The following is a 57,671-nucleotide window of genomic DNA, read 5'->3' as shown; positions in this document are numbered from 1 at the left end:
GGGTCCGTAAGACTTCCAGTAAGGACCTTTGGCCAAAAGGGAAAATTTCTGTTTGATAATGCAATCGCCCTCGTAAATCCTCATGGATGAGGTATTGCAGACGTAGCTCTTTCTTTGTCAGATCCAATTCCCAAAGATGGAACCCTCGATTCTGACTAAAATAAAGAAAGCCAGCCTGTAGCTTTGTTAGTCTTTCCTTGAGCCACAACTTTTTACCAAGTAACCAATAGACATGGTAACCGTGGGATCGATAAGCATCGCTCCTCTCCTTCAAGCGTTCTAAAGATAAGGAGCTGCACTGCACTTCCAAAGCTAAGTTCTTGTCTACTACCAAAAGATCGGCAATTTGTTGAAAGTCTGCTAAATAGCTTTCTACTTCTGTATGAGATTCCTTAGAGGCCCAATCATAAAGACAAGCTTTTAATTCCAGATGTTCAAAACTCTCAGCTTCGTGATGATAGGGACAATGCTGTAATTTTATATGAGCAAAATGAGCCCGTAGAACCGAGCCATTTTTTAGACGCACTGGACTATGACAAGCCAAGCAATAGAAGGGACCTTCTGTCACAGCTGGGATCTCTTCCATACAGTTCCACCGCTTTTGATTGTTATCCATGGCAATAAACATAGGCCCACCTCCTCATCTATATCATTCGAAAAAAAAATAGGAAAAAGGCTGGAAATTCCAACCTTTCTTCTTTTTATTCTTCAGAATCTGAAGCTGAATCATCACTGTCGTCATCTGCAACAGGAGATTTACTCAATTCTTTCTGCATATCTTTCATTTCTTTACGAGTACTTTCCAACTCTTCACGAGCATCTTTCAAGATTTCTATCAAAGCTTCACGGTCTTCTTTAGGAACGACTGTGCTATCTGAACCGATGCTTTCCAAGCCTTCATTAAAGATATCTTTTTGGTTTTCTAATCCTTGCTTTAAGGTACTAATCATTGCATCGTATTGTTCTTTTGCAGAACCTGTCACAGAAGTACCTGCTTCTTCAGTAATAGAAACAGATTGATCCATTAATTTTGCAAACAACTTTTTAAAGTCTCCAACTGTTTTAGCCTTGCTGATTTCAGCGTCTGTTAAGAGGCTAGAAGATGAAGTCTCTTCTGAATCTGTTGAAGTATCCTTGCTTTTTGAAGTGTTGGCAGATTTGCTCGTCACTTTAGTCGTTGATTGACTATTTGAAGTTTCCTTCTTTGTGTCTTGTTTGTTTGAACAAGCAGCTAGGGAAACAATCGTCAAAAGAGCAGCTGTCGATAAGATCATTTTTTTCATAAAATGGTCTCCTTTATATTTATTTTACCTCATTCTACCATCGAATACTTTGACTGTCAAATTAATCACTAGTTCTTAATAATAGCAAAAAAGTTGGACAAAACACTGTGAAATCAGTGTTTTGTCCAACTCCTCGATGATTAGTCATACAATTGTAACAATTTCATTAGTCTACTTTGCCACCAAAAAGGCCGTGAGCCTTCCCTTGGGGCATTTTTAAGGCAAAGCTCAGCAAAAAGACGATCCCTACTACCCCTGCTAAAAAGAAACTCATGACTTGGTAACCACCTCTTTCAATACAGAGGGCTGCGAAGGGTTGTAAGAGAATGGTTCCTAAATAACGAGCTCCTTGGACAATGGCCATGGCAAGAACCAAGTCTTTGCCATTCACCTGTTGGGCAATAAACCGTAAGGAGACCATAATCAAAACCATCCCTGTTGTATGCTTGGCTAAGAGAGTCATTATCACTTTTAAGAAGACAGGACTTGGAAGAGCATAGACAGCATATTGAGCGAAAATAATCCCAATTGGAAGAGCGATCAAAACCCGTAAAGGCCAGTGGTCCATGAATCGATCAGAGAAAAAGATCAAGGGGGCTTCCACTACGACTGAGACAGCCACAACTGTTGAGGCAATATGCACTGGTAGACCACTATCCATGAGTAGCTCAGGAATATAGGTATGACCAATATTTCCAACCCCTGAAGCCAACCCAATCAACACAATAAAGAAGAGATAAGGTCCATTGTGAAGAAGAGGACGAATAGAGACAGGGTGTTTTTCCTTTTCTACGACTGTCTCTTTTTTCTTCATTCGAACCGCACTTAGGCAGAAGAGACTCAATACAATAGTGATCAAAACCGTATAATAGACAGCTTGGGGGCTAAACTGATGATAGACCCAGCCGGCTATTTGGACACCGACCGAGTAGCCAATGGTTCCCCAGACGCGAATCTTCCCAAAAGCGTATGGACTTTGCGTTGCAAAAACTTCCATCATGGGAGCTGTCCCATTCAAACAGACTAGAACAATCCCATAAAAAACGGTCAGCCAAAAGAGATTGGGGGCCCAAAGAAAACCGAAGACACCACCAATGATCACACTCAGACTGAGGGTCGTCATTTTTACGATTCCAAATCGCTCATTGATATACCCAAAAAAAGGTTGGGCTACCATGGATAAGAAAAAGGCAACCGATACCAAGGTCGACACTTGAGTTGCACTATAGTGCTTTCCCATCAAATAAACGGAAATAAGGGTCGTAAAGAGAGATGTGGACATAAAATAAAAACTATAGAGCAGCATATAAGCCGCATAAGAATTTCGGAATTTTTTCATTTAAATCCTTTCTAAAAATATCGGAATGGGACAATGACAAAACCCAACTGACAATCAGTTAGGTTTTATTTTATTCTTTATTATAGCGCTTTTGAGCCTCTTTTTTGCGTCTCTCACGACTTTGTTTTTCAATCGAAAGAATGATGATAAGAATAAGAATCGGAATCAAGATCAGGAAGTGATCCAGCGAAAGCCATTTACTGTGCTTAGCCGTTGTCTTTTTCCCACTTACTGTTTCTTTGACAAGCTCTGGCTTGGATCCTTCTTCCACCTTCATATCATCTCGGATACCCTCAGACAAGGTGTAGAGATCATTATCTACTGTCAAATAGCCATCTTTTACCGCAAGGGTCGGTTCTTTAGCACCTTTTTTGACCGTTGCATAGAAGGGTTTTTCGAGTGTATAGGTCTTGCCGTCAATCTTCTGGACACCTGCATCTAACAATTTTTTATAGCCAAAATCTTTATAGGCTTTTTCGATCAAGGCATTGCCAAACGGGTGACGGTAATATTCCCCATCTTGGTCTGCCCAATCTCCTACGCCCATAATGACAGCAATTAAGCGCTGATTGCCCCGTTTGATGGTCGCGATATAGTTGAAAGCTCCACGAGGACTTGATCCAGTTTTTAAACCATCCACACCTTTCAAAGCATACTTGGCTCCTGGCAATGAATAATTGTAGGTATCAAAGGTTTCCTCATACGGAGTCCCTTTTTTGACCGTGACTTGTGCTTGATTGGTATAGTTTAAAATATCTGGGTATTGATTGATGAAATGGTAAACCAGAATCCCTAAATCACGCGCTGTTGTCTGGTTGGCTGCATCATTTGGATAATTGTTGACCTGATAATAGCCCTGCAAGGTGGAGATGGCCGCCCCACTCGGGTTATTCCAGACTGTATTGGTCATCCCTAATTCCTTAGCCTTGGCATTCATGCGCTCGATAAAGGCGTCTGGATCATTGTTGGACATGAGATTGGCTAACATGAGGGTCGATACATTTGAAGATGGAACCACTGTCATGGTAATCAACTCAGGAATGGTGTAGTCTACTCCAGCAACAATATTATTGTTGGAGATCTCATAGATCTTTCCGATCGCTTGGTCTGAAGCGGTCGCCTTGATCACTGTATCCTTACTGATCTTGCCATTTGCCATATCTTCAAACAAGAGATAGAGCGTCATGAGCTTACTCATGCTGGCCGGATCTCTGGCTTCATCGATATTGTCTTTCCAAAGAACATTTCCCGTATTGCCGTCAATGATGAGCGAAGAATGTGGACGGTTTATAGCTTGGACATTGTCATTTGGATACATCTTTTGCGCCATATCTACCAATTCATCCGCACTCGCTAGAACTGGCTGGCATAAGAGACTCAGAAGGAGGCAAATATGGATCAAATATTTTTTTATCATAAACTTTTCCTTTATAACAGACTAATCAGCTGGAGGCTAAAATAAGCTTCTAGCCCTCATGCCCTTTCCTCTTGTCTCCCAGTAGATGAAAAGAGCTAATCCCAGCAGATAATTACTTGTATTGTACCATATTTTGAAGCAGAAAAAAACCTATCTGGCCCGAATAAATCGGCGATAGGTCCTGTTTTTTATCGACTTAACAAGCTCAAGGCTTCCTTATCCGCAATAATGGTCACATTTGGATGTCCTTGAAGGGCACTAGCTGGCACTTTTTCTGTCCTTTCACCCTCTACTGTACCTTTGATTGCTTGGGCTTTTGATTCCCCATAAGCAAACAAGACAATTGATTTCGCAGCTAAGATATTGGCAATCCCCATCGAAATGGCTTGGGTTGGTACATCTTCGATCTTATCAAAGAAACGAGAATTGGCCTCAATGGTAGAGGCATCCAACTGAACTAAGTGGGTCTGACTATCAAAGGATGTCCCTGGCTCATTAAAACCGATATGCCCATTGCGTCCGATTCCCAAGATTTGAAGATCCACTGGATGGTCTTCGAGTATTTTGTTATAACGGATCACTTCTTGATCGGCAGATTCTTCTACACCTGATGGGAGATAACTTTCTTTGAATGGTTTGGCATCAAAGAGGTTTTTCTCCATGAAATACCGATAAGATTGAGGATCATCTCCCGTCAACCCTACGTATTCATCTAAGTTCACACTGATTAGATTAGACAGATCCAAATCACTTTCACGAATTTGTTTATAAAACTCAAGGGGACTGCTTCCAGTCGCAAGACCTAAGGTTTGAGCACCTTCCTTTAAAGTTTCTTTCAATATATCAAAGGCAACTTTTCCACCCTCAATTTGGTCCTTTACTTCAATAATTTTCATTGGATAGACCTCCTATTTCTCTATGCTTTTATTATATGGTATAGACCAATTTTTGTCAAGTGAAACCGCTATCTTTTTCTGGCATTTTTTTCATTTTCAAGTCGATTCGTGATATAATGAAAGGTATGATTGTATCACTATTATTCATCATTTTTTTGATCGGACTCCTTGTCTTTCTCTTATCTTTCTTGATTCATCAAAAAAAGATTCTCAAGGTCCTGATCTTTTTGATGGGAATCAGCCTGATGCTCTTAGCTGTCGGGACTACCATCTATCTACTCACAAATTTATTATAAAAGGAGCGCAAATGAATACTAACGACTTTGACTTTGATTTGCCTGAAGAACTGATTGCTCAAACCCCTCTTGAAAAACGAGATGCCTCTAAACTCTTGATCCTCGATCGAAAAACAGGGCAATTCCAAGACCGTCATTTTGATGCAATTTTGGATGAATTGGAGCCAGGAGATGCTCTTGTCATGAACAATACGCGCGTTCTACCAGCCCGCCTTCATGGAGTCAAACCAGAAACAGGTGGTCACGTCGAATTCCTTCTCCTTAAAAATACGCAAGATGACTGTTGGGAAGTCTTGGCAAAACCTGCAAAACGCTTAAAGGTAGGGGCCACAGTCAGCTTCGGAGATGATCGGTTGACCGCAACCGTTGAGGAAGAATTAGAGCACGGAGGCCGTATCGTTCGCTTCCACTACCAAGGGATCTTTTTAGAAGTTCTAGAAAGCCTTGGTGAAATGCCACTTCCTCCCTATATTCACGAAAAACTTGCTGACCGCGAGCGCTACCAAACCGTTTACGCCAAAGAAAATGGTTCTGCAGCAGCTCCAACGGCAGGTCTTCATTTCACCAAAGAATTGCTCCAAAAGATTGAAGCAAAAGGGGTTCACCTGGTCTATTTGACCCTTCATGTGGGCCTGGGAACCTTCCGTCCAGTATCCGTGGACAATCTTGAAGACCATGAGATGCACTCTGAATTTTACCAACTTTCTGAAGAGGCTGCTGCTACCCTTCGTCAGGTAAAAGCTGCAGGAAAACGCATCGTAGCTGTTGGAACGACTTCTATTCGAACCCTTGAAACAATTGGCAATAAATTTGATGGAGACATCCAAGCCGATTCAGGTTGGACCAATATCTTTATCAAACCAGGTTATGAATGGAAAGTCGTCGACGCCTTTTCAACCAACTTCCACCTTCCAAAATCAACTCTGGTCATGTTGGTTTCTGCCTTTGCTGGCCGCGAATTAACCCTCGAAGCCTACCACCATGCTATTCAGGAACGGTACCGCTTCTTCAGCTTTGGGGATGCTATGTTCATCAAGTAAAGGAGTCTCTCATGAATAAAATTGAAAGCCGCCATCGCTTGATCCGCTCGATCATTTCTGAGCGTAGGATTCATACCCAACAAGAACTCCAGGAAGCCTTAGAAGCCAATGGTGTTCTCGTTACCCAGTCCACGCTTTCACGGGATGTCAAATCCTTGAATCTAGTAAAAATTAACGAGGGGGATAGTTCCTACTATGCCATGAACACCATCGCTCCTTCCCGTTGGGAAAAGCGACTGCGGATGTATATGGAAGATGCCTTAGTCATGTTGCGGCCCGTTCAAAACCAGGTCGTTGTAAAAACTCTTCCAGGTCTGGCCCAATCCTTTGGAGCAATCTTAGATGCACTGGAACTCCAAGAAATTGTAGCCACCATCTGTGGAGACGATGTCTGTTTGGTTATCTGCGAAGACAACCAAGGAGCTTTGGATTGCTTTGAAAAATTAAAAGAATTCACCCCACCCTTCTTCTTTAGTAAATAAAAAGTTTGGAAACCAAGTTTCCAAACTTTTTATGTTGTGGCTAAGCGTTGAATGGCTTCTCGATAGATTTCCATCGCTGCGTAGAGATCTTCAATTTTTGCACGTTCATTGGCTTGGTGCTCGGTCTGTTCTGCACCTGGGAAAAGAGCCCCAAAAGCGACACAATTTTCCATGGTCCGCGCAAATGTCGCACCACCAGAAGACATAGCTGGCGTCTTATCACCAGTTTCTTCCTGGTAGACGGCCATCAAAGAGCTGACTAAAGGACTATCCAAAGGAACATATAAAGGAGCCAGATAATCAAACTCTTCATATTCCAACTGATAACTAGCTGCAATTTCTCGCAAACGAGCTACTAAGGCCTCCTTATCTGCTAAGACGGGGATCCGGATATCAATCCCGATTTCCGATTGTTCTTGATCGATCACAAGGGTCGCAAGATTGAAGGAAAGATCGCCACTTGGTTCATCTGAAATAGGGCCAAATAGCGCTTCTCCCGTTGCATCCTCACCAACAGCATCTGCAATAAAGAGAAAGGCTGGATGGGGTTGGATGAGGGATAAACTTTCCGCTAAACCGACAATAGCATTCACTCCTTCAGCTGCATCTTTAGAATGCTTGGAAACACCCAAGACCGTTACAGAATCTTCTGTTTGGCTATACTGAACCCCACTTTGATCCAAAACAGGAAGCAACTCTTCCAAACGATGACCCGCATAGGTCGCCTTGTCTGGAACAACATTGAGGGCCTGACCAGCCTGTAAGGGAAGATCATCCCAACCTGGACCATGCAATTTCACTTGTAATAAGCCTTTTTCAGCATAGGTTAATGGGAAAGAAGAATCCGGTGCAAATCCAAGATCTGCTTGCTCTTCGATTTGGTTGTAGCGGTTCATACAGCGCCACAAGGTTTCTTCATCCGTCCCAAAAATAAAGCGGATTCGTTTGGTAAACTGGATGCCATCATCCAGTAAACTCTTAACTGCATAGAGGGCAGCGAGTGACGGCCCCTTATCATCCTGCACACCACGACCTACTAGATAGTCACCGACAATGGTCGCTTCAAAAGGTGGCGTTTGCCAATCTTTTAGATCACCGGCTGGAACAACATCCAAGTGACAAAGAACGGCCAGGAGTTCTTCCCCCTGACCGATCTCTGCATATCCATAGTATCCTTCAGGATCTATATATGTTTGAAAACCTAATTCTCGAGCAAGCTCTAAGGTTTTTTCTAGGACATCTTGGATAGCTTGTCCAAACGGTGTTCCATTTTCCCCTTCGTTTAATACTGAGGGGTAAGAAATGATGGTTTGAAGCGAGTTTAAAAACTGCTCTTTTACATCGTTCTTTATTCTATTTTTCATGAAACACCTACTTTATTCTATTGCAAGAATGGAACCACAGTTCCTAGTAGAAGAAGGGCAATGGTGATCACAACAATCGCTACGACCAATTTACCCATGAATTTCCACCATGCACTCAAGTCAACACGTCCAAGAGCAAGAGCTCCCATTACGATACCTGAAGTTGGTGCGATCAAGTTCAAGACACCAGATGCAGATTGGTAAGCTGTGACAATCAAGCTACCTGGTACATTGACGAATTTACCAAGAGGTGCCATGATACCCATTGTTGCGCTGGCAAGACCAGATGATGATGGGATCAAGAATGACATTGGCAAGTAGAAAATGTAAGTCAAGACAATGAACAATTGAGATGAAAGACCTTTAAGTCCTTCTTCACCCCAGTGAAGAATTGTCGCAGTGATCATACCGTCGTTCATGATGACTTGGATACCACGTGCTACCGCTACGATAAGAGCAACACTCAAGAGGTCAGCTGCACCATTCATGAAAGATGAAATAATTTTATCTTCTTTCAAGCCATAAATGATACCAACGAGGATTCCCATGAAGGCAAAGAGCATAGCTGTTTGAGGGAAGTACCATGTACCAAGAGCATCTGTGTTACCGATCAATTGACCAAGTACTGGAATTTTATGGAGAGATTCGTTGAAGGTTTCAAAGAATTTAATACCCAAATCTTTGAATGGGATAAATCCAGCAACCATGATAACGAATGTTGAGATGAAGACGACCAAGACACGTTTTTGTTTCTTGTTCATTTGTGAAGGAATTTCTTCGCCACTTTCAACATTGAAGTGTTTCAAATCTTCTTCACGAGTTGCATAGGTGAGAGATTTGGTTGGGTCTTTTTGAACCTTATCTGCATAACGGTATACATAGTATGTGCTAAGTCCTGTCAATACGATCCAGAAGATCACACGAAGTAAGAGACCTGAAGCACTTGAGATACCTGCAGTATCAGATGCGATAACTGTCGCAAATGGGTTCAATGTTGACGCCAAACATCCGATTTGGGATCCTAAGAGGATAATGGCTACCCCTGTCAAACTGTCAAAACCAACGGACATCATAACAGGTACAAGAAGTGGATAGAAGGCCATGGTTTCTTCACCCATACCATAAGTTGTACCACCAAGGGCAAACAATGGCATCAAGATCAAAATCAACATTTTTTCGCGGCCTTTGTATTTACGAACGATAGAAGCAATCCCTACATCAAGGGTACCTGTTTCGTTCACAACTCCAAGGAAACCACCGACCATCAAGATGAAGAAGGCTACATCAATCGCTGCACTGGTTGGTGCTTTACCAAGCATGGCATTGATTGGGGCCATCAAGACATCCCAAATCCCTTGAGGATGTGCTTTTACAGATTCATAACTACCTGCAATGATAGCACCTGCATCGTCAACTTTGTATTGACCAGCTGGAATGATCCAAGTTAACACTGCCATAATGGCAATGATGATCAACAATACGGAAAAAGATGAAGGCATCTTAAATCCTTTTTTCGTTTTTTCACTCATTTGTCTTCCTCCTAACGCAACAAAGTGTGAGTGATGTTTTACAAGAGTCTCTTGTAAAACGCTTACCTATAGACTTATTCTATCACAATAAGCTTTAAAATACTAGTTTTTTCCTAATTTTTCATTAGTCTTTTTGGATGATTGTTCCACTTTCAGACTCAATCAAAGCTCCAAGGTTTTCAAGTGATGTAATAACTGCTTTTCCTTCTGGGCGACCATTTACAAAGGCAATGGCAGCTTCCACCTTAGGAAGCATGCTTCCTGGTGCAAATTGGTCTTGTTTGATATATTCTTCCAATTGAGCCACATTCACATGTTCCAATTTCGCTTGGTCTGGTTTGTTGTAGTTCACAAAGACATAATCGACACCAGTCAAGACGATGAAGAGGTCTGCTTCTACCAATTCAGCCAAACGTTGAGATGCAAAGTCTTTATCGATAACCGCTTCAACACCAGTCAAGCTACCATCTGCTTCTTTCACAACCGGGATACCGCCACCACCAGCAGCTACCACGACTTGACCGTCGTTCAACAAAGTACGAATGGTATTGATTTCTTTGATATCCACTGGTTTTGGTGAAGCCACAACTTTACGCCAGCCACGACCAGCATCTTCTTTGAAAGTTGCACCTGATTTTTCAGCTTCTGCTTTTGCTTCTTCTTCTGAGTAGAATGGGCCAATTGGTTTGCTGAGGTTAACGAAAGCTGGGTCGTTCTTATCAACAACGACTTGTGTCACAACAGAAGCCACATCTTTTTCAATTCCTTCTTCAAGAAGAGCATTTTGAAGAGCGTTTTGAAGCCAGTAGCCAATGCTTCCTTCGGTCATAGCAACTAATGAATCCAATGGGAAAGCTGGGTTCTTTTCAGAATTTGCAGCCAAGTGTTGGAGTAAGAGGTTTCCTACTTGAGGACCATTTCCGTGAGTGATGATCAAGTCATCCCCATTTTTGATTAATTTAACTAAGTGTTTAGCTGTTTCTACAAGTGCTTCTTGTTGAGCTTGCGCAGAAGGATCAGATGAGAGAATAGCATTTCCTCCCAAAGCAACGACGATTTTTCTTGACATAGGTTTTCCCTTTCTATAAAAAATAGGGGCAGGACTAAAGCTAGCAGTCCAGCCCCTATAGCTGTTGGTATACGGTTATAAAGTCTTAAACTTTTGGAATGTACAAGTTACCAAGAGTAGCTGCCATAACCGCTTTGATTGTGTGCATACGGTTTTCAGCTTGGTCAAAGTGGCGAGCATATTTGCTACGGAACACTTCGTCAGTAACTTCCATTTCTTCTACGCCGAATTTTTCAGCAACATCTTTACCATAAACAGTGTTTGTGTCGTGGAAAGCTGGTAAGCAGTGCAAGAAGATCAAGTCTTCGTTATCAGCTTTCTTAACCAATTCCATGTTTACTTGGTAAGGTTTCAAAAGGGCAACGCGTTCTGCAAATTTGTCTTCTTCACCCATAGATACCCAAACGTCAGTGTAAAGTACATCTGCACCTTTTACAGCTTCGTCAGCATCTTCAGTGATCAAGATATGAGCACCACTTTCTTTTGCGAATCCTTCTGCCAATTCAACAATTTCTTGTTCTGGGAAGAGTTCTTTTGGTGAGAAGATGTGTACGTTCACACCAAGGATTGCACCTGTTACCAGAAGGCTGTTTGCAACGTTGTTACGTCCGTCACCACAGTATACAAGTGTCAAACCTTCCAAACGTCCAAAGTTTTCTTGAACAGTCAAGTAGTCAGCAAGCATTTGAGTTGGGTGCCATTCGTCAGTCAAACCATTCCATACTGGAACACCTGAGAATTCAGCCAATTCTTCAACCATGCGTTGGCTGAAACCACGGAATTCAATACCGTCAAACATACGTCCAAGAACTTTAGCAGTATCTTCTGTAGATTCTTTTTTACCAAGTTGGATGTCGTTTGCACCAAGGTATTCTGGGTGAGCACCAAGGTCGATAGCTGCAGTAGTGAAGGCTGCACGAGTACGAGTTGAAGTTTTTTCAAACAAAAGCGCAATGTTTTTACCAGCTAGGTAGTGGTGTTGGATGTTGCGTTTTTTAAGGTCTTTCAAGTGAGCTGAAAGTCCGATAAGGTATTCTAACTCTGCACGTGTAAAGTCTTTTTCTGCCAAGAAGCTACGTCCTTGGAACACTGAATTTGTCATTCTAATTGTCTCCTATTTTCTTTCTAGTATTGATCAGTAAGAAGGAAGAGCTGATCCCTCAAGACCAGCTCTCGGTCTTCTACATTAGATTTCTTCACGTTCAAATGGCATTGACATACAACGAGGTCCACCACGACCGCGAACCAATTCACTTCCGCGGATCTTGATCAAACGAAGTCCGTATTCTTCTAATTTCTTGTTTGTGACTGTGTTACGGTCGTATACGACTACCACACCAGGTGCGATTGTAAGAGTATTTGAACCGTCGTTCCATTGTTCACGAGCAGCAGCAACCACATTGCCATCACCACAAGGGATCAATGTAACTTTTTCAACACCAAGGTTTTCAGCAAGCAATTCAGCCAAATCACCTTTTTCTTCAACGATCTTCAATTGTTCGTTTTCATAAGTTACAGAGAAGACGCGAAGGTTACCTTGGATTTCTGGGTGGATTGTGAATTTATCGTAGTCCACCATTGTGAATACTGTATCCAAGTGCATGAATTTACGGTTGTTAGCAAATTCAAAGGCCAATACTTTCTTGAAGCCAACGTTCTTCTTGAAGATGTTTACCAACAATTTTTCGATTGATGCAGCATCAGTACGTTGTGAGATACCAACTGCCAATACATCTTTAGAAAGTACCAACTCATCTCCACCTTCGATACGAGTATCTTCTTCACGGTTGTAGACAAGTTCAACTTTTCCACCGTAAACTGGGTGGTATTTGAAGATGTATTTACCATACAAAGTTTCACGGTTACGTGTATCTGCGTACATGTGGTTCAATGATACTGCATTACCAATTGTCGCAAATGGGTCACGTGTGAAGTACAAGTTTGGCATTGGGTCGATAGCAAATGGATAGTCAGATTCAACAAGGTCTGTCAATCCTTTTGCTTCTTCAGGAATTTCTGGAAGTTCAGCTTTTTGAACCCCTGCCATTGTTTTTTCAACCAATTCTTGGTTGTCTTCAATGCTGTGAAGCAATTCACGGATCGCAATTTTTGTTTGGCGTCCACGAATGTTCGCTTCTTCAAGGTATTCTTCGATGAACTGATCGCGAATTTCTGGAGAAGTCAATGACTCAGCAGCTAACTGTTCAAGATAAAGTACTTCGATACCTTCGTTACGAAGTGCTTCAGCAAATGCGTCGTGTTCTTTTTGAGCATCTTCCAAGAAAGGAATATCATCAAAAAGAAGACGTTCAAGATAGTCAGGCATCAAGTTTTCCAACTCTTTACCTGGACGGTGCAAACAAACTTTTTTCAGTTTTCCAATTTCTGAGAAAACATGAATTGGGTGTGTAGACATCTATAGTCCTCCTTTTTCTTGCGGTTTAGCTTACCTAATCCTGTTTACAGGTTTTATTTTATCACCAATTGGTACCGCTTTCATGAAGGATTCTACTTTTTTAATGCAAAGAATTTGGCATTATTTTGAATTATTCCTATTTTTTAGTTAATATGAAGCGTTTTCTTTGCATATTTTGTCTTTTATATTATTTTTATGAATATATATTTTTTTACAAAAATAAAAAAGATCAACAAATTAATTGATCTCTTTAAAACTATTTAAAAAGTAGGCTGTATCTAGAAAGGTTAATTGTTTTCTTTCATATTGTATCTTATGAGAATCGATGAGTTTCTTTAAAACTTGATTGACGGTTTCTCGGGTTGTGGCCGCTAATTTGGCCAATTCCTTCATACTGATTGGAAATGGAAGTTGATTTCCTAAACTTTCATAGTCCTTACACAAGATAGCTAAAGATTGAACCACACGCTCACTGGCACTAGCTGTCACGACATTACGTAGACGCAACTCTTGAAATTCTAAAATTGACGAGAGCTTTCTCGTAATGAAGAGCAACTGCTCCTTGCTCTCTTGGGCAGATGATTCATAGAGGTTGACGGGGATAACGAAACAACGCAAATCTGTCACCGCACTAGCTGTATAGTGGTAACGCTCATCCTGAAACATCCCTCCATAAGGGAACAGGGCCCCTTTTTTGATATAATCCATATAGGAAAATTGATCAGACGAATCGAATTGCTCAATGCGAGCAAAGCCTTTTGAAAGAAGAAAAATGCGATCCCGCTTATCTCCTGCATAAAATAAAATTTGTCCTTTTTGTATATCCCTAGCATGAATTTCAACAGCTAATTTATCAAATAGCTCCACTGGCAACGCAGAGAAGGCTGGATGCGAGCGGACCAACTGGTAATCTTCCTTTGTAATCATGTTTATACTTCCTCTTATTACTATTAATTAGTATAACATATTTTTTGATAGAAGAGGGAAAGAAGCCTCTTTAAAACAGAAAAGTATTTCGAAACACCAAGTGAATTTTATGCTACTGTGATAGAAGAAAAGGTCTGAGCAACCCTCAGACCTTCCGTCAATTATTCATTCATATTCACACGATGCCATTCATTAATAACATAAGCCAATTGACCCAATTGATAAAGACCAACACCACTGATTTCAGAACTTTCTGGGGTCGTTCCACCCAGTCCTGCAGTATAGATGGCAACCAAATAAGGGGTCGATTCATGGACAATGGCATCCACATTGAGCGCTTCCGCAACATATCCCGGTTTTTGTTGAATGACCAAATCTGGCAAGAATTTCTTATAGTACTCACCTGGGAAAGATTCCCCAATCAATTCCAACAAATCTGCATATTTTTCTTGATGATTCCAAAGATATTCCAAGACATGGATATAATAATCCGTTGTCGTTTTATTATCTTCGCTAAAGGTTTTGACTTCTGGTGAGCGAGATTGACCATAGCGACTGAATAACTTGCGCGCTTGCTCCATTCCCCCTAAACGATCTGCCAAGGCATAGGCTGGGGTATTTTCAGAGTAAACTAATGAATAGCGTTGCATATCAGGGATAGACATGGCTCCATCAAAGGCAGCAACGTAATTGTCATGTTCCCCTACATATTCATAGTAGGTATTGGTAATGTCAAACCGATCTGTTAAATTGAGTTTCCCCTTTGTGACCTCATCCACCACCAACATGTTCAACGGTAGCTTATAGGTACTTCCTGCCGTCATTGGTTGAAGATCATTCATGGCAAATTGCTCTCCTGTAATGGCATTGCGATACGTGAAGGCAACTTGTGACGGATCAATTCCACTTTCCGCTAGGAAATCCTGGACAACCTCTACCAACCCCTTATTAGCATAATCATAGACAAGGCCATAAGCACTCATCGTTTCCATGTCTGCGTCTACTACTGCTTGCTTAGCTTCAGGAGATTTGACACGTGGTTTTTTCGTCTCAGGCGTAGACTGTTCTATATCTTTTTCTTTTGCTTCTTTTGTTTTCTTTGCTTTTTTTTCAATTGCTGATGCTGTTGGTTGCGTAATATGCAAGTAGCCCAGTGCGCTTGTTCCCACTAAGCACAATAGAATACTGATCGCAATCATGATCGAGCGTAGATTAAAATATTTTTTCATACGAGATTAATTATAAAAGATTCTACTGAAAATAACAAGAATTATCAGAAATAGAAAACGATTTCTTTTTAAAAAGTTTATTTCTTTTCATCAAAGGCTTATTTTCGTTTAAAGGAGCCCATAATTAGCTTAGCGATCTCACGCGCAATCGTCCGGAATAAGGAACTTAAGAAGGAATTTTTCGCCTTTTCAAGACTGGATTTTCTTGGGCGACCTGGACTGCGCTTTTGCTCTGCTTTTTCCGCCGTAGCTCGTTCTTTTTCTGCTTCTTTTTTCTCCTCTTCTTGTGCTTCCTTGCTTGCTTTAGCTGCTAATTTTTCATAGGCAGATTCCCGATCAATCGTCGTCGCATACTTTTGATGGAAAGGCGATGTCGTGATTAAGGCCAATTGTTCACTTTCATTTAAGAGGTCAAAACTCGATTGAGGAGAGAGAATATAAGCACGCTCAACAACACTAGGTTGCCCCTTCTCATTCAGGAAAGAAACCAAGGCTTCCCCTGTCCCTAATTCTGTGATCACTGTTTCTGTATCAAAGTCTGGATTCGGACGAAAACTTTGGGCAGCTACCTTGATGGCCTTCATTTCTTTTGGTGTATAAGCTCGAAGAGCATGTTGTACACGATTTCCAAGCTGTGCCAAAACAGATTCTGGTAGATCTTGAGGATTTTGGGTAATAAAGTAAATCCCTACACCCTTAGAACGAATCAGGCGCACGACTTGCTCGACCTTCTCAAGAAAGAGCTTGCTTGCATCCTTAAAGAGGAGATGGGCTTCATCAAAGAAGAAAACCAGTTTTGGCTTTTCGGGATCCCCAACCTCGGGAAGTGTTTCAAAGAGACGAGACAACATCCAAATTAAAAAGGTTGAATACAATTTTGGTGAATGAAAGAGCTTTGTAGCCGAAAGAATATTGATATACCCACGCCCTGATGCATCGAGTTGCATAAAGTCATTTAAATCAAGTGCAGGCTCTCCGAAAAACTGATCCGCTCCTTCTTCTTCAAGAACCAAGAGGCTTCTTTGGATCGCACCGACAGATTGTTTGGTGATATTACCATATTGGGCAGAATAGTCTGAGCTGTGTTCATAGACTTCCTTTAACAGGCTTTGCAGGTCCTTCAAATCAATCAAGGGCCAATCTTTCTCTTGAGCCACTTTAAAGACAATTGCAAGAATTCCTGATTGAGTTTCATTCAAATCAAGTAGACGAGAAAGAAGCAATGACCCCATTCCTTCGACAGTCGCACGAACAGGATGACCAGCTTGGCCAAAGACATCCCACAATCGAACAGGGAAGGCTTGCGGCTCAAACGGATCTGTGAGACCAAGCAGTTTGTAGCGTTCTTCCAGTTTTGGAGTCCATTGCCCCGCTTTGGCTAAACCAGATAAATCTCCCTTGATATCAGCTAGAAAGACCGGAATGCCCTCTTTGCTTAATTTTTCTGTGAGGACCTTGAGGGTAACTGTTTTCCCTGTCCCTGTTGCTCCTGCAATCAAGCCATGACGATTCAACATCCGTAAATAGATAGGCGTCTCAACTGCTCCTTTGGTAATGGTAATACTAGTCATTTCATTTCTCCCTGAATGTTTCAGTTTTCATTTTAACGGTCATCTTTTCCTTGCCTAGGCCCTTCAAACTGGGCTTCTGATAAGTAAGACACACTCCTACTAGTGTATCATTTTCCTGTCCAAACGCAAGAAATTATACTCCGATTTTCCGGATACAAACAAAAAAATCTATAAGAGCCAATACTTGCTCTTATAGATTCCTTCATTTTATTATTTTGCTGCTGCAAACAATTCATTAACTTTATTCCAGTTGATCACTGAGAAGAAAGCTTTGATGTAGTCAGGACGTACGTTACGGTATTTTACATAGTAGGCATGTTCCCAAACATCCAAACCAAGGATTGGTGTTTTACCTTCAGAGATTGGTGTATCTTGGTTTGCTGTTGAAGTTACTTCGAGTTTGCCTTCTTTGTTAACAACCAACCATGCCCAGCCAGAACCAAAACGTGTCGTTGCTGCTGCTGTGAAGGCTGCTTTGAAGTCTTCAAATGAACCAAATGTAGCATCAATCGCTGCAGCAAGTTCTGCTGAAGGAGCTGTTTGTTCTGGAGTCATCAATTCCCAGAAAAGAGCGTGGTTCAAATGACCACCACCATTGTTGATCACAGCTTGGCGAATATCAGCTGGAATGGATTCAACATCAGCTAACAAGCTTTCAAGGTCTTCTCCAATTTCAGGATGTTTTTCAAGAGCTGCATTCACATTGTTTACATATGTTTGATGGTGTTTATCATGGTGCAAATGCATGGTTTCTTCATCGATATAAGGTTCCAATGCATCATAAGCATATGGTAATTCTGGTAAAATGATAGCCATTTTATGGTCCTCTTTTCTTTATTACTGACTTGATGATAACGTAAACAGCTAAATTATTCAACTAATCTGCTTGCGATTTCATTCATCGTTAGACGCTATTAGCTACTTTCAACAGGGCCAAATCAAATAAGTAGTCTTTTTCATATGTTCCACTTTTAATCGCATAATCCGTCTCGATGAAAGTCATCATAGCCTGCTTCAAAAAGGACAGGGTAAGTCTGCGGCTATCCCGTAAGGCAAACTTCACCTGGTAAGGATTGACCTTGCGTCCTGACAACTCCGACAAGCTCGCTACAATTTGGCTTTCGGATTGGCCTTCTTCTGAGAAAATTTTAACTTGAGAAAACATTCGGAATTGCCCCAATAAAATAGCGATTAATTTTATTTCATCTTCTCCTTGTAAGCGGAGATCCTTAACCAAATTCCGGGCTTGATCGATTTGGCGTTTGAGAATCATCTGTGTCAGATCAAAAATATTATCTTGCAAGGACTTTGGAACAACCTCCTCGATATCTTGGAGGGTAATCTGACCATCTTCTTTGTAAGCCTGCAATAGAGCGAGATTCTTCTGTAACTCTCCAAAATCATAGCCAGATTTTAAGAGCAGCTGGTCCAAGGAATCGCCCACAAACTGTAAGCTCAATTCTTGCGCCTGACCAGAAAAATAACGCTTTAAATCTTGCTCTTTAGGAGTGGTCGCTTCAATGATTTGGGCATCCCGTTTTAGGAGTTTGACCAAGCGGCGCTTACTATCTAATTTTCCTTCTGCAAATATCACCAAACGGGTCGATTCAGAAGGATTTCCCAGATAGTTTTCAAATTGTTTCAGATCTTCATCGGTTAAATTGCGTTTCTTGGCAGTGGTCAGATCCAATAAGTGATCTAAAATCACGATTTTTTCATCTGCAAAAAAGGGAAGACTGACCAAATCCAGCTCGACCTCAGCATAGGAGGCTTCCTTCATATCAAAATAAGAATAATTCAAATCTGAAGGATCATAGCCTATTTTTTTTAAAATGTCTTTTTTTAACCATTCAAATTGACCTACATCCTCCCCTGTCAAGACAAGAATAGGAGGCAGAGTTTGAACCGTCAGATGTTTAGTGTCGGTAATTGCTTGCATGAAACTCTCTTATCTCTATCAGTCTAGTGGATTTCGTGTTCAGCAGCCATTCTTTGTTCCAATGGTGGTTTTTCATCAGACAAATCAGGTGCTGCTACAAAATTAGGGATTTGCTCAAACGAGTTGCCTCCAAAGCTCCCCCCTGTCGCTGTGACCTGTGGTTCAGAAGCCACTCCCATAGGAGTTTCTACTGGTTGTGGGAAGGTGTTTTTCCCTGGAAGCATCATGAGAATCAAGAGAGAAATAACTGTAATCCCCCAAAGAAATAGGAAAATATCTAGCCCCGTCAACAAATAGAGCAGAGCCGGACCAAGGTTCAAAAAGATCCAAGACCAATGGATTCCCGCATCCCGCAAGCGACGTACACAAATGGCTTGACTGGGTACCAAAATGAGGAAGTAAAAGAATGCTAAGAAAGCGAGCGCCCATAAACCTGTCTTAGAATGAACAGTTGAAAAATTGAGCGTTTCTTGAGCATTTTGATGGGATAAAGAGGTCACGATGTAAAAAACCCAAAGAGGCAAAGAAATCAGGGAATTCCAGAAAAAAGCTAGCCAAAAATGGGCCCGACTGGTCTTACTTGAAAAATCTGCATACTGTATCCAAAATTGCTTAAATGCGTTCATACGATTCTACCTTTACATTGATTTCACTTTCTATAATAGCAATTTTCAGCATAGAAAGCAAACCTCTCCTCGTCTCTAGCGGACCGTTTCTACCCTCCAATGGTCCCACCCAATCAAGCGAATTGCTCCCCTTTCATCGGTACGAAGATAAGAAATAGAGCGTTCCTCTAGACGATCGAGCAATTCTTTATGGGGATGTTGGTAGCGATTTTTCTTTCCAACAGAGATTAAGGCCAACTGAGGATGTAACTGGTCTAAAAACACATCACTAGAGGAACCTTTTGATCCGTGGTGGCCTACTTTCAAGACATCCACTTGTAATTGGGGATCGTTTTTCAATAGTTTCTTCTCTCCAGCTTCTTCCAAATCCCCTGTGAACAAAAATCGTTTCTGATAGAACTGTCCATAGAGGACAATCGAATCATCATTTTTACCATCCCCCACTTCATCAGGGGATAAGACTTCTAGATAATCATCAAAAATAGGAAGTTGATCCCCTCTCTGGACTACTTTAATCGGACTATGAAGCTGTTTCAATTTCTCTCGAAATTGAGAATTAGTTAGACTACCTGAACTGACATACACTTTTTTAACTGGGATTTGTTTGGCAACCTCCACCATATCGCCCATATGGTCCTGGTCTGTATGAGTCAAGACCAAAGCATCGAGTTTTCCAACACCACGACTCTTGAGATAGGGAATCAAGGTTTGATCCGCATTGGCAGATTGACTGCGCTCTTGCCACTTTTCTCCACTTTTAAAAGTGACACGTCCTCCGACATCAATCAATATGGTTCTTCCTTTCCAATCGCGTAAAAAGATACTATCTCCTTGACCGATATCCACCATGGTAATCTCATTTTCTAAAGGGTGCTTGGTCCAACAAAAGATGATTAGAATCATACCTATTAACAGAAAACGACGTTTCTTTTGCTTTCGAAGATCATACAAGATCCCTAAAAGAAGGAAGAGAGCGATCAGAGCTGGTCCCGTCGGCTGACCAAATACCAAAGGTAGCGACGTGAGCTTTGAAATCCAACGAATACACTCCTCTATGAGAAGAAAGAAACTGTTAAAAATTGTAAGGGGCTTTAGAATCGATAAGATAAATAGCACCGTTAAACCTGGAAGAAGGACAAGGTCAAATAAGAAAGAAAAGAGGAAGGTTAAAGGGAGTGACCAGGGTTGAAAGACGCTAAAGTAATAGGTCAAAAGGGGCAAAATCCCCAAGCTAATCCAGAAACTTTCCACTAGTAGCTTTTTAAGTCCTGAATAAGAACTGGTATCTACCAAGGTCAAAATAAAGGCATAGGCACAACTCAAGACCCCTCCAGCTGTCAGAAGAAACTTGGGCATGAGCAACATTAAGAGCATCAGGGTCATCGCCATATTCTCCATCCCTCGGATCCCCTTTTGAGAGAGGTTCTTTTGCAAGAGACTGCGAACCACTGAAACTGAAAAACCTGTCAAGCCAGCATAGACCAAAGAAATTGGAACCATCCAGATATCGACTGTCTCTTGCAAGATTCCTAGACGTAAGAGACCTTTTCGGATCCCATTGATAAAAAAGCCAACCTGCATCCCAGATAAGGCGAATAAATGGATGATTCCCAAACTCGTGTAAAGCTGGTCCATCTCTTCAAAATCCTTATCTAAATAGCCAAAAAGAAGGCCGGTCATATACTGGTTCATCGGTTGCGGAAAGTGCTCCTTGCTCCAAACAATAGCTTTGCGCCTCCATTGAGATAGCCAGTCAAAAACATTCCAAGTTTGGATGGGAAGCGCGGATTGGATCGCCTCAATTTTTATTTGATAGTGAATCCCCTGTGTTTGCAAATAAGACCGGTAGTCAAATCCTCTAAAATTTCGCTGCCCTTCTGGCTCTTCTATAACACCTTTATATGTCAACTCCAGCAAGTGGGTTTGACTTTGCCACTGCTGTTTTTCTTTTTCTGATTTTAAAGTATAGAAGACTTGGTAGGTCCTTCCCTGATTTTTAGCACGAAAAGACAGGGCATCCCCATTGATCTTGATAGTATCTGGAATCAGGCGTAAGTGGGATGGGGGCTGACTTTCCACTAGTACTGGATGATCCTGTAGTCGCTGAAAAACAAAGAAGGCCACAAAACAAAGGGTTGCTAAAACAAGCCCTAGCAAACTTGAGCGCTCCCCTTTATAGTGATGAACCGCTAAAACTCCCACTACTACTAGACCGCTGATCGAAAGCCAAGATGGTTGATAGATACTAAAATACAGCCATAGAAGTACAAAGGTGAGATGGACAAGAGAAAAAGGAAGGTCTTTAATCCACCGTGAAAGCATCTCTTAGTTTCTCCAGTGTTTTCTCTCCGATTCCTGAAACATTCTTCAGATCATCCACTGATCGAAAAGGACCATTTGCTTCGCGATAGGCGATAATGTCCTGGGCACGTTTCTGTCCAATGCCTGATACGGTTTGGAGCTCTGATTCGGTCGCTCGATTTAAACGGACCTTGCCTGTTTTTTCTGCTGGCGCTGACGAAGTTACAGGACTTTCTGAACTTCCAAGTGCCGGAACATCCTCCCCTTCTTTAGCAACATAGATCACTGCTTCATCGGTGAGTTTTTGCGCCAAGTTGACCGATTGGCTATTGGCATCTGCTGTCATCCCGCCTGCCTTATAAATAGCATCGTGGACTCTGCTATTGGAGCGCAACTCATAGACACCTGGTTGTTTGACGGCTCCTTTGACATCGACCGTAATGATCTCGGGTGCATCAGACACAGAAGTAACCGTCTTTTCTTCTTTGGAACTAGTAGTCTGCACCTTTTCTTTGCTCGAAGTTGAACTAGAAGACTGATAAAGATCCGGTATGGTGGATGCACTTGACTGAGGTCGATGAAAAAGAAAATACCCTCCAAGTAAGAGTCCGATAGCAGTAAGAGCTAAAAAGAGCTTATATTCTTTGATTTTTTCGATGATATCCTCCATAAGAAACCTCCTCTCACTTTTATTATTCGTAAAAATAAAAAAAACTGAGAAAAACTCTCAGTTTTTTTACTTGTTTTTCCGATGTTTGTCTGGATCCCATACAAAGCTTGCCAGGTAACTAAAGAGCAAGGTCAAGATGCCCACGACTAAGACAAGGGGAATCAAAAGGATTTTTAACAAACGAATCAAGATAAACGGTTTTGTTGGGGTGTTGATTGCTTGTGCTTCCGCATCCAAGCGATCAAACTCCTCTTGGATACGGCGGGCAACTTCTGCCACTCCTTCGTCATTCATCTTTTTAATATCCGAAATATCAATGGGATGTCCAAAGTTCATATCAATACGTTCACCCGTTGCCAATCCTTTCAAGTCTCTTGGACCAGTATAAGTCACTGGCATGATACGGACCTTCGCCATTTTGGCAATGATGGCAACACCACCTTTGACGTCTTGAGAATGACGACTTCCACTTGGGAACATAATCAAGGAACGGTTGCTCTTTTTCAGCATATTGACAGGATACTTAATGGCTTCTGCTCCCGGATTTTCACGGTCGATCGGAAAAGCCCCACACATGCGAATCCACCAGCCAAAAATACGATTGGTAAAGAGCTCTTTTTTTGCCATAAAGATAAATTGCTTTGGCTTGGTCGCAAAGGCCATATAGACCGGATCCCACCAAGTCCGGTGAGGCGATACCAAGATGTAGTTCTCTTTTCGATCTGGAATATTGTCCTTATGATGGTAATGGGCATTCCCATTTAAAACCCACAGAATAAAGGCAACAAGGCCACGTAAATAGGTATAAAACATAGTTGTTCCTCAAATCCATTTCATTCGTCTCTCTACAAGATATTCCATCCTGTAAAAGGTTCTTTCTTATTATACCGTATCCTGATTTTGACCGCAAACCTTTTTTAGATAAAAATTGTCTCAGCGGACCGATTCTAGATAGTCTTTTTCTCAAAAAAATGATATCATATTGTCTATGGAAACTATTGATTTAAAGGGCTTGTCCCTCAGTGAAGTCCGTAAGAAAATGGATCGCGGACAAACCAATGATTTTACAACGAATACAAGTACCAGTACCTGGCAAATTATCAAGCGCAACGTCTTCACCTTGTTTAATACCTTAAACTTTGTGATTGCCGTGGCCTTGGCTGCTGTACAGGCCTGGAGCAATATGATCTTTTTCGCAGTCATCTGCTTCAATGCCATTACAGGGATCATGACCGAGATGCGCGCCAAGCGGATGATTGATAAGCTCAACCTCATGAGTCGTGAGCTAGTGACTGTCATTCGAGACGGGGAAAAAGATGCGATTCCACCAGAAAAGCTTGTTCTGGGTGATTTAATGCTCTTATCTTCGGGCGAGCAGATCCCTAGTGATGCTGAAGTCATGTCCGGTATTGCAGAAGCTAATGAGGCTATGCTGACTGGTGAGAGTGACCTGGTTTTAAAAGAAGTTGGTGATGAACTGCTTTCTGGTAGTTATATTGCCAGTGGTCAAGTCTATGCCCGTGTCAAGCGAGTTGGGGCAAACAACTATGCCAACAAACTGATGATGGAAGCCAAAACCTTGAAGCCTATCAATTCGCGTATTCTCTATAATTTAGCGAAAATCTCTAGCTTCACTGGTAAAATTATCATCCCATTTGGCCTTGCCCTCTTCTTTGAAGCATTGTTGATCAAGATGCTACCGATCAAGGATTCTGTCGTGAATTCTTCCACAGCTCTCTTGGGAATGTTGCCAAAAGGAATTGCGCTACTGACAGTTACTTCTCTCTTGACAGCTGTCATTAAGCTCGGCATGCGCAAGGTTCTTGTTCAAGAAATGTACTCAGTGGAAACCCTGGCGCGTGTGGATACCTTGTGTCTAGATAAGACCGGGACCATCACTCAAGGAAAGATGACAGTCGAAGCTCTCCATAGCTTATCCGAGCATTTTTCTGAGGAAACGATCCAGGTCATCCTCTCTGCTTACATGCAAAATAGTGAGGACACCAATCCTACTGCTCAAGCTATTCGCAAGGCTTATGGGGAGTTGGAGCATGCTTATACTGCAGAAAACATTATTCCTTTCTCAAGCGATCGGAAATGGGGAGCCATGCACCTCTCCAATCTTGGCACTGTCTTTCTCGGTGCTCCTGAAATGCTCCTGCAAGAAAATCCAACTGCTGTCGTCGAAGCACAAGGCCGTGGATCGCGCGTTCTGGTCTTAGCCCACAGTTCAGAACGGATCAGCATGCAGGAATTGAAACTGCCTGAAAATCTTGAAGGGATTGCCGTTATTGAGATTACGGACCCCATTCGTGAAGGGGCTTCTGATACCCTTGAGTATTTGCGCTCTCAAGGAGTGGATCTTAAAATCATATCCGGTGACAACCCTGTAACAGTCTCTTATATCGCTCAACAAGCTGGCTTCAAAAATTATGAGAACTACGTCGATTGTTCCAAAATTTCTGATGATCAATTAGTGGATCAAGCAGAAGAAACAGCTATCTTTGGGCGCGTGTCTCCTCACCAGAAAAAACTGCTCATCCAAACCTTGAAAGCAGCTGGTCGGACGACTGCTATGACAGGAGATGGAGTCAATGATATCCTTGCTCTTCGTGAAGCAGACTGCTCCATCGTAATGGCTGAAGGAGATCCTGCAACCCGTCAAATTGCAAATATTGTTCTTTTGAACTCTGACTTTAATGATGTTCCAGAAATTCTATTCGAAGGTCGTCGTGTGGTCAATAACATTGGGCGAATCGCTCCGATTTTCTTCATCAAAACGATCTATTCCTTCCTCTTGGCTATTATCTGTATCGCCAGTGCCCTTTTCTTCAACGTCAATTATTTGCTGATTTTTCCATTCATCCCTATTCAAATCACCTTAATTGACCAATTCGTCGAAGGATTCCCACCATTTGTGTTGACCTTTGAACGCAATATCAAACCGGTTGAAAAACACTTCTTAAGACGTTCCCTTCTGTTAGCCTTACCAAGCGCCTTGATGGTCGTCTTTAGCGTCTTGTTCATTCGCCTTTGGGGAGCAAGCCATGGTTGGTCTGCAGCCGATATGTCTACTGTATCCTATTACTTACTTGGATCCATCGGTTTCCTATCTGTCATCCGTGCTTGCCTTCCACTAAATATCTGGCGAGCCCTCCTCATCCTCTTCTCTGTTGTAGGATTCTACGCATCTGCGGTCGTATTGAAAAACTTGATCGAGATTTCCCTCCTTACAGCCACTACTTTCCCAGTTTATCTGGCGTTGATGGCCATCTTTACAGGAGTCTTTATCCTCACAACGATTCTACAAAAATATGAATTTGATTAAAAAAGAGAGTGGGACAGAAATCGGTAATTCGTTAGAATTCGATTTCGTCGCCCCACCTCCGCACAGTTGAGTAGGGCTGTAAAAGCTGATGAAATCAGCGTAGTAGAGCCCACTCAACCACTGCGTCTTGATCGACAATCCAAAAATAATTGAGAGGCTAGGACTTTTGTTCCAGCCTCTTTTTATGTTCTATCGATCTTTCCCCAAGCCTCTTTTCATGCTATAATAGAGCCATGACAGATATCGAATTAAAAGACGGCGAGCGCGTCAATCAACTCTTTTCAAGTGATGTGAAAATTATACAAAATCGGGAAGTCTTTAGTTACTCCGTGGATAGCGTCCTGCTCTCGCGCTTTCCAAAATTGCCCAAGCGAGGCTTGATCGTAGATCTCTGCGCTGGAAATGGGGCTGTGGGACTCTTTGCAAGCACTCGGACAGAGGCTCAGATCATTGGTGTCGAAATTCAGGAACGTCTAGCGGATATGGCTACCCGCTCCATTGCCCTCAATGACTTGAACCAGCAAATGTCCATGATCACCGATGACCTCAAGCATTTGCCTCAACATATTAAGGGCAGTAAGGTGGATATTATCCTCTGCAATCCTCCTTATTTCAAGGTGGATGAGCATTCCAATCTCAATGAGAGTGAACACTACCTCTTAGCTCGGCATGAAATTACGACCAATTTAGATGAGATTTGCCATGTGGCCCAGCGGGTTCTCAAATCAAATGGTCGACTAGCGATGGTCCATCGTCCAGATCGCTTCTTGGATATCATCGAAACCATGAAGCGTTACAATCTTGCACCTAAGCGGATCCAGTTTGTCTATCCCAAAGTGACCAAAGAGGCGAATATGTTGTTGATTGAGGCGATCAAGGATGGCTCACTGGACGGTTTAAAAATTCTGCCGCCCCTCTTTATTCACAATGAAGACGGCAGCTATACAGACGAGATTCATGAGATTTACTATGGAAACTAAGGCTTACATGTATGTCCTAGAGTGTGCGGATGGCTCCCTCTACACTGGCTACACCACAGATGTCGAAAAACGCCTAAAGACGCACAATGCTGGAAAAGGTGCCAAATACACACGGGCTCGCCTCCCCGTTAAACTTCTCTACCAAGAATCCTATCCAGATAAACCCTCTGCTATGTCTGCCGAGGCTCTCTTTAAAAAGAAATCACGCCAAGCTAAGCTAAACTATATCAAAAAGAACCGTCGGACTCCATAGTCCAACGGTTTTTCATTTACAAAATGGTGATACGGTACTGGTGACTCCGTGTTTCTTGAGGAGCCAACTGGATCACACCTTTTTTATCTTCGAAGAAATCGCCCTCTTCTGCAGATGTGGAAATACCCGTCCAAGGCTCTAAGGCAATGAAAGGCCCCTTGTTATTGGTAGACCAAAGGACGAGATTCTCAAAATCTGCAAAGGCAAATTCCAAACCTTTACCAGATTTTTTCGAGAGGAGCTGCACAGATTTAGAGGCTAATTGATCTAAAATAATGGCGTCTTTTTCAAACAGTTCATGGCGCAAAGGTAGCCTACGACTATGGTCTAAAAATGGCGTCCGCTGCAGGCGATCAATCAAACCGGTTTCTGTGAACAAGAGAGGAACGCTACAACTTTCTTCTTTTTCAAAAATCAACTCGTAGTCTTCATAGTCTTCATCTGTTAAAAGGGGACAACGAAAGGCTGGATGCCCTCCAATGAAATAAGGCATGACTTGATCTGACTCTAAATTTTGCACGCGATAGGTGATGGTGATCTCTTTCCCTTTCAATTCATAATCGATTTCCACTCGAAAATGGTAGGGATAATTTTGTAAGCTCTCGTCGTTAGAGGTGATTTCAAAGACAAGACGATGGTCTGTTTGTTCTTTGAGTTCAAACTCTCTCTTGCGAATGAGGCCGTGTCTTGGAAGCTGGCCTGTCTTCACTCCATCTTTTAGATGATACTGCACTTGGCCATTACGAACACTCCCGCAAATCGGAAACAGAACCGGCGCTTGTCCTGACCAATACTCTGGATCTCCCTGCCAGAGATATTCTATGCCTTCCTTACTTCGAATGGAGCTCAATTCCCCACCAAATGTCTTAAATTGTACTTCTAGATCATCATTTTTTAATGCAATCACCATGGGCGACACCTCTTTTTAATTAGTATAGTTATTATATTCATTATAACCTTTTAGAAGAGATTGTCAATTTTTATCTTTTTAGTTAAAAATTTTTAAAAATATAAGAAAAAAACCTTGACAAAGCTCAGAAATAATTGTAAACTTAATATGTTAACAGAAACATTCCGTTTTAGGAATCCGTTCTTTCTGTTTTCTGACTTTTTTAGGATGCTCCTTATCATGATACATTTTTTCTAAAAGAGTCAGTTATCATTTAGGTCTCCTTATAAATATACAAGGGTTAACAGCTAGTTAACCCTTGTATTTTTGATTTTCATTAAAAAGACGGCCTATTGCTAGACCGTCTTTAGGACTTATTTATCCCCTTTGTTGCGGATGACAAAGCCATTTTTCTTTTCATTGGAAGTGCGATGAGGACGTTTATTACCTTTGCCCTCAAAGTCTCGACTATTTTTATTGGACTTGCGTTTGAAATCACGGCGTCCACCTTCACGGTCATCTCTGCGATTTCGATCACGGCGTTGGTCTCCACGATGGCCATTTCCACGGCCCCCTTTGCCTTTCCCACCAAAGCCACCACCGGATGGTTTAAATGGCAATGGTTTTTCACGCGCAATTTCAACTTCTGGAAGACTATCTGGATCTTGAACGGTCAAGCTTAAGATATACATAGCCAATTCTTCAGGAGTGAATTCTGCAGCCAATTTGCGAGCATCCTTACCAAACTTCTCGAAGTTAGTTCGGATTTTTTCATCCTCAAAGTCTCGCTCAATTTTCTTCAGCGCTACTTGTTTTTTCGCTTGGAAGGCTTCTGCTGCTGTTGCAGGTTTCATTCCCTTCATCCGCTTTTTAGTCAAGTTCTCAATGATTTGCAAATAGCCCATTTCATTTGGCGAAACAAAGGTAATGGATTGCCCTGTTTTCCCAGCACGACCTGTCCGTCCGATCCGGTGAACATAGCTTTCTGGATCTTGTGGAATATCGTAGTTGTAGACATGGGTCACACCTGAAATGTCCAAACCACGCGCCGCAACGTCCGTTGCCACCAAGACGTCCAAGTTCCCATTTTTAAAGTCACGAAGTACACGAAGACGTTTGTTTTGATCCAAATCTCCGTGAATCCCTTCTGCTCGGAAACCACGGATCTTCAAGCCACGCGTCAATTCATCGACCCGGCGTTTAGTCCGACCAAAGACAATGGCAAGCTCCGGTTGCTCGACATCCATCAATCGAGTCATGGTATCAAACTTTTCGCCTTCTTTGACACGAATATAGTATTGATCGACCAAGTCGGTAGTCAATTCTTTGGCTGCGATCTTAACGTGTTCGGGCTCTTGCATAAACTGAACACCAATGCGTTTGATGGCTTCTGGCATCGTTGCTGAAAAGAGCAAGGTTTGACGTGTTTCTGGAACACGGCTAATGATAGCTTCGATATCTTCCAAAAAGCCCATGTTGAGCATTTCATCTGCTTCATCCAAGATCAAGGTTTCAATATGATCGAGTTTCAAGGCCTTGCGCTTGATCAAATCAAGCAAACGGCCAGGTGTTCCCACAACGATGTGAGCGCCTGACTTCAAGGCTTTGATTTGCTTTTCAATGCTCGATCCACCATAGACAGAGCGAACTTTGACACCCTTACTACGTCCAAAGCGGAAGAGTTCTTCCTGACTTTGAACCGCCAATTCACGCGTTGGGGCAATAACAAGGGCTTGAATTACTGTGTTATCGACATCAATCTTCTCCAAAGTTGGAAGACCGAAAGCAGCCGTTTTACCGGTCCCTGTTTGCGCTTGACCTATAACATCTTTGCCTTCAAGGGCTAAAGGAATGGTTTGTTCCTGGATCGGGCTCGCTTCTACAAAGCCAGCTTTTTCAATTTCTGCTAATAATTCAGCAGATAAGTTAAATTCATTGAATTTCAATTCTTTCTTCTTTCTAAAAAGTGGTGCGAAGCCACTTTATCACACTTCTTTTCAATGCGAAAACGCACTGATTGCATAGGAAGTCTCCTTCCCGGTTACCTGTCGCAAGACTCATCTAAAGGAAAACCCAATCGTTTTTTTATGGAATTCCCTTCTGCGAAAAATGTTTTCGCACTAGCGGATTTGGTTGATTAAAGTCGTTTTCCAAACGAAAAGACACCAAGATCCTCCTTGTGGGAGATTGACCAACATTCCTTTTCTAATTGTTCCATCTCACCAGCATTTCTCTCATACAAGTTTGCAACTTATCTAGTATAACACAATGGACGACCAAATGATAGTCAAAGGAGAATAATTTTATTTTTTAGGAAAAATTTTTAAAAACTTGAAAATAGTCAAGAGGGCAGTTTCCCCTAGATTTAGCTGACTTTCTTCTGACACCGTTCAAGAATCCCTTTAAATAGGAGTATAAAAACTTCGGAAAAACTTTTTTTGGTAGTTCTTGCGTTTTTACAAATAAATATGTATAATACAGTTAGTATCTAAAATATTTCTGTATAAAGAAATAGGATCATTTTATCTGATTCAACGATTTATTCTAAGTTCTGATTTATTTAGAACCACTCAGTACTATTAAATCTACTCCTACTATTTCCAAGAAGATTTTGTACAGTCAATGAACTATTCACACTGCCCCTTCTTTGGAGAGGAGGGCAGGTGTCTAGATGGTTCCTATTTCTCAGATTATTCTAGATACGAAGAGGCTCGGATTTCTCCAAGCCTCTTTTTTATCTTTGTTTCACAATCCACCGCATAACCTTTCCCAAAATGAGCCATAATATAAAGCTACATACGGATACATAAATCCAAGCATTGGGATCCTTTGTCATCGGAAGAGGGATATTCATTCCAAAGAAACCGGTGATAACGGCTAAAACCGCCAACAAGGCTTCAAAGATGGTTAGGGTTGTCAAGTTGTCATTCAAGTTGTTGTTTAGGATATTGTTGTAAGATCCTGACAACTGTTGCAAGACATTGGAAATCAACTCAGTCATCGAAGCCAACTGACGCGCTTCGATCATGGCATCATCAAACTGCTCTTTTTCAACATCATTCATCCTGCGATAAATGGCATGCGCTTTAATATGTTCTAGCAACATCCGATTCTGCTTGGCTGCTGCGACCAGATACACCATACCGGTCTCAAGGTCAGACAGGGCATAAAGATTCTTGGTCGTCGTTGTCTTTCGAAGCAAACGATTGAGTTCATCCTTGTGCTTATCTAAGCGATCAATAATCGGATAATAAGCATTACTGATCATTTCAAGACCTGCAAAAAGCAACTTATAGATCGACAACTCCCCATGGCTTTCCAAATAGCGAACCATTTGTTCAATGATATAGGCATTGTCCTGGTTACTGATGGTCACGAGTCGCGTATCTTGAACGATAAAGGTCATAGGGATGGTTTCGTAGTATTCCTTGTCCTTTTCTAAATCCAATACATTGTAGATAAATGTGATCGTACCGTTTTCTCGATTATAATCCATATGGGCACGTTCGTTCTTATCCATCGCGTACTCAATGGTTTCTTTGTCAATCTCGTATTTTTTATAAAGATATGAGTTTTCAGCAATCATATCCGAGTCGATATTGATCCATTTCCGATCTTGACCCAATTGTTTTTCGATAAACATTCCGTCTCCTTTCTCAACTGTTCTCTATCAAAATGATATTTTTATTTAAAAACTGCACTGGCTAATGCTTGCTGGATTTCAATGACGCTGCTGTCACTCTTGAATTGTAAAACTTCTGAAGGCTCGACTGCAGAAGAGACCCAGATTTTTAATTCGGCATCCAAATCAAAATGACCGGAAGTTTCGACTGAAAATCGAGAGATCGAGCGATAAGGAAGGGATTTGTAGGACGTTTTCTTTCCTGTTACTCCTTGCTTATCCACCAAGATCAAACGAAACTCTGTAAAGACGATTAAATCACGAATCAAGCTAAAAGCAAGTGTGACTTGCTCTCCCGGCACCAAGATATCTTCCAGATCTCTTTCTACTTTATCAACATTTTTTTGAGAGGCATTGCCCATCAAACCACTTAATAATCCCATCATTTCTCCTTTATAAGCGAAAACGGATAGATTTTCGTTTTCTTATTTTTTTGTTATGGATCAGTTTTGAAAAATTCCTTACCCCATCTTTTCTTCCAGCTCAACGTCTGGATACTTATCCGCAAACCAGCGGAGGGCAAAGTCGTTTTCAAAGAGGAAGACAGGTTGGTCAAAGCGGTCCTTGGCCAAGATATTTCGGCTTGAAGACATGCGCTCATCTAAGTCTTCTGGTTTGATCCAGCGAACTGTCTTTTTACCCATTGGGCTCATGACCACTTCGGCATTGTATTCATTTTCCATCCGGTGCTTAAAGACTTCAAACTGCAATTGACCAACGGCACCAAGCATGTATTCACCTGTTTGGTAGTTGGTATAGAGCTGAATAGCTCCTTCTTGCACCAATTGCTCAATCCCTTTGTGGAAGGATTTTTGCTTCATGACGTTCTTGGCTGACACTTTCATGAAGATTTCAGGCGTAAAGGTTGGCAGTGGTTCAAATTCGAACTTGTTTTTACCAACTGTCAGCGTATCTCCAACCTGATAAGTACCAGTATCATAGACCCCGATGATGTCTCCTGCTACAGCATTGCTGACATTTTCACGGCTTTCGGCCATAAATTGAGTCACGTTAGATAACTTAGCACCCTTACCAGTACGAGGCAGGTTGACGCTCATCCCACGCTCAAATTCACCCGATACGATCCGCACAAAGGCGATCCGGTCGCGGTGACGAGGGTCCATATTGGCTTGGATTTTAAAGACAAAGCCTGAGAAATCCTTATCGTAAGGATCGACCATTTCTCCATCGGTCTTCTTGTGGCCATGTGGTTCTGGAGCAAACTTGAGGAAGGTTTCCAAGAAAGTCTGTACACCAAAGTTCGTCAAAGCGGATCCAAAGAAGACTGGTGTTAATTCACCCGCAAGGATAGCTTCTTCTGAAAATTCATTTCCGGCTTCTTGCAAGAGTTCGATATCGTCTTTCACCTGCTCGTAGAATGGATTGTTGGCAAAGAGCTTGTCTCCATCTTCTAGACTGGCAAAACGTTCATCCCCTTTGTAGAGTTCCAAGCGTTGATTATAGAGGTCGTAAAGCCCTTCAAAGGCTTTCCCCATCCCGATCGGCCAGTTCATTGGGTAACTTGCGATGCCCAAGACTTCTTCCAATTCTTGCAAGAGGTCCAGTGGCTCACGTCCATCACGGTCCAGCTTGTTCATAAAGGTAAAGACTGGAATGCCACGGTGTTTGACAACCTCAAACAGTTTCTTGGTTTGAGCCTCGATCCCTTTAGCAGAGTCTACCACCATAACCGCCGCATCCACCGCCATCAAGGTCCGGTAAGTATCTTCAGAGAAGTCCTCGTGCCCTGGGGTATCTAGGATATTTACGCGCTTGCCATCGTAGTCAAACTGCATGACAGATGAGGTTACCGAAATCCCACGTTGTTTCTCGATGTCCATCCAGTCGGATTTGGCAAAGTTTCCTGTTTTCTTCCCTTTGACAGTACCGGCTTCCCGAATCTCTCCCCCAAAGTAGAGCAACTGCTCAGTAATCGTCGTTTTACCAGCATCCGGGTGGGAGATGATGGCAAAAGTACGGCGTTTTTTAATTTCTTCTTGTACGTTCATGTTCCTAATTCTTTCTCTTCTTATTTTTTGATAAATTTACAAATTCATCTCTACATCGGATTTCTCCTCAATTTCTCTATCTGTCCTATTATAGCGAAAATAGGCACTTTTTTCAACGATGATTCTTCTTTGAGAGCAAAAAGAAAAACTAAAATCCGTAGATTCTAGTCTAATTCAATCATATTTATTTTCTCACTTTCACCCGCTCACTTCTGCGACTGAAGAACTGATTAAAGAGTAATAAAGCAAGGGCTAAAATACTGGATACAACCAGATAGTTGAGCCACACCTTATCCCCTCTCATAATCGGAGGTCGGGCCATCAAGCCGTAATTTCCTCCCGTCAATTGGTTGACTCCAACCATGAATAAATCTAAGGCAAAGGTATAGAGAACAATCTGACTATTTTTTAAGAGGTTTCGATCATACCATCTCAAAAGATAAATCAAGGAATTGATGAGGAGACAGTAATGTCCGAGGAGGAAAGAAAAACTTGTAATATGAGGGAAAGTATAGGGATCAAAGACTGGATAGCCCAAGGCAAAGATGGCTCCACTAACTCCCATCAAGGCAAAGAACTGTTTGCTTTTCCATCGGTCTGGTAAAAACAAGACTGCAAACATGGCCAAGCGGCAATGATAAAATGGTAAGCTATTGGACCAAGGAATGTGGTAGGCAAAATACCAAAGATACAAGCAAATTAACTGGAAGCCTTGTAAGTATTGAAAGCATTTGCGAAATTGCTCATTCTGATAATAGCGAAGTGACATCATAATCGCTGTCACAACGAACAAGACCATCACACTATACCAAAGTGCTGAGATTGCTGGTGGTGCTGTTGATTCTGTAGTGAAAAAATGATGCATAAAATCTCCTTATTTAAACAGATTTAGGTATTCTTCTTTTCTTACTGTACTGAACAATCGTATTGATAAAAATCAGTGTCCCCGTCATGAGAACTGTCACGATCAAATAGTTGAGCACAAGGCCATGGTCACCGATCACAGGTGGGCAACGCATAAAGCCGTAGTTTCCACCTGTTGCGAGATTAGCAAGCTGAATAATAGCATTGACCCCAACAGTCATCTGACAGATTTTCCAAACAGCCCCCTCTTCCACCTGGTAGGATTGAACCAGATAGATCAAACAGTTGGCCAAGAGAGCCCAGTGACCAAAGACATTGTTGATCGAGGATACGTGAGGAAAAGGGTAGGGATAAAAGACGGGATGAAGCAAGGCCATAATGGAGCCAAAGACTCCCACGAGGGCAAAATATTGCTTGAAGCTTCCCTTGGGGGCCAAAAGGATAATCCACATGGCCATCCGGCTATGATAGAAAGGAAGACTCTCTGAAAAAGGCAAGCGAGCTGCTAGATACCAAGCATTGATAATGAGCAACTGGATCAACTGCCCCCAATACCAAAAGTTTTGGTAGGCTTTAGAGTGAGCAAATCGAATGGACAGAACTCCCACTACTACCAATGAAGTCGGCAATAAGAAATACCAGACTCCTAATTGAGGAGGGGCCGTTGGTTGACTGGTGAAAAATAAGTCCCAAAGTGTCATGATTTCTTTCCCTTATCTGCTCTTTTTATTCTGAACGCGAAACGATACTCTCTTCGACCATCTTGTATTTGTATTTATAGCGTTGATTGACCAAGCAAATACCTGCCACCATCACAATGCTGACCAAGAGGTAGTTCAAGAGAGCACCGTGGTCTCCAATGATTGGTGGACGCTTTAAGAAGCCGTAATCTCCACTGGTCAAAAGGTTGACCAAAAAGATGACGGCATTCATGCCAAAGGTGATCTTAACAATTCGTAGGCTGTCTTGCTTTTCCGACTGATAAAAATCTTGCAGGTAAATCAAACTATTGGCAAACAAGGCCCAGTGACTAAAAATCAGATTGAGCACAGTAATATGGGGGAATGGGAAGGGGTCAAAGGCCGGATAAACCAAGGCCGCAATCGATCCCAAAACTCCCAAGAGAGCAAAATATTGCTTGATATAGGTTCCTCTCGGGGCAAAGAGGATTGCAAGCATGGCCAAGCGACAATGATAAAAAGGCAAATTATCTGTCAAAGGCATGTGGGCGAGAATATACCAAGCATTGATAGTCAAGACTTGAATCAATTGTGCCCAGTACCAAAAGCGTTGGTAGCTTTTCGACTGCGCATATTTAATAGAAAAGTAGCCAACCACCAACAAAGAAGCTGGCAAAATGAAATACCAGAGTCCAAACTCAGGCGGGGCTGATTTTTGGTTCGTAAACAATAAATCCCAAAGTGTCATTTTTATATCCCTTTAATTTATAGATCGTTTTTAATCACAATACAAATCTCGTTTCCCATCATAAACCTCCCAAAGGAAGTTCAATTGTTCTTCTGTATTGCGCTTGGTAGAAAGAGCAGGCATTTTTTCTCTCTCAAAAAAGGCAAGATCGGAAATTTCCTGATTCTGTTGAAAACTTCCATCCAGCAATTCACATTCAAATACCAATTTCACATATTGGCGGCTTTGCAATTGGTAGCGATTGGTATCAAATACTGCCAACAACCGATTGACACGTGCTACATAGCCCGTTTCTTCTTGAACTTCCTTTAAAATATTTTCTTTAGGAGAATAGCCAACCTCACCAAAACCACCCGGCAAAGCCCAGGTCTCTTCTCCCTGACCTTTCACCAGACAAAGTTTTCTATCTTTGACAATCCAAGCCCTAACATCAATTAAGGGGGTGTCATAATAGTTTGTCGGTCGAAACAAATCTGATAATTCTTGTGAATTCAGATCAGTCGTTTCTCTCACAAGATCCTGTAAAATTTCACGAATATCCTGGTAGCGCTCTTGATCAAATGGATCTTTTGAGAAGGCTAAGCCTGTATTGGTGATTGAAATCAAGCGCTGAATGTCCTTCAGTACATTATTACTTACCATTCTCCAACTCCTCTACCAATTTGGCTAGATTTATGGAATTGCTTCCCTTGATAAGGATTTGGTCTTGCTCTTTCAAGCTTTCCTTGACTTGTTTGACCATGTCCTCAAACTGGTCTTCCTCAGCTGTTTTCTTGAAATAATAGACATGTCCGAGTGGGAACATCTGACTCGCTAACTGAGCCAATCCCGCAATGTCTTGGCCGTAGAAAATAACCGTATCCAAGACATCTGGCGAGAGGCTGAGAATCATTTGGTTGTGCAGATCAATGGATTGCTCCCCTAGTTCTTTCATATCCGCCAGGACAGCTAATTTTCGACCATTTGGATTGGCAGGAATAGTTGAGAAGGTTTCTAAGATTAGGCGCATAGCCGTCGGATTAGCATTGTAGACATCGGATAGGATATCCGCTCCGTTACTGGCCTTCTTCCATTCTGTGCGGTTGCGCGTCAATTGCAAGGTTTCAAAACTGTCACGAATCGCAGCTTCACTCACCCCTTCTTGCAGGGCAACATAAGCTGCAATCATGGCATTGGTCGCATTGTATTTTCCTGTTACTGGAAGATCAATCGCTTCTTCTAAGAAATTCGCTCGGAAAGTTAAGCTATCCTTTCGCTCGATTAACTCGGTAATAAAAATCTCCTCGTCTGGACCAAAGCGGACCACTTTTTGTTTTTCAGGGAGGTAGGCATTCACGATCGGATCAGCTGGAACCACCAGAAGGCCACCTTCTGGCATGCCATCCGCAATTTGGAGTTTTCCTTTTGCGATCTCGCTTCGATCTTTGAAAAATTCCAAATGGGCTTCCCCAATTAATGTGACAATAGCAGCCTTGGGATGCGCCAGTTCTGACAAGAGATGGATATCTCCTAGATGGTCTTGCCCCATTTCAAGGACGAGTTTGTCTGTCCCTTCTGGCATATGGAGAACCGTATAAGGAAGACCAATTTCATTATTATAGTTTCCCTGTGTTTTATAGGTCAGGTAGGTGGTGGACAAAAGCTGTGCCAACATATCTTTTGTAGTTGTTTTACCATTTGACCCCGTTACTGCAAAAACATCCACTTTTGTCTTTTGAAGATAGGCTGCAGCCAGGGTTTGAAAAGAGTTCAATACATCTTCCACCAAAATATAAGGGTGGCCTTCGATCACTTTCTCTGAAAAAGTGGCTACGGCTCCGTTTTCAAAAGCAGTCTCAATAAAGTCATGACCATCACGCGCTCCCTTTAAAGGAACAAACAGGTCTCCAGGCCCAATCAAACGGCTGTCAAATTCCGGCTTGACGAGGGCCACATCTTCAAATTGGCTGATATCATTTTTTGCATGTACTAGATGAGCAACTTCATGTAATGTGAGATTCATATCCGACTCCTCAGTTCTCCGTAGCGTCCTCTAAGATTTGGACACTCCTATCAAATTCTTCTCATTATACCATATTCTAGACCACAAAAAAAGTGGCTGGGACAGAAGTCCTAGCCTCTTGATTGTTTTTGGATTGTCGAGCAAGACGCAGTGGTTGAGTGGGCTCTACTACGCGGATTTCATCAGCTTTTACAGCCCTACTCAACTGTGCGGAGGTGGGACGACGAAATCGAATTCTAACGAATTACCGATTTTTGTCCCACTCTCTCTTTTCTTACAACAAATGCGCTTCGTGTTTTTGGAAGACTTCTTTTCCAAGTTCTACTAACTTGGTAATCAAATCTGTATAGTTAAGTCCCATATTGTCCCAAAGCAAGGGATACATAGACCATTGGGTAAATCCTGGCATGGTATTGAGTTCGTTTAAGAAGATCTCTCCTTTATCGGTATAGAAGAAATCACAACGCGCTAAACCTAGACCACCGATCGCACGAAAGGCTTTTTCTGCGTTGGTCCGCATGGTTTTCACAACCTCAGGGTCCAATTGAGCCGGAATCGCCATGGTAATTTTGTTGTCGATGTATTTAGCATCATAATCATAGAAGGCCACATCTTTCACAACTTCACCTGGCAAGGTGCTCTTCACATCATAGTTTCCAAGCAGTCCAACTTCAATCTCACGCGCATTGACTCCTTGCTCTACTAAGACACGGCTATCGTATTTGAAGGCCAATTCGAGAGCAGCCCGAAGTTCTGTTTGGTTTTCAGATTTTGAAATCCCTACGCTTGAACCCATATTGGATGGTTTGGTAAAGACAGGATAAGAGAGAGTCGCTTCAATTGCAGCAATTTTCTCATCCACGTCATCGCCTTCCACTACAGCTACATAAGGAACTTGCGGAATTCCTGCAGACTCTAAGACCCGTTTGGTCGTGATCTTGTCCATCGCCACACTGGAAGCTAGGATACCACAGCCAACATAAGGCATCTTCAAGACTTCTAAGAAGCCTTGAATGGAACCATCTTCTCCCATCGGTCCATGAAGAACTGGAAAGACCACTGCTCCTTCCTTGTAAATCGCAGATGGAGCCACTTTTTTAGACCAGTCCACTGTCTCATTGGTCATCAATTTCTCATCATCCGCTGGTTTCTCTTCAAAAGCTTGCGTCTGGATGAAGTCTCCTGACTGCGTAATAAAGTAGGTTTGAACCGAAAATGCTTGGTAATCAATCGCGCGCATCACGCTTTCTGCTGAAAGAACAGATACTTCACGCTCTGCACTACGTCCACCATACAACAGGATTAAGTCTTGTTTACTCATAGTTTCTCCCTAATTGTTCCCTTGATTTCTTACTTGATAGTATACCACAATGATAGCCCTTTCGAAAGAACTTCTCTTATAATTCTGTCCGATTTTCAATCGCGCGAAGCAAGGTCACTTCGTCCGCATACTCGATATCGGCTCCAACTGCTAGCCCCCGTGCCAAACGGGTCACTTTGATCCCTGCTGGCTTGAGCACGCGCGAGATATACATAGATGTCGCTTCCCCATCTGCCGTCGCATTGGTCGCAACAATGACCTCTGTGACTGTTCCATCCATCAAGCGACTAATCAAACTCTTGAGATTGATGTCATCGGGTCCCACGCCATTCATGGGCGAGATCAAGCCATGCAAGACATGGTAGCGACCGTGGTACTCCTGGATATTTTCCATAGCAGATACATCCCTGCTATCTTCTACAACAAGAATGAGGGATGGATCCCGCGTTTCATCTCGACAAATCTCACAGGTTTCTTCATCGGTTAAATTGCCACAAATACTGCAATACCCTAGCTCACGCTTGGCATTCAGTAAGTTTTTGGCAAATTCATTGACATCATCATCTGACATACCAATGGTGTAAAAAGCCAGACGAGTCGCTGTTTTGATCCCAATTCCTGGTAACTTCGAATAGCTGTCAATTAATTTTGCAATAGGTGCTGGATAAAGCATAGTTTCCTTTCTAATTCATGGGGTGTTTCTGATTGTATAAGTTAATAATGTCACGCGTAATGGAATGACTGACCGTCGCTTGTAGATTGGTATTATGTGGAAAAACCACTGCTACCGCAATCTTTGGATTGTTTGACGGTGCATAAGCCACCACATTGGTATTAATGGCTTGTTTGCCTCCATCGACTGTGGTTTCAGCTGTACCGGTCTTTGCACTAATGGGCACACTAGCACCTCGACCCACAGTCTTTCCTGTCGTTAACCCACTCGTACCATTTGCAACTTGGTAGAACCCTTGCTTGATCAAAGCCATGTCCTCCGCTGAGATATGGACCTGATTGAGCTCCTTGGTTTCGATCGCTTTTTTCAACTGACCAAGCCCCCCTTGATCATTATTGTCATAGATGCCTTCGACGACATGAGGACTCACCCTCTTCCCATCATTTGCAACGGTTGCCGCATACTGGGCCAATTGCATCGGTGTATAGTTGTCAAACTGGCCAAAGGCATTGGTCAAATAATTGCCGACTGTGTAGTCTTTTGGAATAAAACCAGTCGATTCATTGGGAAGGTCAATCCCCGTTGATGTTCCAAGACCATACTCTGCAAAAGTAGAACGCAATTTTTTCATAGCAGGGTCCACCTGATCCACTTGTAAGGTCATATTGGGAGTGTAGGGTTGCCCCATCATCTTAAGAGCAATCTGGACCATGTAGGTATTAGAAGAATATTCCAAAGCTTCTACTGCATTGATGGAGCGACTGCCGTATTGGGTAAACCAAGAATTGATAGGAGCTGATCCTGCAAAAACAATGGGCTGATCGGTCAGTACCTGATTGCCGGAAATGGCACCATTTTCCCATCCTGAAGTCAAGGTTGCTCCTTTAACGACCGATCCTGGGACGAAAACATTGGTGACTGTTCCCAAAGCATCGGTTGATAAATCTTGACTACCAGCCTGGTGTTTGATCCCTGCCATGGCAAGGACTTTCCCTGTATCAGGCTCAAGGGCTACAGCATAGACACCTTCGGAGTAGGTCGCATTTCCAGCTTGCAACTCTGCGCTAAAGGCAGAGCGGAGAATATCTTCCACCCCTTTTTGGAAATCCAAGTCAATCGAGAGCTTGAGGTTTTCTCCCTTAGCTCCTTTTGAAATGTCTACCACTTTATCCATGTTGCCATTTTTATCCAGGAGAATTTCTTTTTCACTGCGTTTTCCTTGAAGGACGTTTTCGTATTCCTTTTCGAGATAAGATGTTCCAACCCGGTCATTGAGGGCATAACCTTTTTTGACATATTCCTCGACTTCTTCTGCTGGAAGTCCTGCCTGCTCAGTCGAAACCGTTCCGATGATAGAAGCTAAAGGAGTATCCAAAACCTTGCGGTCCCAGCTGGTCGTGATGGCAATTCCCGGAAGGTCCTGACTGTCCGCAGCGATGGTCGCAATCTGCTCAGCTCCTAGTGCCTGCGTCGTAATGATCCCAGTCGCAAAATTCTCTACCGCATTCATCTGGCTATAGAGATAAATAATCTTTTTCTCATCATCTGTATAGCCGAGTTTTGAAGGGTCGATACTATCCACTGCCGCTTGATAAATCTTGGCTTCCGGCAGGCGGTTGCCATCGGTATCAAATTTCTTTTTCTCAGGCAGGTGTTCCACGACCTCTTGGTAGACCTTGGTATTGGCTAGATAGTAATCCACTTCTTGCCGTTCGGTTACTTGAGGATTTTCTACGTCGACATACTGCAGGAGTTTCCCAGCTGTCTCTCGCATTTCTTGGGCCGTCATTTTACGATCGCGCGTAAAAGTCAGGACTTGTTTTCCCACATTTTCCACCAAGGGCTTACCAGAAGCATCATAGATTTGCCCTCGCACACTCCCTTGTTTGACCGTCTTTTTCGTAGCTTTTGCCAATTTATCCGTATAGTAGGCTTGGTGAGTGATCTGCATATAGCCAAGTCGGGCAATCAGCACCAAAAAAAGAAGGCAAATCAAACTAAACAGCAGGTAGAGTCTGCGTGTAATCGAATGATTCTCAAACTTCCGTATTTTCTTCTTCATGAAATTTTCTATCCTTCTTTTCTAATGAACACTTACCTTCCATTTTACTATTTTTCCCAGAGTATCTCAAGAAAAGGAAGAGCCCTTTCCTGGAATTTTACAAAGAAAAAAGATTGGACAGGCTCGTCCAATCCCTTCTTCTAATAGGTCACAACATTGATCTTGCCTTTGTCATACTCGGCAATGAAAATGTCCAGAACGTTGTCATAGCCTTCTTTTTCCAATTCAGCCAGCAACCACTCTTCACTTTTCCCAATTGTTTCCAAAATTTCAAGCTGAACCACACCATCAGTAATGATCGGGTATTTAGGATTTTCATCCCCCGCACGGACAACGATCATTTGACCGTTTTGTTCAATGACAGCTCGTTTCACTCCCTTCAATTGGAAAATTCCTTGTGAACGCAATTTCAAGGCAACGTCTGAAGCAGAAAGTCCCTTGGATCGGCAAGTTTCCGGATCAAGCTTCCCATCTTTGATAATGACAGTTGGTTTGCCATCGATCAAGTGCTTCATAAAACGGACATTGGTATTGAGCCATTTTAAGAGCAAGATCAAAATGGTCCACATCAAGAGAATCACAATGTACTGAAGAATGGTAATGGAGCTATTGTAGATGACCCCACCAATAATTCCCCCAAGAACAAAGTTCTGTATCTGGTCTACTGCAGAACTTGGTGCTAAGTTTCCTTTCCCGGTCACATTGATTACAAATACCAAGGAAATCAAGCCGAGAGCTAATTTAATCAAAATGGCTAAAAAATCTACTGTCATTTGTTCACCTCCACAAGTTCCACGTCTGTTTTATACAGATCCATCTTTTCTAATAGGTAGCTATCTGGGTCACTTCCTGCGATAGCTCGGTAATAAACCTCTCCAACCTTCAGGATCGCCCCATCTGTGGCTGCTGAAGTATTGACATAGACATCTTCTTTTTTGACATCCAACTCCTTTGAGATAACCTCAATAAAACGCAGAGAACGTTGGAATTGGTCATTATTACTTTGGCTATTTTGGAAATTGCTGATGCCGATCAAGACGACTGCAACCAGAGTCAAAATCGAGATAATGGATAATTCACGGAATTTGCTATCGCGCTTATCCCGATAGGCTTTTACCGCAAAAAAACCAGTCAGTAGAATGAGCAAACCAGAGATCCCAATGGTCACCCAATTTTGCTGACTAATCTGACTCAATACATAGTCATAAGAGTAAAATTTCATAATGAACTCCCTTTCTCCAAATGAATTCAAGCTATTATAATAGATTTCACAAGAGATTTCAAGGCATTGTGATCAGAAAATCATTAAAATTTTGTTATAATAAAACTATCAATTATGTCAAGAAAAGGAAACACAATGAAACTCATTTCATGGAATATCGACTCGCTTAATGCTGCATTGACCAGCGATTCAGCACGTGCTAAACTCTCTCAAGAAGTCCTTCAAACCTTGGTAGCTGAAGATGCTGATATCATCGCTATTCAAGAAACCAAGCTATCCGCTAAAGGTCCAACCAAAAAACACCTCGAAATTCTTGAGGAACTCTTTCCTGGCTACGAAAATACCTGGCGTTCTTCTCAAGAGCCAGCTCGCAAAGGCTATGCTGGAACCATGTTCCTCTATAAAAAAGAGCTTACTCCAATTGTGACTTTCCCTGAAATTGGAGCTCCTTCAACCATGGATTTGGAAGGCCGGATCATTACCCTGGAATTTGATGGCTTCTTTGTAACACAAGTCTATACTCCTAATGCCGGTGATGGCCTCAAACGTTTAGCAGAACGTCAAGTCTGGGATGTCAAATATGCGGAGTACTTGGCTGAACTTGATAAGCAAAAACCTGTCCTTGCTACAGGTGACTACAACGTTGCCCACAAGGAAATCGACCTTGCTAATCCAGCCAGCAACCGTCGTTCACCAGGTTTCACAGATGAAGAACGTGCAGGCTTTACCAACCTTTTAGCAGCAGGCTTTACAGATACCTTCCGCCACCTCCACGGTGATGTGCCGGAGCGTTACACTTGGTGGGCACAACGCAGTAAAACCTCAAAAATCAACAATACAGGCTGGAGAATCGACTATTGGCTCACAAGTAACCGTGTAGCAGACAAGGTTACCAAGTCAGACATGATTGACTCAGGCGCACGCCAAGACCACACACCCATTGTCTTGGAGATTAAATTATAAGGATTTTCTTTATGAACTACAATGCAGTAATTCCCGAGTTTATGGTATCGAATATAGAACAGTCCCGTTCCTTCTACTGTGATTTACTGGGTTTCACCATCGAATACGGGCGACCAGAAGAGAACTTCCTCTTTCTTTCTCTTGAAGAGTGCCAGCTCATGCTAGAGGAGGGGACAGTTGAAGAATTAGCTGAACTGACCTACCCCTTTGGTCGTGGAGTTAATATCTCCTTCGGCATAAAAGATGTCCCTAGACTCTATCAAAAAGTAATCGAGTCTAACTATCCTATTCATCGTCCTTTGACCAAAAGAAAATTTCGTGTTGGTGATCATTATATCTATCCCCATGAATTTGCAGTTCTGGATCCAGATGGCTATTTTTTAAGATTTAGTGAATAAGAAAATAGATCACTAGAGTAGAAAAAGAAACAAAAAAAGAAAGAGACTAATCACATTGATTAGTCTCTTTTAGTTTTTTAAGGATTATTTCCCCGGAGTATTCGGATCTAGGCCCCAAGATTGCTCGAGAACAGGTCTTAAGGATTTAATCATATCTTCTGAACCTTGGATTATGATTGTGTATACTTTATCTCCTTTTTGGAATACCCATACGTATAAAGTACTCCCATCTTTAACTGTTACTTTTATTAAGAAAGCGTCCCCACCGGCAAATATAGCTTTTACACCTTCTATACTAGTTCGATTTTTGTGTTTTCCGAATGAGCTATATAAACGGTTCGCAAATAACTCTGCGTCAAAGGTTTCGTTGGGGCCAAGTTCAACAGTATCTTTAGTGTTTGAGCCCATTATTAACGCATTGTGTTTGTCTGGTGATGAATATTTGAGCGTTTGGCTACTTTGAGTTTTGTCATTGTATACGACCCAATCTTTAGGGATATTGATATAACCAAATTTTTCATTTCCGATACGTTGAGTATCTGCAAGGGATATTTCTTTTGACCCAGAAGAAGACCCAGGAGTTGTTGTTTGAGCTTTTGTCGTTGATGCAGCCGTAGTTTCTGCTGCTTTCTTCTCTCCGTTTCCGCATGCTGCTAGTATAAATGCAGATAGAAGCATTACAGAGCTTAATATTATTTTGTTTTTCATCAGGATTGTTCTCCTTAAAGTGGTTGACTCACATGTATTATATCATTTTTTATAGTTTATTTAAATTAAAACAGGAAACGCTTTCACTAAAAAGCATAGGGTATAACAAAAGAAAATTTCGTGTTGGTGAACAGTATATCTATCCTCATGAATTTGCAGTTTTAGATCCAGATGGCTATTTTTTAAGATTTAGTGAATAGAATGATCATCACCCGTCTATGAGCCATACCCAAAAATCTATTTTTGTGAGTACAGTTCAATAGCGGGTGATTTATTTATCTTTCATCTTAAAGAATGAGACAGACTGACTTTCGAGACATAAAAAAACCGGAGCCTTCACATGACGGCTCCGACTTTTTTATCTTCATTGATAGACCAATGATTGATTATTTTATTTTTTCTTCTCAATGTGATCTTTGAGATCTTCTTGAGCTTTTTTATTGGATTCTGCTTTTTTCTTCAACCATTCTTCTTTGGCCTTGTTAAAGTCTTTTGTTGTGACAACATCTTTAGACATTTCAAGGTATTTGTAGAATGTTCCTGTTCCTTTTGTACCAACCCATGAAGCAGCACGGCTGTATGGTACGGTCCGTTGAAGCATTGGAGAACCACCATTTGAAACAGTTGGAAGCGTAATCGAGCTATCTGTCAACCATGCTTGCGCTGCTGCATATTTTTCATAGCGTTTTCCTTGATCCAACAATTCAGCATCGGCGTCTTTCAACATGTTAGCGTATTGATCCAAACCAACTGTTGCAATGGCTGGATTGTTTGAACCTGCATCAATACCAAGATAGTAGAAGACAGAACCATTTACTGGGCTGATACTTTCGAGGTAAGTTGATGGGTCTTGGTAGTCAGGAGCCCAACCACCGCCTGAGATGTCGTAATCTCTCGCAGCCGCTGTATCGCTGAAGTAGGTGATATTTTGGAAATCATCATCCGATACCTTTTGAAGGTCCACAACGACATTGTCTGCACCAAGCGCTGACTCTACAGATTGTTTGAAGGAACTAGCTTGTTGGACCATGCTGTTGTCCACTTGGCTGACAATGTAGTCCAAATGAATTGGGAATTGAACTCCTTGTTTTTGCAATTCAGCTTTGGCTTTCGCGAATGAAGCCTTGGCTTTTTCTGGGTTGTAAAGGCTCGTTTGACCATCGGCCAGGCTCACACCCTTCCATTGATCCCCATAGGTAACCAATTGTTTTTCAACGACTTTGCCAAAATCTTCTCCATTGACTTGGACATAAGTTGGTGGCACCAAAGTGCTACGAAGGGTATTTTCAGCCGCATCAGATCCAGATACTTGTGCCGCATATGATTTGCGGTCAAAGCCAAAGTTCACTGCTTGACGGAAGTCCTTGTTCAAGATTGCTTTCTTGGTAGAAGCTTTTTGTTCATCCGTTGTTTTGGCTGTGTGGTCATACTTTTGACGGTCCAAGTTGAATCCAAGATAGTAGGATGTTCCCAATTGCAAACCGTAGACAATGTTGTCGCCAAAGTTTTTCTTAACACTCTTATAAGTCGAACTGTTTGGCATAACAGATGCAAAGGAATATTGACCTTTTTCAAAGTTCTTAATGATAGAATCTGGGTTTGATCCATCGTTAAAGGTCAATTTGACATTGTCGATATGAACATTTTTCGCATCGTAATAGTCTTTGTTCTTGACCAATTCAATCTCAGATTTTGAAGTCAATGATTTCAGGTAATATGGACCATTGTATAAGATGCTGCTAGGTTTCAAAGAACCAAAATCTTTTCCTTGAGATTTCAAGAAATCCGCATTAACTGGGAAAAGAACACCTGAGGTTGTTTTTGAGTTCCAGAAGCTTTCTGGACGAACCAAAGTATATTGGATGGTGTGGTCGTCTAAGGCTTTGACTCCAACTGTGTTAAAGTCTTTGGTTTCCCCTTTTACGTAGGCATCCAAACCTTTGATCGAATTTTGAATCAAGAAGAGACCTTCTGATTTAGACTCAACCGCGTGTTTGATCCCTGTAACAAAGTCTTGAGCCGTTACAGCACCATATTCTTCTCCTTCACTCGTATACCATTTGGCATCCTTACGAAGTTTGTAAGTATAGGTTAATCCATCTTCAGAGACAGTCCAATCTTCTGCTAGACTTGGCACAAAGTTTCCGTATCGGTCGTTTTCAAGAAGACCATCTACAAGGTTACTTGTGACATCTGAAGTTGTTGTACGAGTTGCAGCGATGTAATCCAAGGTATTTGGATCTGCTGAATAGACGAATGAGTAGGTTGCTTGATTGCTACTACCACCGCCACATGCTGCTAAAAGAAAGGCACCTGCAACAGAAACTCCTGCAAGAGCTAACAGTTTTTTTGCTTTCATCACTATCTCCTTATGTTAGATTTTCTACCATTATACACTATTTCTTAAAAAAAACCAAATTTATTTAAAAAAAGTTCGTTATTTCTGAATGAATATAATAAGATATAAAGAAAAAGCATCTTGAAATCGATCTCAAAGAAGCCGGATAGAGGAGTCTAGGCACCTACCACCAGATCCAACATAGATATCACCTTTCAATACTTTTAATAAATATACGTTTCATTACAAAAAAAGAACCTCTGCACTTTCGAGCAGAGGAACTGATTCCTAATCAAAATGATAGAGTTGTGGGTACTGGTCACATTCAGGATTTTTAGGATGGCAGATAGCCCGCCCAAAATAAATCATGGCTTGGTGAGCCGCCAGCCATTCGCTCTTTGGCAGAACATCCATGACCCGTTTTTCAACTTCCAATGGCGTCGCTGATTTCTTGACAATATCATGGTGCTTGCAGATCCGCTCCACATGGGTATCGACAGCAAAAGCTGGAATACCAAAACCTACACTCATGACAACATTTGCTGTCTTGCGCCCTACTCCTGCTAGACTTTCTAACTCTTCACGAGTCTGAGGCACTTGCCCATCAAAGTTGTCTAACAATTGTTGGGCACATTTTTTGAGAAATTTGGCCTTATTTCGATAGAGACCTAATTTAGAAATATGCTTGGCGATAGCTGCTTCACTGGCTGCTGCCATGGCTTGTGGGGTTGGAAAAGCCGCAAACAAACCTGGTGTCGCTTTATTAACAGCCGCATCAGTCGTCTGAGCAGAGAGCATGACTGCCACTAATAATTCAAAATGATTACGAAAATCCAGACTCGGTTTAGCATCTGGAAAAAGGGCGATAATTTCTTCAATCACATGACGTGCCCGTTTCTTTGATAAAACCATCATTTCTCCTTTACACTACTAGTCCTTATTATAGCATGAAAGCACCCTATTTCTGAAAGAATCAGCTTCAAAAAAAGAAGAGGGACAAAACGAATTGTAAAAAAATTCATCCAATCCCACTTCTATCTATTTTTTGTTTTACACCAATCTCTTTAAGAAGGTAATCAGGGTTTGAGCAGAGCGCTCACCAGCCTCTACGATAAATTCATCAAAAGAGAGATTGGCTGAGTGATCTGCCGTATCACTCATGGCCCGAATAACCATGAAGGGACGTCCAACTGCATGAGCGGCTTGGGCAATGGCTGCCCCTTCCATCTCAACTGCCAATACTTCTGGAAACTGCTCCCGAATCGCTGCAACTTTTTCTTCACTCGCGATAAAGCTATCTCCTGTTGTAATCAGGCCCACATGTGTGGTTGCAGCTTCTTCTTCCAGAACTTTTTTCATTTCTGATACGAAATAGCGACTGGATTCAAAGTAAAGCGGTTGACCTGCCATTTGACCATACTTGTAGCCAAAGGCTGTCACATCCACATCATGATAGGCCAGTTTGTCGGCAAGGACAATATCCCCAACAGCCATTCCCGGTGCGACTGCTCCTGCAGATCCGGTATTGATAATAGCTTCCACTTTGAAATCATTGGCTAGAACCGCTACACTCATGGCAGACATGACTTTCCCGATGCCACTTTCAACCAAAACGACTTCATGGCGACCAATCGATCCTGTATAGTAGACTTTTCCAAGACGCAGATGCTTTTCCCCATTTTCAAGGGCTTCAACCAAGATCTTCAACTCCTGGGGCATGGCTGCGATAATTCCAATTTTCATATCCATTCTCTCCTTGTGACGACCTTACAGACGCCAAATAGCAATGATCAAAACAATGAGGAGCACAATGATCCAGAACAAAATCTTATTGAGTTTGGATTGGACCACACTTTGTTTGCGCTCTTCAATGCGACGACTCTTGGTCACAGTGGGCTCCACTTGGATCTGCAAGGTATCCTGTGAATAGCTCTCCTGCGGGCGCTCCATACGGCTTTCTCTCATAGGACGTTCGTAGCCAAATCCCCTGTGGTCTGTCTGAATAATCTTCGTCTCTTCAGCATCGACCATTTTAGGACTCGAAATGTCCTCACCTCGCCTCGCTCGTTCAATCATTTCATCGGTTAATAAAGGTTTTCCCATTGGATCCTCCTCTATTTATTGATTAAGTCCCAGTATTGGATCGCCATGATGGTCTTGGCATCACAGATTTCGCCAGCTTGGATCAAGTCTTTAGCCTCCTTCAAGGTCACTTCTAGCAGCTCTAAGGTCTCATCTTCATCTTGTGGGCGTGGATGTTCCACTTTTTTCAAATTGGTTGCAGCATAGAGTTTGATCCGCTCGTTGCAAAATCCAATGGCAGAATAAAAATCATACAATAACTCTAGATCCGCTGTGTAGCCAATTTCTTCTTCCAATTCGCGTAGAGCAGCCGCTTGAGGATCCGCATTTTCACCCTTTTCCAACTTCCCTGCTGGGATCTCTACAGAAGTCCTCTCGATCGCCTTGCGGTACTGCTTGACCAAAATGGTCTTGCCCTCCTCTGTGATCGGTAAAACCGCTACTGCTCCGTTATGGAAGATTAAATCACGCTGCGCTTGGCCTTTTCCAGCGGGTAGTTCTACTTGATCAGTCACCACTTGGAAAATCGGTCCCTGATAAATTTCCTTGCGCTCAATGGTTTTTTCTTCAAATTGCATGAGATTCTCCTATTTATTTTTAGGATGGTGTGGCAAGCGAAGAGCATACTCTTCTTTATTCACTTGACGGCCACGACCGATCGCAATAGCATCTGCTGGCACATCTTTGGTAATGGTGGATCCAGCCCCGACTAGGGAATTATCTCCGAGCTCGACGGGTGCAATGATGGTCGAATTTGAACCAACAAAGACATTGTTGCCAATTGTTGTTTTAAACTTGTGTTGGCCATCGTAATTCACCGTGATAGTTCCAGCACCAAAGTTGACGTTGCTACCAACTTGGCAGTTGCCAATGTAAGTCAAATGACCTGCTTTGGTATTTTCTCCGATAGACGAACCTTTGACTTCGACGAAGTTTCCGATATGGACATCTTTGGCCAAGCTAGATCCTGGACGAATGTGGGCGTAAGGTCCCACTGTCACACCATCGGCTACCGTGCTCTCTTCAATCATAGAGTTAGTAATAACGGCACCTGCACCAATTTCACTGTCCACAATATAGGTTCCATTAGTTAAGACGGTTTCAGCCCCAATTTTTGTGTGCCCTTTTAGGGTAACATTGGCTTCGATTTGCACTTCTGGTGCGATCTCAACATCGACATCGATATAGGCTGCATCTGGATTGACAAAGCTCACTCCATTGACCATGTGGGCTTGGTTAATGCGACGACGCATGATGCCTTCTGCTGTCGCAAGGGCAACGCGGTCGTTAACCCCGAGACTTTCATCAAAATCTTTGAGCGTATAGGCTCCAACTTTCTCTCCTGCTTCTCGGAAGATCCCAATCACATCTGTGATATAGTATTCACCTTGGGCATTGTTGGTATTGATATTCTTCAAAGCTTCAAAGAGGCGGGCATTGTCAAAGACATAAGTCCCTGTATTGATTTCTTTGATTTGTTTTTCAAAATCTGTCGCATCTTTTTGCTCGACGATGCGAAGCACTTCCGCATTGTCATTACGGACAATCCGACCATAGCCAAATGGATTAGCTGCTTCGGCTGTCAAAATCGTTGCCACATTCTTGTGGTTGATATGGAAGTCGATCAAGTGTTTGAGACTGTCACCCGTAATCAAAGGAGTATCTCCTGCAATGACGAGGGTATGCCCTTCAAGACCTTTCAAGACTGGCTCTGCCATCATGACCGCATGACCAGTTCCCAATTGTTCGGTTTGTTTGACAAACTCTGTTTGTCCCGCTAAGACTTGCTCTACCAATTCCGCCTTGTGGCCCACAACTGTTACAGTCTTTTCTGGTGAGATGGCTCCAACACTACGGAAGACATGCTCCAACATAGAGATCCCTGCAACCTTATGGAGAACCTTGGGCAGATCTGATTTCATACGGGTACCTTTCCCCGCTGCTAAAATAATGGCATAATTTGGCATAACATTTCTCTTTTCTGTACAATATCGCTTACATTATACCATTTTTTAGCCCTTTTGGAAAATAAGACCCAAACCAAAAAACTCTCCTAGAAGGAGAGTCAGATTAAGATCAAATCTTCGTTGAGACTTTCCTTGGGTGAGTACGGACATCAGCGAACTTCTTCGAAGTTCCATGATTTAGTTTTGAACCTAAAGTTTCAAAACTCCCGAGCGCTTGAAACTTTTAGGTTTCAAGCGCTTTTCTCACAGCGGAAAGTCTCAAAAAATCTTTTAATAGTTCTAAGAACTGGGCAGTATTTTTAGCTTGACACAATCACTAGGTATTTTTTAATAGAAAACAGTTATTCTCTTTTCTGATTTTCTAAAAGAAAAGAGTGTTCTATAATGGATAAACCTTGCGAAATTCTTCTAAAACCACCTTGCTATCAGGTGTAAAAGTTAGTCCCACTTCTCCTAAACAGTCTGTGAAAAAGTCTTCATGAACCTGACGCCAATAAGCTAGAGATTTGTCTCCCTCACCTTCCTTGTAGGCATGGTCAGCTGAAACCTGTTTGAAAGGCTGAACAGAAACCTTTGTAACTTCAACAATGCAGACAGCCTGATCTTGACTGTCTAAAATGACATCAAAAGTCCCTTCTTGGGGAAGGGGTTCGTCCTCTAATGCGTAGAGGTCGTAAGCTGAGGCTGTTGCTGTTTTTTCGCCTTTAAAGACCAGTTCCGCTAAAAGGTCTGGTTCCGCTCCAAAAGCCCAGGCGTCTATCTCATCTCCGATAGAGGGGTTGATTTGCTTGTAGGCATTCCACATTTCTTGAGGTGTCATGGGTTCTCCTTTGTAATTTTTTACTTTCTTCTTTTATATGTTTAAGATGGTCTGGATGGTCAATTTCTAAATCAAAAATCTCTGGAATAGAGCTGTAATGGAGAATACATTCGATACCCATCTGATTCATTTTTTGTATGAAAGAAGTATTCAGATAGCCTGCTACAGCAAAATCAATCTTGTTCTTCCTTGCTTTATCCTGCATCTGTCTCAACATATCTAACATAATTGGACTTTCTATATCATGCCATTGACTATTTCTCACAGTCGCAAAAACAAAAGAAGTCAAATCATTCATTCCCACTACAATCTTTGAAATACCAGTTTCCAGTATCCTGTCCAAGTCAAAATAAGCTGATGGTAATTCAATCATTGTTCCAACTTTTCCAGTAAAACCATGCTGGCGCAATACTGTAATAGCTTGTTTTAATTGTTCGGCATCATTGACAAAAGGAAAAATAACAGACAGATTGGGATTGGTTTGAAAAACTTCGGTAACAACATTTGTCTCAGCCTGAAATTCATCTGGACACGCCAACAAACGCCTGATACCTCTGTATCCAAATAAGGGGTGGCGTTCGTCAAAATACTCTTTAGTCCCGTCTAGAATATTTGCTTCTGCATTTGTTAACTCTGAAAAGCGATACCAGACTTCTTCATCTGAGTACAAATGACAAATAGTGTCTAGATAATCTTTCACAAATTGCTGACAATTTGGTAATAGTATGTTTTGGTTTAGTTCTCTCAACAAGTATTCCCCACGAATCAAGCCGACGTGGTGCAATAAATGGGGATAAACTTTTTCAACAATTTTTTCGCCACTAAGACCTAGTTGATTTTGCATGTTCATTCACCTCGTCTTAAAAGATACAATATCAGATATCATTATATGATACTTTCCTCTAGTTCAAAAGCTTCATAAGGTTCAACTAATTCGTATCCTAAAAATTCTGCTACTTTTTTAGAAGCCTCGTTATGAGCATCCCAAAGTGGGAACATTTCTCTATTTAAAGCCTCTAGAATCATTGCAGCACCAAGTTTTTTAGCAAATCCATTTCCTTGTTTGTCTGGTCTAGTTGCAACTTCCACTTCAACTGCTCCGTGGTAAACTAACCCTGAGGAAATCCCAGCAATCAGTTCATTATTTTTAAGAATAACAAAGCCAAATCCACCTTTTAAAGCAAAATCCTGGTAGGACTCAAAATCCCCCTGTAAATCTTGTGACCATTCTTCCTCAGAAAGATAGTTATAAATACGATTGTCAATAGGTACAATATTGTAACCTTCCTCTAAATGAGTAACTAGATCATTTAGAAATTCAACTTGAAAATTTGCCTTATCCTTAAAAGAATAGCGAGTAAAAGAAATTAACCCCACTTGCCGATGCAGAAAATCTTGCCATTTAGTGTCTTCTGAAATAATAATCTTATAATCTAAACCATATTGCCTAACAAAGTCTTCCCAAAATCTGGGATCCAACTCCCCTGCTAGGTATAGAAAATTCCCAATATCATAAAAGCTCGTTGTCCAATCACTGTTTCGATAAACAGTTCCAATTTGAGATTTAAGACCATAGAGAACCATATATTTCTTCCATGTTTTAAATAGTTCCATTCTCCCTCTATTTCACCTTCCAATTTCTATAGCTTGTCATGTCCAATTCTGGAAATCCTCCTAACTCTGCCTTTACCTTTAATACTAAAGGAGAACCATTGTCTTCAGTAATGTCTTCCACATTCAACCAAACTGCATTTGCTGAATCATTAGTCCCATCAAGAACCTCCTGAGGAAGGGATTGTTGAGGGCCTTCGAAATCGACTACGATATCATAAAAGGCCATGATATGATGCACAGCGAAGTCTTTCCCTTCTTCTTGAACCATCACGTCATACATCCTAGGATTAGCGTATCTGCTAATCGTATAGCCTGTCTCTTCAAGAACTTCTCTCTTGAGGGTTTCTGTCAGTCCCTCCCCTAGTTCCTGGCTACCACCCGGTAGATCAAAGCGATGCTGATAAGGTCCTCTAGTTTTTTCAATGCAGAGTAGTTTCCCCTCTTGAAGACAGACTCCGTAGACACCAAAGTGATTTTTGATTTCCATCAAATCCTCCTACTTTCATTCAAAGCTCAGTCGATAGTGAAACCAGTATAGCTATTCTTTTTGCAACACCATCTCTTATTGACCCTAATCATTTCTTCTCTATTGATTTAATACTTTTTCAATATCAATTTTAGTAATTTTTCTAGATACCAATAATCCTGCAAAAACTGAAGTAAGTATCCCTATTAATACCGGGAACAACAATCTGCTAAGTTCAATATCTAGTGGCAATCCACTCAAAAAGATGATCAAATAAGAAATAGCAATTCCTATCACCAATCCCGCGCTTGTACCTCGTACTCCCATCATGAAGCTTTCAAATAAATATATTCTTTTTATCTGTCGATCAGATGCACCGATGATTTTAAAAGTTGCGATCTGTTTATGATTCTCCTGAATGGTAATGGCAAGAATATTGATGATATTAATAATCGCTACAATAGAGATAAGAACTATGATTAAGAGGATAAAAAGGTCGATGTAGGAAAACCATCTGGATAGCATATTGATAACATCCTGTTGTGTTGCTACAACAACATCTAATCCTGTTCCTGATAAAGATTGTTTTAAATTTTCATTTTTTAAAACATTCTTTTCTATCTTATTTGCTACTTCATTTAAATCGGTTCCATTTTTTACAGTAGCATTCAGATAGTAATACTTATTTGATGAAACGCTACTACTTTTTACATTGATTGCCATCATTTGATTTATTTCTGTTGGCAAGGTAGAAAATAACTGCGCTTCTTGCTTGTCTATAATGCCAGAAATTACAAACTTTTCATAATGATTATCAATCTTAATAGTCACCGTATCTCCGACATTCATTGATGTAGCCTTGTGTACGGAATCTCCGATTAATATTTCATTGTCCTTCTCTGGAAATTTCCCTTCAGCAATTCTAATATTCAGGTTTTTTAAATACTTTTCTTCTAGACAATGGATAGTATTGGAAACCGATGTCTTACCATTTTGGAATTTGATATCATCCGTAAATAATAGTTTTACACCAGTAATATTTTTTACTTCATCTATTTTTTTTACTCGATCAATATCTTCATTAGAAAATAAAGGCAAAGCTTTATAATTCAGAGAATTTTCTTTATTACCAAAGGCAACAGTAACAACATTTTTATTTGCTACAGTCATTTCATTAATCATTTTATTATAGAAAGAATTAGAAATGAGCATCACTAAAACAATTAGCAAAACAGAGATCGCTATTGACAGTCGAACTAATCTATATCTTCGTTTGTTAACTTCTAAATCTCTTTTAGCAATGAATAATATGGAATGATTCATTTTATCATCTCCTTACGTACTCAATTTTGCCATCAACAACTGTGCAAATAGACTGCATACTATTGGCCACCTTATCACTATGAGTTACTGTTATAATCGTGATACCTAACTCCTCATTGATCCGCTTCAACAATTCTATTATATTTTGTTCGTTAGCAGCGTCTAAATTACCAGTAGGTTCATCTGCTATCAATATTTCTGGATTATTAATAAGAGCTCTTGCCAAGGCAACTCTTTGTTTTTCACCTCCACTAATCTTATCAATACTCTTGCTTAACATTTCCTTTGAAAGACCTAGAGTGTTACAAATTTCGTTAATGTTATTCTCTCCATTTTCAAAAAAATATCTTGGAAGTAGAATATTCTCTTTCACCGTGAAACCTGAAATCAAATTAAAGTTTTGGAAGACACAGCCAATATTCCTACGCCTTACCTTACTCAAATTTTTCATATCTAAAATGGAACTACCACAGACTAAGATATCCCCCTCATTTAAACTGGTAATCCCTAATATTACTTTAACAAGAGTAGTTTTTCCTAATCCAGAACGGCCAACTATTGCAGTCGTGCTACCTTTTTTAAATTCAAAATTACAATTTTTGAAAATATATCTGACATTCGATCCATCACTAAAACATTTAGTAACATTCACTAATTTAATCATGACTTCACCTTCATTCCACAATAACTTAGCAAATCAATTGTACTATTCGTTTCTTCTAAAACAATCTCTTAAGGTTTCAGGTAACCCATTCAAAAAGTTCTTCTGAACTTACCCTCAGTTATCTTCATAATTGTTATTATCCCTGTCTTTTTTTGGTGAAATAGGCTAGATCTCCATCGTGACCAATCATAAAGAAATCTGATTCATCCTGATCACTCTGGTAGGTTTAATTTCGTTCAGTAAGATCTTCTTTAGCATAGAGGTAAATACCTGTCTCTCCACTGTCCTAACTTAATTGTTCACCTAGGTTTGATCCTCTTTCAGTAAGGAAAAAACAATTACATTTCTTAGCAAGATTTCAACTCTTGCTTTTTCATCCTCCTATTTCAAACTCCAACCACCATCAATCGTCAGGATTTGTCCTTGCATGGCAGATGCCTTTCCGCTAGCCAAAAAGAAGCTGAGTTCTGCTACTTCCTCTGGCTCAATCCAGCGCTTGATCGGCGTCTCACTGGCTACCCAGTCAGCCAAGCCACCTGGCACAAAGTCAGCTGCGGTCATGCCTGTTTTGACGGCCCCCGGCGCAATGCCAAAGACTTGAATACCAGCTTCTGCATAATCCAGGGCCAACTGCTTGGTAAAGCCCGCTAGAGCATGCTTGGACGAGGTATAAGCGTGACCGCCTCCTCCTGCCAGGCTAGAAGCAATGGAGCACATGTTGATGACGGTCCCTTGCTTCTTCTCCAACATTTGAGTCAGATAATGCCGTGTCAGCTCTACCGGAGTCACATAGTTGATCTCAAAGATCTCCTGAATCTCCTCAGCGCTTTGCTCCAGAAGCGGCTTGTAATCATCCAAAACTCCTGCTGTATTGCACAAGATCTCTACCTCAGGACACCAGTCAAAAATCGGCGTCAAATCAAGAGTTAAGTCCCGCTGTAAGAAGTGAAAATCACCCGACAACTGAGGATCCGCTCCCTGATCCACCCCATAGACCTGGTAGCCCTTTTCTAGAAAGAGGCGAGCTTGAGCAAGACCAATGCCAGAGCTCACGCCTGTAATCAAGACCTGTTTAGTCATGGACTTCCACCCAATCTGTCGCTAGGACGTCACAAGGAGTTGGACTCCACATAGAGAACCCTTCCCCCTCACCAGAAACGTTAATGAGGAAATAAGGGGTCACTTCCAGAGCCACTCCATTTTGCTCAATGGTATCAAAGA

General features: G+C 41.7%; 57 protein-coding genes and 1 pseudogene (2 of these 58 cut by a window edge). 9 read left to right on the top strand and 49 right to left on the bottom strand.

Annotation, left to right across the window (positions count from 1 at the left end; all coding sequences use genetic code 11):
- The 5 genes from QM870_RS02405 to QM870_RS02385 all read right to left on the bottom strand — a co-directional run.
- A protein-coding gene (locus QM870_RS02405) for a competence protein CoiA family protein (RefSeq protein ID WP_070595152.1) crosses the window boundary here: on the bottom strand, positions 1-628 show its 5' portion. It extends 323 nt beyond the left edge of the window; 628 of the gene's 951 nt are visible here — the first part of the coding sequence; the start codon lies at positions 626-628; the stop codon falls past the left edge of the window.
- 73 nt (positions 629-701) lie between these two features.
- Positions 702-1,283 (bottom strand): LptM family lipoprotein, encoded by a 582-nt coding sequence (locus QM870_RS02400; protein ID WP_070595150.1) that lies wholly within the window; start codon positions 1,281-1,283, stop codon positions 702-704.
- 166 nt (positions 1,284-1,449) lie between these two features.
- Positions 1,450-2,622 carry an MFS transporter gene (locus QM870_RS02395; RefSeq protein WP_070595148.1) on the bottom strand — a complete coding sequence of 391 codons (1,173 nt, stop codon included), beginning with the start codon at positions 2,620-2,622 and terminating at the stop codon, positions 1,450-1,452.
- A gap of 70 nt (positions 2,623-2,692) precedes the next feature.
- Positions 2,693-4,039 carry a DUF1958 domain-containing protein gene (locus QM870_RS02390; RefSeq protein ID WP_070595146.1) on the bottom strand — a complete coding sequence of 449 codons (1,347 nt, stop codon included), beginning with the start codon at positions 4,037-4,039 and terminating at the stop codon, positions 2,693-2,695.
- A gap of 188 nt (positions 4,040-4,227) precedes the next feature.
- On the bottom strand, positions 4,228-4,935 hold the full coding sequence (locus tag QM870_RS02385) for a glucosamine-6-phosphate deaminase (protein ID WP_003006372.1): 708 nt from the start codon (positions 4,933-4,935) through the stop codon (positions 4,228-4,230).
- Positions 4,936-5,060: 125 nt separating this feature from the next.
- Between QM870_RS02385 and QM870_RS02380 the strand changes: the two genes are divergently transcribed.
- From QM870_RS02380 to QM870_RS02370, 3 genes are read left to right on the top strand one after another with little or no spacing between them, the layout of a single operon-like run.
- Positions 5,061-5,231, top strand: a complete 171-nt coding sequence (locus tag QM870_RS02380) for an NADH-quinone oxidoreductase subunit K (RefSeq protein ID WP_414368452.1) — start codon at positions 5,061-5,063, stop codon at positions 5,229-5,231.
- An 11-nt stretch (positions 5,232-5,242) separates the two neighbouring features.
- Positions 5,243-6,271, top strand: a complete 1,029-nt coding sequence (queA, locus tag QM870_RS02375; protein ID WP_070595144.1) for a tRNA preQ1(34) S-adenosylmethionine ribosyltransferase-isomerase QueA — start codon at positions 5,243-5,245, stop codon at positions 6,269-6,271.
- An 11-nt stretch (positions 6,272-6,282) separates the two neighbouring features.
- A complete protein-coding gene (locus QM870_RS02370) occupies positions 6,283-6,753 on the top strand; it encodes an arginine repressor (protein ID WP_003006364.1) in 471 nt (156 codons plus the stop codon).
- 29 nt (positions 6,754-6,782) lie between these two features.
- Here QM870_RS02370 and QM870_RS02365 read toward each other — a convergent pair whose 3' ends face one another.
- From QM870_RS02365 to QM870_RS02300, 14 genes are all read right to left on the bottom strand, one after another.
- Entirely contained in the window at positions 6,783-8,117 is a 1,335-nt protein-coding gene (locus QM870_RS02365) for a dipeptidase (protein ID WP_070595142.1), read from the bottom strand.
- Between the two features lie 17 nt (positions 8,118-8,134).
- Complete coding sequence (locus tag QM870_RS02360) at positions 8,135-9,646, bottom strand: YfcC family protein (RefSeq protein ID WP_049474298.1); 1,512 nt, start codon at positions 9,644-9,646, stop codon at positions 8,135-8,137.
- A 124-nt stretch (positions 9,647-9,770) separates the two neighbouring features.
- Positions 9,771-10,715 carry a carbamate kinase gene (gene arcC / locus QM870_RS02355; protein ID WP_070595140.1) on the bottom strand — a complete coding sequence of 315 codons (945 nt, stop codon included), beginning with the start codon at positions 10,713-10,715 and terminating at the stop codon, positions 9,771-9,773.
- 85 nt (positions 10,716-10,800) lie between these two features.
- A complete protein-coding gene (gene argF / locus QM870_RS02350; RefSeq protein WP_049472137.1) occupies positions 10,801-11,817 on the bottom strand; it encodes an ornithine carbamoyltransferase in 1,017 nt (338 codons plus the stop codon).
- A gap of 84 nt (positions 11,818-11,901) precedes the next feature.
- A complete protein-coding gene (gene arcA / locus QM870_RS02345) occupies positions 11,902-13,131 on the bottom strand; it encodes an arginine deiminase (protein WP_049514063.1) in 1,230 nt (409 codons plus the stop codon).
- Between the two features lie 237 nt (positions 13,132-13,368).
- On the bottom strand, positions 13,369-14,058 hold the full coding sequence (locus tag QM870_RS02340) for a Crp/Fnr family transcriptional regulator (RefSeq protein ID WP_070595138.1): 690 nt from the start codon (positions 14,056-14,058) through the stop codon (positions 13,369-13,371).
- A gap of 161 nt (positions 14,059-14,219) precedes the next feature.
- Positions 14,220-15,287, bottom strand: coding sequence for a serine hydrolase (locus QM870_RS02335; RefSeq protein ID WP_414368447.1), 1,068 nt, complete (start codon positions 15,285-15,287; stop codon positions 14,220-14,222).
- Positions 15,288-15,385: 98 nt separating this feature from the next.
- A complete protein-coding gene (locus QM870_RS02330; RefSeq protein ID WP_414368444.1) occupies positions 15,386-16,858 on the bottom strand; it encodes a helicase HerA-like domain-containing protein in 1,473 nt (490 codons plus the stop codon).
- 210 nt (positions 16,859-17,068) lie between these two features.
- Complete coding sequence (gene sodA, locus QM870_RS02325; RefSeq protein WP_003006336.1) at positions 17,069-17,674, bottom strand: superoxide dismutase SodA; 606 nt, start codon at positions 17,672-17,674, stop codon at positions 17,069-17,071.
- Between the two features lie 88 nt (positions 17,675-17,762).
- Positions 17,763-18,797 (bottom strand): DNA polymerase III subunit delta, encoded by a 1,035-nt coding sequence (gene holA / locus QM870_RS02320; protein WP_414368440.1) that lies wholly within the window; start codon positions 18,795-18,797, stop codon positions 17,763-17,765.
- Positions 18,798-18,820: 23 nt separating this feature from the next.
- Positions 18,821-19,423 carry a DUF805 domain-containing protein gene (locus tag QM870_RS02315; protein ID WP_414368437.1) on the bottom strand — a complete coding sequence of 201 codons (603 nt, stop codon included), beginning with the start codon at positions 19,421-19,423 and terminating at the stop codon, positions 18,821-18,823.
- Between the two features lie 75 nt (positions 19,424-19,498).
- Complete coding sequence (locus tag QM870_RS02310; RefSeq protein ID WP_414368435.1) at positions 19,499-21,745, bottom strand: DNA internalization-related competence protein ComEC/Rec2; 2,247 nt, start codon at positions 21,743-21,745, stop codon at positions 19,499-19,501.
- Entirely contained in the window at positions 21,726-22,394 is a 669-nt protein-coding gene (locus QM870_RS02305; protein ID WP_129824314.1) for a helix-hairpin-helix domain-containing protein, read from the bottom strand. The genes QM870_RS02310 and QM870_RS02305 overlap by 20 nt, the downstream gene beginning before the upstream one ends.
- Positions 22,395-22,460: 66 nt before the next feature.
- Positions 22,461-23,207, bottom strand: coding sequence for a lysophospholipid acyltransferase family protein (locus tag QM870_RS02300; RefSeq protein WP_070673821.1), 747 nt, complete (start codon positions 23,205-23,207; stop codon positions 22,461-22,463).
- Between the two features lie 175 nt (positions 23,208-23,382).
- Here QM870_RS02300 and QM870_RS02295 point away from each other — a divergent pair, with 175 nt between their 5' ends.
- From QM870_RS02295 to QM870_RS02285, 3 genes are all read left to right on the top strand, one after another.
- Positions 23,383-25,722 (top strand): cation-translocating P-type ATPase, encoded by a 2,340-nt coding sequence (locus QM870_RS02295; RefSeq protein WP_414368431.1) that lies wholly within the window; start codon positions 23,383-23,385, stop codon positions 25,720-25,722.
- A 233-nt stretch (positions 25,723-25,955) separates the two neighbouring features.
- Positions 25,956-26,702, top strand: coding sequence for a tRNA1(Val) (adenine(37)-N6)-methyltransferase (locus tag QM870_RS02290; protein ID WP_023917633.1), 747 nt, complete (start codon positions 25,956-25,958; stop codon positions 26,700-26,702).
- Positions 26,692-26,955: a GIY-YIG nuclease family protein gene (locus tag QM870_RS02285; protein ID WP_004219743.1), complete on the top strand. Its 264-nt coding sequence runs from the start codon at positions 26,692-26,694 to the stop codon at positions 26,953-26,955. The genes QM870_RS02290 and QM870_RS02285 overlap by 11 nt, the downstream gene beginning before the upstream one ends.
- A gap of 16 nt (positions 26,956-26,971) precedes the next feature.
- Here the strand turns inward: QM870_RS02285 and QM870_RS02280 are convergent, their stop codons facing one another.
- From QM870_RS02280 to QM870_RS02210, 15 genes are all read right to left on the bottom strand, one after another.
- A complete protein-coding gene (locus QM870_RS02280) occupies positions 26,972-27,865 on the bottom strand; it encodes an aldose 1-epimerase family protein (RefSeq protein ID WP_414368427.1) in 894 nt (297 codons plus the stop codon).
- A gap of 353 nt (positions 27,866-28,218) precedes the next feature.
- A complete protein-coding gene (locus QM870_RS02275) occupies positions 28,219-29,790 on the bottom strand; it encodes a DEAD/DEAH box helicase (protein ID WP_414368424.1) in 1,572 nt (523 codons plus the stop codon).
- 788 nt (positions 29,791-30,578) lie between these two features.
- Positions 30,579-31,487 carry a magnesium transporter CorA family protein gene (locus tag QM870_RS02270; protein WP_003006305.1) on the bottom strand — a complete coding sequence of 303 codons (909 nt, stop codon included), beginning with the start codon at positions 31,485-31,487 and terminating at the stop codon, positions 30,579-30,581.
- A 41-nt stretch (positions 31,488-31,528) separates the two neighbouring features.
- Entirely contained in the window at positions 31,529-31,909 is a 381-nt protein-coding gene (locus tag QM870_RS02265) for a PH domain-containing protein (RefSeq protein WP_004219989.1), read from the bottom strand.
- Positions 31,910-31,987: 78 nt separating this feature from the next.
- Positions 31,988-33,535, bottom strand: coding sequence for a peptide chain release factor 3 (locus tag QM870_RS02260; RefSeq protein ID WP_003012237.1), 1,548 nt, complete (start codon positions 33,533-33,535; stop codon positions 31,988-31,990).
- A gap of 184 nt (positions 33,536-33,719) precedes the next feature.
- Positions 33,720-34,400 carry a YwaF family protein gene (locus QM870_RS02255; protein ID WP_155125608.1) on the bottom strand — a complete coding sequence of 227 codons (681 nt, stop codon included), beginning with the start codon at positions 34,398-34,400 and terminating at the stop codon, positions 33,720-33,722.
- A 13-nt stretch (positions 34,401-34,413) separates the two neighbouring features.
- A complete protein-coding gene (locus tag QM870_RS02250) occupies positions 34,414-35,100 on the bottom strand; it encodes a YwaF family protein (RefSeq protein ID WP_201036881.1) in 687 nt (228 codons plus the stop codon).
- Between the two features lie 25 nt (positions 35,101-35,125).
- Complete coding sequence (locus QM870_RS02245) at positions 35,126-35,827, bottom strand: YwaF family protein (protein ID WP_070505821.1); 702 nt, start codon at positions 35,825-35,827, stop codon at positions 35,126-35,128.
- A 30-nt stretch (positions 35,828-35,857) separates the two neighbouring features.
- The gene (locus QM870_RS02240; protein ID WP_414368421.1) at positions 35,858-36,469 is read right to left on the bottom strand and encodes an NUDIX hydrolase; all 612 of its coding nucleotides are present in this window, start codon (positions 36,467-36,469) and stop codon (positions 35,858-35,860) included.
- The gene (locus tag QM870_RS02235; protein ID WP_414368419.1) at positions 36,459-37,829 is read right to left on the bottom strand and encodes a UDP-N-acetylmuramoyl-tripeptide--D-alanyl-D-alanine ligase; all 1,371 of its coding nucleotides are present in this window, start codon (positions 37,827-37,829) and stop codon (positions 36,459-36,461) included. The genes QM870_RS02240 and QM870_RS02235 overlap by 11 nt, the downstream gene beginning before the upstream one ends.
- Before the next feature lie 274 nt (positions 37,830-38,103).
- Positions 38,104-39,150, bottom strand: coding sequence for a D-alanine--D-alanine ligase (locus QM870_RS02230; protein ID WP_155168902.1), 1,047 nt, complete (start codon positions 39,148-39,150; stop codon positions 38,104-38,106).
- Between the two features lie 76 nt (positions 39,151-39,226).
- The gene (gene recR, locus QM870_RS02225; RefSeq protein WP_003002450.1) at positions 39,227-39,823 is read right to left on the bottom strand and encodes a recombination mediator RecR; all 597 of its coding nucleotides are present in this window, start codon (positions 39,821-39,823) and stop codon (positions 39,227-39,229) included.
- 10 nt (positions 39,824-39,833) lie between these two features.
- Positions 39,834-41,885, bottom strand: a complete 2,052-nt coding sequence (pbp2b, locus tag QM870_RS02220) for a penicillin-binding protein PBP2B (protein WP_414368416.1) — start codon at positions 41,883-41,885, stop codon at positions 39,834-39,836.
- A 140-nt stretch (positions 41,886-42,025) separates the two neighbouring features.
- A complete protein-coding gene (locus QM870_RS02215; RefSeq protein ID WP_414368413.1) occupies positions 42,026-42,658 on the bottom strand; it encodes a DUF421 domain-containing protein in 633 nt (210 codons plus the stop codon).
- Positions 42,655-43,107 (bottom strand): DUF3290 family protein, encoded by a 453-nt coding sequence (locus QM870_RS02210; protein ID WP_371605299.1) that lies wholly within the window; start codon positions 43,105-43,107, stop codon positions 42,655-42,657. The genes QM870_RS02215 and QM870_RS02210 overlap by 4 nt, the downstream gene beginning before the upstream one ends.
- 135 nt (positions 43,108-43,242) lie before the next feature.
- On the opposite strand from QM870_RS02210, the gene QM870_RS02205 reads away from it, so the two are divergent.
- Together QM870_RS02205 and QM870_RS02200 are read left to right on the top strand one after the other, a co-directional pair.
- Positions 43,243-44,070, top strand: coding sequence for an exodeoxyribonuclease III (locus QM870_RS02205; protein WP_414368411.1), 828 nt, complete (start codon positions 43,243-43,245; stop codon positions 44,068-44,070).
- Positions 44,071-44,081: 11 nt separating this feature from the next.
- Positions 44,082-44,468: a bleomycin resistance protein gene (locus tag QM870_RS02200; protein ID WP_414368409.1), complete on the top strand. Its 387-nt coding sequence runs from the start codon at positions 44,082-44,084 to the stop codon at positions 44,466-44,468.
- Between the two features lie 84 nt (positions 44,469-44,552).
- Here QM870_RS02200 and QM870_RS02195 read toward each other — a convergent pair whose 3' ends face one another.
- Positions 44,553-45,176, bottom strand: a complete 624-nt coding sequence (locus QM870_RS02195) for a hypothetical protein (protein ID WP_414368407.1) — start codon at positions 45,174-45,176, stop codon at positions 44,553-44,555.
- Between the two features lie 107 nt (positions 45,177-45,283).
- Between QM870_RS02195 and QM870_RS02190 the strand changes: the two are divergent.
- A pseudogene (locus QM870_RS02190) lies at positions 45,284-45,376 on the top strand (bleomycin resistance protein); the annotation flags it as partial.
- Positions 45,377-45,567: 191 nt separating this feature from the next.
- Here the strand turns inward: QM870_RS02190 and QM870_RS02185 are convergent.
- From QM870_RS02185 to QM870_RS02120, 14 genes are all read right to left on the bottom strand, one after another.
- Positions 45,568-47,535, bottom strand: a complete 1,968-nt coding sequence (locus QM870_RS02185; RefSeq protein ID WP_070666322.1) for a peptide ABC transporter substrate-binding protein — start codon at positions 47,533-47,535, stop codon at positions 45,568-45,570.
- A 267-nt stretch (positions 47,536-47,802) separates the two neighbouring features.
- Entirely contained in the window at positions 47,803-48,426 is a 624-nt protein-coding gene (gene nth / locus QM870_RS02180; RefSeq protein WP_049506625.1) for an endonuclease III, read from the bottom strand.
- 138 nt (positions 48,427-48,564) lie between these two features.
- Complete coding sequence (locus tag QM870_RS02175; protein WP_070673982.1) at positions 48,565-49,257, bottom strand: 5'-methylthioadenosine/adenosylhomocysteine nucleosidase; 693 nt, start codon at positions 49,255-49,257, stop codon at positions 48,565-48,567.
- Positions 49,258-49,281: 24 nt separating this feature from the next.
- On the bottom strand, positions 49,282-49,617 hold the full coding sequence (macP, locus tag QM870_RS02170) for a cell wall synthase accessory phosphoprotein MacP (RefSeq protein ID WP_070673816.1): 336 nt from the start codon (positions 49,615-49,617) through the stop codon (positions 49,282-49,284).
- 11 nt (positions 49,618-49,628) lie between these two features.
- On the bottom strand, positions 49,629-50,174 hold the full coding sequence (locus QM870_RS02165) for an NUDIX hydrolase (protein WP_070673815.1): 546 nt from the start codon (positions 50,172-50,174) through the stop codon (positions 49,629-49,631).
- A gap of 9 nt (positions 50,175-50,183) precedes the next feature.
- Complete coding sequence (gene glmU / locus QM870_RS02160; RefSeq protein ID WP_195422887.1) at positions 50,184-51,563, bottom strand: bifunctional UDP-N-acetylglucosamine diphosphorylase/glucosamine-1-phosphate N-acetyltransferase GlmU; 1,380 nt, start codon at positions 51,561-51,563, stop codon at positions 50,184-50,186.
- 379 nt (positions 51,564-51,942) lie between these two features.
- A complete protein-coding gene (locus QM870_RS02155; RefSeq protein ID WP_414368404.1) occupies positions 51,943-52,383 on the bottom strand; it encodes an ASCH domain-containing protein in 441 nt (146 codons plus the stop codon).
- On the bottom strand, positions 52,325-53,227 hold the full coding sequence (locus QM870_RS02150) for a putative PEP-binding protein (protein ID WP_118396971.1): 903 nt from the start codon (positions 53,225-53,227) through the stop codon (positions 52,325-52,327). The genes QM870_RS02155 and QM870_RS02150 overlap by 59 nt, the downstream gene beginning before the upstream one ends.
- 41 nt (positions 53,228-53,268) lie before the next feature.
- On the bottom strand, positions 53,269-53,997 hold the full coding sequence (locus QM870_RS02145; RefSeq protein ID WP_070666340.1) for a GNAT family N-acetyltransferase: 729 nt from the start codon (positions 53,995-53,997) through the stop codon (positions 53,269-53,271).
- A 7-nt stretch (positions 53,998-54,004) separates the two neighbouring features.
- Positions 54,005-54,484 (bottom strand): NUDIX hydrolase, encoded by a 480-nt coding sequence (locus QM870_RS02140; protein WP_414368401.1) that lies wholly within the window; start codon positions 54,482-54,484, stop codon positions 54,005-54,007.
- Positions 54,485-54,583: 99 nt separating this feature from the next.
- Positions 54,584-55,786 (bottom strand): ABC transporter permease, encoded by a 1,203-nt coding sequence (locus QM870_RS02135; RefSeq protein ID WP_414368399.1) that lies wholly within the window; start codon positions 55,784-55,786, stop codon positions 54,584-54,586.
- Positions 55,787-55,790: 4 nt separating this feature from the next.
- On the bottom strand, positions 55,791-56,450 hold the full coding sequence (locus QM870_RS02130; protein WP_414368398.1) for an ABC transporter ATP-binding protein: 660 nt from the start codon (positions 56,448-56,450) through the stop codon (positions 55,791-55,793).
- A gap of 381 nt (positions 56,451-56,831) precedes the next feature.
- Positions 56,832-57,530, bottom strand: coding sequence for a 3-oxoacyl-ACP reductase (locus QM870_RS02125; protein WP_414368397.1), 699 nt, complete (start codon positions 57,528-57,530; stop codon positions 56,832-56,834).
- Positions 57,523-57,671 carry the 3' portion of a DUF2829 domain-containing protein gene (locus QM870_RS02120; RefSeq protein WP_000141924.1) on the bottom strand. 88 nt of this gene lie beyond the right edge of the window, so 149 of the gene's 237 nt are visible here — the last part of the coding sequence; its start codon lies off the right edge, out of view; the stop codon is at positions 57,523-57,525. Before QM870_RS02120 ends, QM870_RS02125 begins: the two co-directional genes overlap by 8 nt.

Source organism: Streptococcus parasanguinis (genome assembly GCF_047463195.1).
Lineage (GTDB): Bacteria > Bacillota > Bacilli > Lactobacillales > Streptococcaceae > Streptococcus > Streptococcus parasanguinis_R.
The sequence above is the reverse complement of the archived record's forward strand: the minus strand, read 5'-3'. Positions and strand labels throughout refer to the sequence as shown.

Bases quoted from the DNA above. Each gene is read 5' to 3' on its own strand.
- QM870_RS02400 (WP_070595150.1), bottom strand. From the start codon at position 1,283: ATGAAAAAAATGATCTTATCGACAGCTGCTCTTTTGACGATTGTTTCC.
- QM870_RS02395 (WP_070595148.1), bottom strand. From the start codon at position 2,622: ATGAAAAAATTCCGAAATTCTTATGCGGCTTATATGCTGCTCTATAGT.
- QM870_RS02390 (WP_070595146.1), bottom strand. From the start codon at position 4,039: ATGATAAAAAAATATTTGATCCATATTTGCCTCCTTCTGAGTCTCTTA.
- QM870_RS02385 (WP_003006372.1), bottom strand. From the start codon at position 4,935: ATGAAAATTATTGAAGTAAAGGACCAAATTGAGGGTGGAAAAGTTGCC.
- QM870_RS02380 (WP_414368452.1), top strand. From the start codon at position 5,061: ATGATTGTATCACTATTATTCATCATTTTTTTGATCGGACTCCTTGTC.
- queA (WP_070595144.1), top strand. From the start codon at position 5,243: ATGAATACTAACGACTTTGACTTTGATTTGCCTGAAGAACTGATTGCT.
- QM870_RS02370 (WP_003006364.1), top strand. From the start codon at position 6,283: ATGAATAAAATTGAAAGCCGCCATCGCTTGATCCGCTCGATCATTTCT.
- QM870_RS02365 (WP_070595142.1), bottom strand. From the start codon at position 8,117: ATGAAAAATAGAATAAAGAACGATGTAAAAGAGCAGTTTTTAAACTCG.
- QM870_RS02360 (WP_049474298.1), bottom strand. From the start codon at position 9,646: ATGAGTGAAAAAACGAAAAAAGGATTTAAGATGCCTTCATCTTTTTCC.
- arcC (WP_070595140.1), bottom strand. From the start codon at position 10,715: ATGTCAAGAAAAATCGTCGTTGCTTTGGGAGGAAATGCTATTCTCTCA.
- argF (WP_049472137.1), bottom strand. From the start codon at position 11,817: ATGACAAATTCAGTGTTCCAAGGACGTAGCTTCTTGGCAGAAAAAGAC.
- arcA (WP_049514063.1), bottom strand. From the start codon at position 13,131: ATGTCTACACACCCAATTCATGTTTTCTCAGAAATTGGAAAACTGAAA.
- QM870_RS02340 (WP_070595138.1), bottom strand. From the start codon at position 14,058: ATGATTACAAAGGAAGATTACCAGTTGGTCCGCTCGCATCCAGCCTTC.
- QM870_RS02335 (WP_414368447.1), bottom strand. From the start codon at position 15,287: ATGAAAAAATATTTTAATCTACGCTCGATCATGATTGCGATCAGTATT.
- QM870_RS02330 (WP_414368444.1), bottom strand. From the start codon at position 16,858: ATGACTAGTATTACCATTACCAAAGGAGCAGTTGAGACGCCTATCTAT.
- sodA (WP_003006336.1), bottom strand. From the start codon at position 17,674: ATGGCTATCATTTTACCAGAATTACCATATGCTTATGATGCATTGGAA.
- holA (WP_414368440.1), bottom strand. From the start codon at position 18,797: ATGCAAGCAATTACCGACACTAAACATCTGACGGTTCAAACTCTGCCT.
- QM870_RS02315 (WP_414368437.1), bottom strand. From the start codon at position 19,423: ATGAACGCATTTAAGCAATTTTGGATACAGTATGCAGATTTTTCAAGT.
- QM870_RS02310 (WP_414368435.1), bottom strand. From the start codon at position 21,745: ATGCTTTCACGGTGGATTAAAGACCTTCCTTTTTCTCTTGTCCATCTC.
- QM870_RS02305 (WP_129824314.1), bottom strand. From the start codon at position 22,394: ATGGAGGATATCATCGAAAAAATCAAAGAATATAAGCTCTTTTTAGCT.
- QM870_RS02300 (WP_070673821.1), bottom strand. From the start codon at position 23,207: ATGTTTTATACCTATTTACGTGGCCTTGTTGCCTTTATTCTGTGGGTT.
- QM870_RS02295 (WP_414368431.1), top strand. From the start codon at position 23,383: ATGGAAACTATTGATTTAAAGGGCTTGTCCCTCAGTGAAGTCCGTAAG.
- QM870_RS02290 (WP_023917633.1), top strand. From the start codon at position 25,956: ATGACAGATATCGAATTAAAAGACGGCGAGCGCGTCAATCAACTCTTT.
- QM870_RS02285 (WP_004219743.1), top strand. From the start codon at position 26,692: ATGGAAACTAAGGCTTACATGTATGTCCTAGAGTGTGCGGATGGCTCC.
- QM870_RS02280 (WP_414368427.1), bottom strand. From the start codon at position 27,865: ATGGTGATTGCATTAAAAAATGATGATCTAGAAGTACAATTTAAGACA.
- QM870_RS02270 (WP_003006305.1), bottom strand. From the start codon at position 31,487: ATGTTTATCGAAAAACAATTGGGTCAAGATCGGAAATGGATCAATATC.
- QM870_RS02265 (WP_004219989.1), bottom strand. From the start codon at position 31,909: ATGGGATTATTAAGTGGTTTGATGGGCAATGCCTCTCAAAAAAATGTT.
- QM870_RS02260 (WP_003012237.1), bottom strand. From the start codon at position 33,535: ATGAACGTACAAGAAGAAATTAAAAAACGCCGTACTTTTGCCATCATC.
- QM870_RS02255 (WP_155125608.1), bottom strand. From the start codon at position 34,400: ATGCATCATTTTTTCACTACAGAATCAACAGCACCACCAGCAATCTCA.
- QM870_RS02250 (WP_201036881.1), bottom strand. From the start codon at position 35,100: ATGACACTTTGGGACTTATTTTTCACCAGTCAACCAACGGCCCCTCCT.
- QM870_RS02245 (WP_070505821.1), bottom strand. From the start codon at position 35,827: ATGACACTTTGGGATTTATTGTTTACGAACCAAAAATCAGCCCCGCCT.
- QM870_RS02240 (WP_414368421.1), bottom strand. From the start codon at position 36,469: ATGGTAAGTAATAATGTACTGAAGGACATTCAGCGCTTGATTTCAATC.
- QM870_RS02235 (WP_414368419.1), bottom strand. From the start codon at position 37,829: ATGAATCTCACATTACATGAAGTTGCTCATCTAGTACATGCAAAAAAT.
- QM870_RS02230 (WP_155168902.1), bottom strand. From the start codon at position 39,150: ATGAGTAAACAAGACTTAATCCTGTTGTATGGTGGACGTAGTGCAGAG.
- recR (WP_003002450.1), bottom strand. From the start codon at position 39,823: ATGCTTTATCCAGCACCTATTGCAAAATTAATTGACAGCTATTCGAAG.
- pbp2b (WP_414368416.1), bottom strand. From the start codon at position 41,885: ATGAAGAAGAAAATACGGAAGTTTGAGAATCATTCGATTACACGCAGA.
- QM870_RS02215 (WP_414368413.1), bottom strand. From the start codon at position 42,658: ATGACAGTAGATTTTTTAGCCATTTTGATTAAATTAGCTCTCGGCTTG.
- QM870_RS02210 (WP_371605299.1), bottom strand. From the start codon at position 43,107: ATGAAATTTTACTCTTATGACTATGTATTGAGTCAGATTAGTCAGCAA.
- QM870_RS02205 (WP_414368411.1), top strand. From the start codon at position 43,243: ATGAAACTCATTTCATGGAATATCGACTCGCTTAATGCTGCATTGACC.
- QM870_RS02200 (WP_414368409.1), top strand. From the start codon at position 44,082: ATGAACTACAATGCAGTAATTCCCGAGTTTATGGTATCGAATATAGAA.
- QM870_RS02195 (WP_414368407.1), bottom strand. From the start codon at position 45,176: ATGAAAAACAAAATAATATTAAGCTCTGTAATGCTTCTATCTGCATTT.
- QM870_RS02185 (WP_070666322.1), bottom strand. From the start codon at position 47,535: ATGAAAGCAAAAAAACTGTTAGCTCTTGCAGGAGTTTCTGTTGCAGGT.
- nth (WP_049506625.1), bottom strand. From the start codon at position 48,426: ATGGTTTTATCAAAGAAACGGGCACGTCATGTGATTGAAGAAATTATC.
- QM870_RS02175 (WP_070673982.1), bottom strand. From the start codon at position 49,257: ATGAAAATTGGAATTATCGCAGCCATGCCCCAGGAGTTGAAGATCTTG.
- macP (WP_070673816.1), bottom strand. From the start codon at position 49,617: ATGGGAAAACCTTTATTAACCGATGAAATGATTGAACGAGCGAGGCGA.
- QM870_RS02165 (WP_070673815.1), bottom strand. From the start codon at position 50,174: ATGCAATTTGAAGAAAAAACCATTGAGCGCAAGGAAATTTATCAGGGA.
- glmU (WP_195422887.1), bottom strand. From the start codon at position 51,563: ATGCCAAATTATGCCATTATTTTAGCAGCGGGGAAAGGTACCCGTATG.
- QM870_RS02155 (WP_414368404.1), bottom strand. From the start codon at position 52,383: ATGACACCTCAAGAAATGTGGAATGCCTACAAGCAAATCAACCCCTCT.
- QM870_RS02150 (WP_118396971.1), bottom strand. From the start codon at position 53,227: ATGCAAAATCAACTAGGTCTTAGTGGCGAAAAAATTGTTGAAAAAGTT.
- QM870_RS02145 (WP_070666340.1), bottom strand. From the start codon at position 53,997: ATGGAACTATTTAAAACATGGAAGAAATATATGGTTCTCTATGGTCTT.
- QM870_RS02140 (WP_414368401.1), bottom strand. From the start codon at position 54,484: ATGGAAATCAAAAATCACTTTGGTGTCTACGGAGTCTGTCTTCAAGAG.
- QM870_RS02135 (WP_414368399.1), bottom strand. From the start codon at position 55,786: ATGAATCATTCCATATTATTCATTGCTAAAAGAGATTTAGAAGTTAAC.
- QM870_RS02130 (WP_414368398.1), bottom strand. From the start codon at position 56,450: ATGATTAAATTAGTGAATGTTACTAAATGTTTTAGTGATGGATCGAAT.
- QM870_RS02125 (WP_414368397.1), bottom strand. From the start codon at position 57,530: ATGACTAAACAGGTCTTGATTACAGGCGTGAGCTCTGGCATTGGTCTT.